The sequence below is a fragment of the Streptomyces sp. L500 genome, assembly GCF_054551825.1.
On record NZ_JBTOLC010000016.1, the window covers coordinates 57,672 to 113,200 of the forward strand.

Annotated in this window: 55 protein-coding genes and 1 pseudogene (2 of these 56 cut by a window edge); 20 read left to right on the top strand and 36 right to left on the bottom strand. The window is 71.2% G+C overall.

Annotated elements, in window-relative coordinates:
- The 3 genes from ACX9I7_RS17125 to ACX9I7_RS17135 form a co-directional block, all read left to right on the top strand.
- A protein-coding gene (locus ACX9I7_RS17125; RefSeq protein ID WP_459387813.1) for a fumarylacetoacetate hydrolase family protein crosses the window boundary here: on the top strand, positions 1–392 show its final stretch. The gene continues 796 nt to the left of window position 1, outside the view; the window shows 392 of its 1,188 coding nt (coding positions 797–1,188); its start codon lies beyond the left edge, outside the window; its stop codon occupies positions 390–392.
- A complete protein-coding gene (locus tag ACX9I7_RS17130) occupies positions 389–1,153 on the top strand; it encodes a GOLPH3/VPS74 family protein (RefSeq protein ID WP_459387814.1) in 765 nt (254 codons plus the stop codon). Before ACX9I7_RS17125 ends, ACX9I7_RS17130 begins: the two co-directional genes overlap by 4 nt.
- Before the next feature lie 73 nt (positions 1,154–1,226).
- Positions 1,227–1,757 carry a hypothetical protein gene (locus ACX9I7_RS17135; RefSeq protein WP_459387815.1) on the top strand — a complete coding sequence of 177 codons (531 nt, stop codon included), beginning with the start codon at positions 1,227–1,229 and terminating at the stop codon, positions 1,755–1,757.
- A gap of 75 nt (positions 1,758–1,832) precedes the next feature.
- Here ACX9I7_RS17135 and nuoN read toward each other — a convergent pair whose 3' ends face one another.
- From nuoN to ACX9I7_RS17205, 14 genes are read right to left on the bottom strand one after another with little or no spacing between them, the layout of a single operon-like run.
- Complete coding sequence (gene nuoN / locus ACX9I7_RS17140) at positions 1,833–3,488, bottom strand: NADH-quinone oxidoreductase subunit NuoN (protein WP_358631096.1); 1,656 nt, start codon at positions 3,486–3,488, stop codon at positions 1,833–1,835.
- A complete protein-coding gene (locus ACX9I7_RS17145; RefSeq protein WP_459387816.1) occupies positions 3,485–5,107 on the bottom strand; it encodes an NADH-quinone oxidoreductase subunit M in 1,623 nt (540 codons plus the stop codon). The genes nuoN and ACX9I7_RS17145 overlap by 4 nt, the downstream gene beginning before the upstream one ends.
- A gap of 2 nt (positions 5,108–5,109) precedes the next feature.
- Positions 5,110–7,029, bottom strand: a complete 1,920-nt coding sequence (gene nuoL, locus ACX9I7_RS17150; RefSeq protein ID WP_387569199.1) for an NADH-quinone oxidoreductase subunit L — start codon at positions 7,027–7,029, stop codon at positions 5,110–5,112.
- Positions 7,030–7,042: 13 nt separating this feature from the next.
- Complete coding sequence (nuoK, locus tag ACX9I7_RS17155) at positions 7,043–7,342, bottom strand: NADH-quinone oxidoreductase subunit NuoK (protein ID WP_126914763.1); 300 nt, start codon at positions 7,340–7,342, stop codon at positions 7,043–7,045.
- Positions 7,339–8,178 (bottom strand): NADH-quinone oxidoreductase subunit J, encoded by an 840-nt coding sequence (locus tag ACX9I7_RS17160; RefSeq protein ID WP_387569202.1) that lies wholly within the window; start codon positions 8,176–8,178, stop codon positions 7,339–7,341. The genes nuoK and ACX9I7_RS17160 overlap by 4 nt, the downstream gene beginning before the upstream one ends.
- The gene (gene nuoI / locus ACX9I7_RS17165) at positions 8,175–8,756 is read right to left on the bottom strand and encodes an NADH-quinone oxidoreductase subunit NuoI (RefSeq protein WP_387569205.1); all 582 of its coding nucleotides are present in this window, start codon (positions 8,754–8,756) and stop codon (positions 8,175–8,177) included. The genes ACX9I7_RS17160 and nuoI overlap by 4 nt, the downstream gene beginning before the upstream one ends.
- 1 nt (position 8,757) lies before the next feature.
- Complete coding sequence (nuoH, locus tag ACX9I7_RS17170) at positions 8,758–10,086, bottom strand: NADH-quinone oxidoreductase subunit NuoH (RefSeq protein ID WP_387569392.1); 1,329 nt, start codon at positions 10,084–10,086, stop codon at positions 8,758–8,760.
- A gap of 38 nt (positions 10,087–10,124) precedes the next feature.
- Entirely contained in the window at positions 10,125–12,635 is a 2,511-nt protein-coding gene (locus ACX9I7_RS17175; protein WP_387569207.1) for an NADH-quinone oxidoreductase subunit G, read from the bottom strand.
- Complete coding sequence (gene nuoF, locus ACX9I7_RS17180; protein ID WP_459387817.1) at positions 12,632–14,002, bottom strand: NADH-quinone oxidoreductase subunit NuoF; 1,371 nt, start codon at positions 14,000–14,002, stop codon at positions 12,632–12,634. The genes ACX9I7_RS17175 and nuoF overlap by 4 nt, the downstream gene beginning before the upstream one ends.
- Positions 13,999–14,811: an NADH-quinone oxidoreductase subunit NuoE gene (nuoE, locus tag ACX9I7_RS17185; protein WP_459387839.1), complete on the bottom strand. Its 813-nt coding sequence runs from the start codon at positions 14,809–14,811 to the stop codon at positions 13,999–14,001. Before nuoE ends, nuoF begins: the two co-directional genes overlap by 4 nt.
- A 17-nt stretch (positions 14,812–14,828) precedes the next feature.
- Positions 14,829–16,205: an NADH-quinone oxidoreductase subunit D gene (locus ACX9I7_RS17190; RefSeq protein WP_387569213.1), complete on the bottom strand. Its 1,377-nt coding sequence runs from the start codon at positions 16,203–16,205 to the stop codon at positions 14,829–14,831.
- Entirely contained in the window at positions 16,205–17,002 is a 798-nt protein-coding gene (locus ACX9I7_RS17195; protein WP_459387818.1) for an NADH-quinone oxidoreductase subunit C, read from the bottom strand. Before ACX9I7_RS17195 ends, ACX9I7_RS17190 begins: the two co-directional genes overlap by 1 nt.
- Positions 16,999–17,553, bottom strand: a complete 555-nt coding sequence (locus tag ACX9I7_RS17200) for a NuoB/complex I 20 kDa subunit family protein (RefSeq protein ID WP_386727092.1) — start codon at positions 17,551–17,553, stop codon at positions 16,999–17,001. Before ACX9I7_RS17200 ends, ACX9I7_RS17195 begins: the two co-directional genes overlap by 4 nt.
- 12 nt (positions 17,554–17,565) lie before the next feature.
- Entirely contained in the window at positions 17,566–17,925 is a 360-nt protein-coding gene (locus tag ACX9I7_RS17205) for an NADH-quinone oxidoreductase subunit A (RefSeq protein WP_126914770.1), read from the bottom strand.
- Between the two features lie 781 nt (positions 17,926–18,706).
- On the opposite strand from ACX9I7_RS17205, the gene ACX9I7_RS17210 reads away from it, so the two are divergent.
- Entirely contained in the window at positions 18,707–19,522 is an 816-nt protein-coding gene (locus ACX9I7_RS17210) for a C40 family peptidase (RefSeq protein WP_387569220.1), read from the top strand.
- 243 nt (positions 19,523–19,765) lie between these two features.
- Here the strand turns inward: ACX9I7_RS17210 and ACX9I7_RS17215 are convergent, their stop codons facing one another.
- Entirely contained in the window at positions 19,766–21,040 is a 1,275-nt protein-coding gene (locus ACX9I7_RS17215) for a hypothetical protein (RefSeq protein WP_459387819.1), read from the bottom strand.
- An 82-nt stretch (positions 21,041–21,122) separates the two neighbouring features.
- Between ACX9I7_RS17215 and ACX9I7_RS17220 the strand changes: the two genes are divergently transcribed.
- Positions 21,123–21,311 (top strand): hypothetical protein, encoded by a 189-nt coding sequence (locus ACX9I7_RS17220; protein WP_459387820.1) that lies wholly within the window; start codon positions 21,123–21,125, stop codon positions 21,309–21,311.
- Here ACX9I7_RS17220 and ACX9I7_RS17225 read toward each other — a convergent pair whose 3' ends face one another.
- A complete protein-coding gene (locus tag ACX9I7_RS17225) occupies positions 21,312–21,758 on the bottom strand; it encodes an ATP-binding protein (protein ID WP_358631129.1) in 447 nt (148 codons plus the stop codon).
- Between the two features lie 264 nt (positions 21,759–22,022).
- Here ACX9I7_RS17225 and ACX9I7_RS17230 point away from each other — a divergent pair, with 264 nt between their 5' ends.
- The 7 genes and pseudogenes from ACX9I7_RS17230 to ACX9I7_RS17260 all read left to right on the top strand — a co-directional run bounded on the left by ACX9I7_RS17230 (position 22,023) and on the right by ACX9I7_RS17260 (position 24,806).
- Complete coding sequence (locus tag ACX9I7_RS17230) at positions 22,023–22,874, top strand: helix-turn-helix domain-containing protein (RefSeq protein ID WP_459387821.1); 852 nt, start codon at positions 22,023–22,025, stop codon at positions 22,872–22,874.
- Positions 22,875–22,884: 10 nt separating this feature from the next.
- On the top strand, positions 22,885–23,076 hold the full coding sequence (locus ACX9I7_RS17235) for a DUF397 domain-containing protein (RefSeq protein ID WP_387569231.1): 192 nt from the start codon (positions 22,885–22,887) through the stop codon (positions 23,074–23,076).
- Entirely contained in the window at positions 23,073–23,264 is a 192-nt protein-coding gene (locus ACX9I7_RS17240; protein ID WP_387569234.1) for a DUF397 domain-containing protein, read from the top strand. Before ACX9I7_RS17235 ends, ACX9I7_RS17240 begins: the two co-directional genes overlap by 4 nt.
- Positions 23,261–23,449 (top strand): DUF397 domain-containing protein, encoded by a 189-nt coding sequence (locus tag ACX9I7_RS17245; RefSeq protein ID WP_459387822.1) that lies wholly within the window; start codon positions 23,261–23,263, stop codon positions 23,447–23,449. The genes ACX9I7_RS17240 and ACX9I7_RS17245 overlap by 4 nt, the downstream gene beginning before the upstream one ends.
- Before the next feature lie 88 nt (positions 23,450–23,537).
- Positions 23,538–23,885 carry a DoxX family protein gene (locus tag ACX9I7_RS17250; RefSeq protein WP_387569239.1) on the top strand — a complete coding sequence of 116 codons (348 nt, stop codon included), beginning with the start codon at positions 23,538–23,540 and terminating at the stop codon, positions 23,883–23,885.
- A 43-nt stretch (positions 23,886–23,928) separates the two neighbouring features.
- Complete coding sequence (locus ACX9I7_RS17255; RefSeq protein WP_459387823.1) at positions 23,929–24,378, top strand: hypothetical protein; 450 nt, start codon at positions 23,929–23,931, stop codon at positions 24,376–24,378.
- Between the two features lie 42 nt (positions 24,379–24,420).
- Positions 24,421–24,806, top strand: a pseudogene (locus tag ACX9I7_RS17260) (DUF4291 family protein).
- Here the strand turns inward: ACX9I7_RS17260 and ACX9I7_RS17265 are convergent.
- Positions 24,767–25,459, bottom strand: coding sequence for a DUF4232 domain-containing protein (locus ACX9I7_RS17265; RefSeq protein ID WP_459387824.1), 693 nt, complete (start codon positions 25,457–25,459; stop codon positions 24,767–24,769). The pseudogene ACX9I7_RS17260 and the gene ACX9I7_RS17265 overlap by 40 nt on opposite strands.
- Before the next feature lie 229 nt (positions 25,460–25,688).
- Between ACX9I7_RS17265 and ACX9I7_RS17270 the strand changes: the two genes are divergently transcribed.
- A complete protein-coding gene (locus ACX9I7_RS17270) occupies positions 25,689–27,053 on the top strand; it encodes a helix-turn-helix domain-containing protein (RefSeq protein WP_459387825.1) in 1,365 nt (454 codons plus the stop codon).
- Between the two features lie 4 nt (positions 27,054–27,057).
- On the opposite strand, the gene ACX9I7_RS17275 is transcribed toward ACX9I7_RS17270, so the two are convergent.
- The 7 genes from ACX9I7_RS17275 to ACX9I7_RS17305 form a co-directional block, all read right to left on the bottom strand.
- Positions 27,058–27,759, bottom strand: a complete 702-nt coding sequence (locus tag ACX9I7_RS17275; RefSeq protein WP_459387826.1) for a hypothetical protein — start codon at positions 27,757–27,759, stop codon at positions 27,058–27,060.
- Between the two features lie 117 nt (positions 27,760–27,876).
- On the bottom strand, positions 27,877–29,163 hold the full coding sequence (locus ACX9I7_RS17280; protein ID WP_189456616.1) for a geranylgeranyl reductase family protein: 1,287 nt from the start codon (positions 29,161–29,163) through the stop codon (positions 27,877–27,879).
- Positions 29,164–29,238: 75 nt separating this feature from the next.
- Entirely contained in the window at positions 29,239–31,446 is a 2,208-nt protein-coding gene (locus ACX9I7_RS17285) for a hypothetical protein (RefSeq protein WP_459387827.1), read from the bottom strand.
- Between the two features lie 208 nt (positions 31,447–31,654).
- On the bottom strand, positions 31,655–32,353 hold the full coding sequence (locus ACX9I7_RS17290; protein ID WP_189456619.1) for a demethylmenaquinone methyltransferase: 699 nt from the start codon (positions 32,351–32,353) through the stop codon (positions 31,655–31,657).
- 376 nt (positions 32,354–32,729) lie between these two features.
- The gene (locus ACX9I7_RS17295; RefSeq protein ID WP_459387828.1) at positions 32,730–33,395 is read right to left on the bottom strand and encodes an amidohydrolase family protein; all 666 of its coding nucleotides are present in this window, start codon (positions 33,393–33,395) and stop codon (positions 32,730–32,732) included.
- A 12-nt stretch (positions 33,396–33,407) separates the two neighbouring features.
- The gene (mqnC, locus tag ACX9I7_RS17300) at positions 33,408–34,619 is read right to left on the bottom strand and encodes a cyclic dehypoxanthinyl futalosine synthase (protein ID WP_358631165.1); all 1,212 of its coding nucleotides are present in this window, start codon (positions 34,617–34,619) and stop codon (positions 33,408–33,410) included.
- Positions 34,620–34,710: 91 nt separating this feature from the next.
- A complete protein-coding gene (locus tag ACX9I7_RS17305) occupies positions 34,711–36,282 on the bottom strand; it encodes a serine/threonine-protein kinase (RefSeq protein ID WP_459387829.1) in 1,572 nt (523 codons plus the stop codon).
- A gap of 164 nt (positions 36,283–36,446) precedes the next feature.
- On the opposite strand from ACX9I7_RS17305, the gene ACX9I7_RS17310 reads away from it, so the two are divergent.
- The gene (locus ACX9I7_RS17310; RefSeq protein ID WP_387569263.1) at positions 36,447–37,844 is read left to right on the top strand and encodes an alpha/beta hydrolase; all 1,398 of its coding nucleotides are present in this window, start codon (positions 36,447–36,449) and stop codon (positions 37,842–37,844) included.
- A gap of 94 nt (positions 37,845–37,938) precedes the next feature.
- Here ACX9I7_RS17310 and ACX9I7_RS17315 read toward each other — a convergent pair whose 3' ends face one another.
- On the bottom strand, positions 37,939–38,829 hold the full coding sequence (locus tag ACX9I7_RS17315; RefSeq protein WP_126914790.1) for a menaquinone biosynthetic enzyme MqnA/MqnD family protein: 891 nt from the start codon (positions 38,827–38,829) through the stop codon (positions 37,939–37,941).
- 282 nt (positions 38,830–39,111) lie between these two features.
- On the opposite strand from ACX9I7_RS17315, the gene ACX9I7_RS17320 reads away from it, so the two are divergent.
- On the top strand, positions 39,112–39,315 hold the full coding sequence (locus ACX9I7_RS17320) for a cold-shock protein (protein WP_126914791.1): 204 nt from the start codon (positions 39,112–39,114) through the stop codon (positions 39,313–39,315).
- A gap of 163 nt (positions 39,316–39,478) precedes the next feature.
- Here the strand turns inward: ACX9I7_RS17320 and ACX9I7_RS17325 are convergent, their stop codons facing one another.
- Positions 39,479–41,308, bottom strand: a complete 1,830-nt coding sequence (locus tag ACX9I7_RS17325) for an AMP-dependent synthetase/ligase (protein ID WP_459387830.1) — start codon at positions 41,306–41,308, stop codon at positions 39,479–39,481.
- A gap of 159 nt (positions 41,309–41,467) precedes the next feature.
- Here ACX9I7_RS17325 and ACX9I7_RS17330 point away from each other — a divergent pair, with 159 nt between their 5' ends.
- Positions 41,468–42,496, top strand: coding sequence for an AraC family transcriptional regulator (locus tag ACX9I7_RS17330; protein WP_459387831.1), 1,029 nt, complete (start codon positions 41,468–41,470; stop codon positions 42,494–42,496).
- 103 nt (positions 42,497–42,599) lie between these two features.
- Positions 42,600–43,754 (top strand): lipase family protein, encoded by a 1,155-nt coding sequence (locus ACX9I7_RS17335; RefSeq protein ID WP_387569272.1) that lies wholly within the window; start codon positions 42,600–42,602, stop codon positions 43,752–43,754.
- A gap of 97 nt (positions 43,755–43,851) precedes the next feature.
- On the opposite strand, the gene ACX9I7_RS17340 is transcribed toward ACX9I7_RS17335, so the two are convergent.
- The 6 genes from ACX9I7_RS17340 to ACX9I7_RS17365 form a co-directional block, all read right to left on the bottom strand.
- Positions 43,852–45,768, bottom strand: a complete 1,917-nt coding sequence (locus ACX9I7_RS17340) for an AMP-dependent synthetase/ligase (protein WP_387569275.1) — start codon at positions 45,766–45,768, stop codon at positions 43,852–43,854.
- A 156-nt stretch (positions 45,769–45,924) separates the two neighbouring features.
- A complete protein-coding gene (locus tag ACX9I7_RS17345; RefSeq protein ID WP_459387832.1) occupies positions 45,925–46,566 on the bottom strand; it encodes a TetR/AcrR family transcriptional regulator in 642 nt (213 codons plus the stop codon).
- A gap of 266 nt (positions 46,567–46,832) precedes the next feature.
- Positions 46,833–48,170, bottom strand: a complete 1,338-nt coding sequence (locus ACX9I7_RS17350; protein WP_387569281.1) for a dicarboxylate/amino acid:cation symporter — start codon at positions 48,168–48,170, stop codon at positions 46,833–46,835.
- Between the two features lie 174 nt (positions 48,171–48,344).
- Positions 48,345–48,635 (bottom strand): DUF4229 domain-containing protein, encoded by a 291-nt coding sequence (locus ACX9I7_RS17355; RefSeq protein WP_189456641.1) that lies wholly within the window; start codon positions 48,633–48,635, stop codon positions 48,345–48,347.
- Positions 48,636–48,706: 71 nt separating this feature from the next.
- Complete coding sequence (gene mqnE / locus ACX9I7_RS17360; RefSeq protein ID WP_189456643.1) at positions 48,707–49,870, bottom strand: aminofutalosine synthase MqnE; 1,164 nt, start codon at positions 49,868–49,870, stop codon at positions 48,707–48,709.
- A gap of 59 nt (positions 49,871–49,929) precedes the next feature.
- Positions 49,930–50,385: an Lrp/AsnC family transcriptional regulator gene (locus ACX9I7_RS17365; protein WP_126914801.1), complete on the bottom strand. Its 456-nt coding sequence runs from the start codon at positions 50,383–50,385 to the stop codon at positions 49,930–49,932.
- Between the two features lie 138 nt (positions 50,386–50,523).
- Between ACX9I7_RS17365 and ACX9I7_RS17370 the strand changes: the two genes are divergently transcribed.
- Positions 50,524–50,658, top strand: coding sequence for a hypothetical protein (locus ACX9I7_RS17370; protein WP_268248362.1), 135 nt, complete (start codon positions 50,524–50,526; stop codon positions 50,656–50,658).
- Here ACX9I7_RS17370 and ACX9I7_RS17375 read toward each other — a convergent pair.
- On the bottom strand, positions 50,655–51,347 hold the full coding sequence (locus ACX9I7_RS17375; protein WP_387569288.1) for a UbiX family flavin prenyltransferase: 693 nt from the start codon (positions 51,345–51,347) through the stop codon (positions 50,655–50,657). The genes ACX9I7_RS17370 and ACX9I7_RS17375 overlap by 4 nt on opposite strands.
- Positions 51,348–51,521: 174 nt before the next feature.
- Here ACX9I7_RS17375 and ACX9I7_RS17380 point away from each other — a divergent pair, with 174 nt between their 5' ends.
- Positions 51,522–52,706, top strand: a complete 1,185-nt coding sequence (locus tag ACX9I7_RS17380; RefSeq protein ID WP_459387833.1) for a hypothetical protein — start codon at positions 51,522–51,524, stop codon at positions 52,704–52,706.
- Between the two features lie 61 nt (positions 52,707–52,767).
- Here the strand turns inward: ACX9I7_RS17380 and mqnP are convergent, their stop codons facing one another.
- Both mqnP and ACX9I7_RS17390 read right to left on the bottom strand, forming a co-directional pair.
- The gene (gene mqnP, locus ACX9I7_RS17385; protein ID WP_358631230.1) at positions 52,768–53,664 is read right to left on the bottom strand and encodes a menaquinone biosynthesis prenyltransferase MqnP; all 897 of its coding nucleotides are present in this window, start codon (positions 53,662–53,664) and stop codon (positions 52,768–52,770) included.
- A complete protein-coding gene (locus ACX9I7_RS17390) occupies positions 53,661–55,112 on the bottom strand; it encodes a menaquinone biosynthesis decarboxylase (protein ID WP_387569294.1) in 1,452 nt (483 codons plus the stop codon). Before ACX9I7_RS17390 ends, mqnP begins: the two co-directional genes overlap by 4 nt.
- Before the next feature lie 87 nt (positions 55,113–55,199).
- Here ACX9I7_RS17390 and ACX9I7_RS17395 point away from each other — a divergent pair, with 87 nt between their 5' ends.
- Positions 55,200–55,481 carry a PLD nuclease N-terminal domain-containing protein gene (locus ACX9I7_RS17395; RefSeq protein WP_126914806.1) on the top strand — a complete coding sequence of 94 codons (282 nt, stop codon included), beginning with the start codon at positions 55,200–55,202 and terminating at the stop codon, positions 55,479–55,481.
- Here ACX9I7_RS17395 and ACX9I7_RS17400 read toward each other — a convergent pair.
- Positions 55,478–55,529, bottom strand: partial view of an SRPBCC domain-containing protein gene (locus ACX9I7_RS17400; protein ID WP_189456652.1) — the final stretch only. 467 nt of this gene lie beyond the right edge of the window; 52 of the gene's 519 nt are visible here — the last part of the coding sequence; its start codon lies beyond the right edge, outside the window; it ends in the stop codon at positions 55,478–55,480. The two genes, ACX9I7_RS17395 and ACX9I7_RS17400, sit on opposite strands and share 4 nt — an antisense overlap.

Sequence of the window (55,529 nt, forward strand, 5' to 3'; positions counted from 1 at the left end):
GCACCCACCCGCTGCTCCCCTACCTGGACGACGCGACGGCCGAGCCCGGCGGCATCGACCTGCGCATCGAGGTGCGGATCAACGACGAGCTCGTCTCCCGGCCGCCGTTCTCCGCCATGTACTGGACGGCCGCCCAGCAACTGGCCCATATGACGGTCAACGGCGCCTCGCTGCGCACCGGCGACTTCTACGCCTCCGGCACGGTCTCCGGACCCGAGCCGGACCAGCTGGGCTGCCTGCTCGAACTCACCAAGGGCAAGGGCCCCTGGCTGGCGGACGGCGACGTGGTGACCATCACCGCGTGGGCGCCCGGCGCGAACGGCGCGCGCGTCGGCCTGGGCGAGGTCACGGGGCGGATCGCCCCGGCGCGCGAGGCGGCGCCCGGCGCATGAGCACCACCCCCTCCTCCGGCCTCACCCTGCCGGAGGAGCTGATACTCCTCTCCCACGCCCCGTCCGACGGCAAGCGGCTGTGCGCCACACGGAACCTGGCGTACGGCCTGGCCGGGGCGGTCCTGGCCGAGCTGGAGCTGCGCGGGCTCGCGGCGGAGGACCGCGGCGGCCCTGTCAGGGTCCCCGGCATCCCGCCGGCGGACCAGCGGCTCGCCCTGCCGCTGGCGAGCCTGCCCGAGCTCGGCAAGCCCGGGTCGAAGGGCCGCTCGCGCCTCTTCCGGCTGGGCACCTCGACGCACCGGTGGGTCCGGACGGCCGCCCGGCACGTGGAGGAGCCCTGGATCGTCGGCCTGGTGGAGCGCGGGATCCTCACCCCGAAGGCTCCGGACCGGTTCGCCCTCGTCCGGCAACTGCGCTACGCCGTGGGGCCGAACGACCTGACCACCGCGGCCCGGCAGCGCTTCGCGGAAGCCCGGGAGGCCGGTTTCCCCGTCCGGCGGGACCGGATGCTCGCCGGGCTGATGTCCGCGACCGGTGTCGGCGCGGTCCTCTACCCGGGCTGGGGCTGCCGGGCCGACCGCAAGGAGCTGCGGCGCCACATGCGCGACGAGTGGACCGCCTACGCCGTGTACCGCAACGTCTCGGCGGACTCCTCCTCCAGCGGCAGCGGCGGTGACGGTGGCGACGGCGGTGGTCACTCCGGCGGTCACGGCTGCGGAGGCGGGGGCGGCTGCGGTGGGGGCGGCTGCGGAAGCGGTTGACCCACGGGCGTACTGCTAGCTTGTCGTGCCCGGCCCCACCGGGCCGGGACATGACAATAGAAAGGGCGCACACGTGCGCAAGGCAGTACAGATCACGGGGGCGGCCGCGGTGGCCGCTGTGCTGATGACCGGCTGTGGCAGCAGCAGCGACAAGGGCGGGGACAAGAGCAAGGAGACCGGGGCCTCCGCCCCGGCGACCGCCGACAGCGGCAAGCCCACCCCGGGCGGCGCCGCGACGAGCGCCCCCGCGCAGCGCGTCTCGGCCGCCGACCTCAAGGGCGGCTGGTCGAAGGGCAAGCTGTCCGACCAGAGCCTGCTGATCCTGTCGTTCGCCGGCAACAAGGTGGGGCTCAGCGGGAAGACGGCGTGCTCCGGCACCGTCGTCGACAACGCGCAGCCCGTCACGCTGGAGATCACCCACTGCCAGGACGGCAGCACCGACTACAGCAAGGGCACCGTCAAGAGCTTCGACGGCAAGTCGCTGACGATCGCCTGGGCCTCCGGCAAGGAGGACACCCTCACCAAGGCCGTGGGCGCCGACGGCAAGCCCGCGGGTCTGCCCGCCGGCCTGCCGGCCGGCATCCCGGCCAAGCCCGCCGGCTGACGCCGCCCCTGACGGACGGACGTACGACGGCGCCCGGCCCCCTCGCGGGGTGCCGGGCGCCGTCACGTCGTACGACTACCGTACGAAGACGCCCGCCTGCCCTGCCAGTTCCAGGAAGTACTGGGGGGCCAGACCGAGGACGAGGGTGACCGCGACGCCGATGGCGATGGCCGAGGACGTCAGCGGGCTGGGCACCGCGACGGTGGGCCCGTCGGCCTTGGGCTCGCTGAAGAACATCAGCACGATCACCCGGATGTAGAAGAACGCCGCGATCGCCGAGGACAGCACGCCGACGATGACCAGCGGCGCCGCGCCGCCCTGCGCGGCCGCCTTGAACACCGCGAACTTCCCCGCGAAACCGCTGGTCAGCGGGATGCCCGCGAAGGCCAGCAGGAAGACCGCGAAGACCGCCGCGACCAGCGGCGAACGCCGCCCGAGCCCCGCCCACTTCGACAGGTGGGTGGCCTCGCCGCCCGCGTCCCGCACCAGCGTCACCACCGCGAACGCGCCCAGCGTGACGAAGGAATAGGCGGCCAGATAGAAGAGGACCGACGAGACGCCGTCGGGAGTGGCCGCGATGACACCGGCGAGGATGAAGCCCGCGTGGGCGATGGAGGAGTAGGCCAGCAGCCGCTTCACATCGGTCTGGGTGACGGCCACGATCGCGCCGACGAGCATCGTGACGATCGCGACGCCCCACATCACGGGCCGCCAGTCCCAGCGCATCCCCGGCAGGACCACGTAGAGCAGCCGCAGCAGCGCACCGAAGGCCGCGACCTTGGTGGCCGCCGCCATGAAGCCGGTGACCGGCGTGGGGGCGCCCTGGTAGACGTCCGGCGTCCACATGTGGAACGGCACCGCGCCGACCTTGAACAGCAGCCCCATCAGCACCATCGCCACGCCGACCAGCAGCAGCGCGTCATTGGCCGTGCTGCCCGCCAGCGCCGGGTCCATGACCCGCGTGGTGCCGCTGACGACGTCGGCGATGCCCGCGTAGGTGACGGTGCCCGCGTAGCCGTAGAGCAGCGCGATCCCGAAGAGGAGGAACGCGGAGGAGAAGGCGCCCAGCAGGAAGTACTTGACGGCCGACTCCTGCGACAGCAGCCGCTGGCGGCGGGCCAGGCCGCACAGGATGTACAGCGGGAGCGAGAACACCTCCAGGGCGACGAACAGCGTCAGCAGGTCGTCGGCGGCGGGGAAGACGAGCATGCCGCCGACGGCGAAGAGCACCAGCGGGAAGACCTCGGTGGTGACCATGCCCGCCGCCACCGCCTCCCGCTCGGCGTCCCCGCCCGGCACGGCGGCGGCCTGCGCGGCGAAGGAGTCGACGGGCCGGCCGTCGGCCGCCGGGTCGAGCCGGCGCTCGGCGAAGGTGAACACGGCCACCAGGGCGACGAGGAGAATGGTGCCCTGCAGGAACAGCGCGGGCCCGTCGACGGCGACGGCGCCCATGGCCGCCACGTGGGACTTGTCCGACGCGTAGCCGCCCGCCGCCAGGGCGACGACGGCCGCGAAGGCCGCCGCCAGGCCGAGGGCGGCCAGCCCGAGCTGGGCGCGGTGCCGGACGCCGCGCGGCAGGAACGCCTCGGCGAGGACGCCGAGGAGCGCGGCGCCGAGCACGATCAGCGTGGGGGACAGCTGGACGTACTCGATGTGCGGGCCGGGGATCTTCTTCGGCGCCTCGGCCGCCGCCAGTGTCCACAGGCTGTGGACAGTTTCCGCGTGGCTCACTTGGCGGCCTCCACATCGTTCACGTGGGCGTCGTTGACATGCACAGAGGGCTGGGGATCGCTCTCGTGGACCTGCGACATGGTGTGCGCGACCGCCGGGTCCAACAGCTGCGTCACGGGCTTGGGGTAGACGCCCAGGAAGAGCAGCAGCGCGATCAGCGGCGCCACGACGGCCAGTTCCCGCGCCCGCAGGTCGGGCATCTCCCGCACGGGCTCGGCCACCGGGCCCGTCATCGTCCGCTGGTAGAGCACGAGGACGTAGAGCGCGGCGAGCACGATGCCGACGGTGGCGACGGCACCGGCGACCGGATAGCGGCTGAACGTCCCCACCAGGACCAGGAATTCGGAGACGAAGGGCGCGAGCCCCGGCAGCGACAGGGTGGCCAGGCCGCCGATCAGGAAGGTGCCGGCGAGCACGGGGGCCACCTTCTGCACCCCGCCGTAGTCGGCGATGAGCCGGGAGCCGCGCCGGGAGATCAGGAAGCCCGCGACCAGCATCAGCGCGGCCGTGGAGATCCCGTGGTTGACCATGTAGAGCGTCGCGCCGCTCTGGCCCTGGGTGGTCATCGCGAAGACGCCCAGGACGATGAAGCCGAAGTGGGAGATCGAGGCGTAGGCGATCAGGCGCTTGATGTCCCGCTGCCCGACGGCCAGCAGCGCCCCGTAGAGGATGCTGATCAGCGCCAGCACGAGGATCACCGGCGTCGCCCACTTCGACGCCTCCGGGAAGAGCTGGAGGCAGAAGCGGAGCATCGCGAACGTGCCGACCTTGTCGACCACCGCGGTGATCAGCACGGCCACGGGCGCGGTGGCCTCGCCCATGGCGTTGGGCAGCCAGGTGTGCAGCGGCCACAGCGGCGCCTTGACGGCGAAGGCGAAGAAGAAGCCGAGGAACAGCGCCCGTTCGGTGGTGGTCGCGAAGTCCAGCTTTCCGGCCGCCCGCGCCTGGACGATCTCCGTGAGGGAGAAGGTGCCGCTGCCCAGCTGGTCGGCGGTGACCGCGTACAGCCCGATGACGGCGGCCAGCATGATCAGCCCGCCGACGAGGTTGTAGAGCAGGAACTTCACCGCCGCGTACGAGCGCTGGGTGGCGCTCTCGGCCTCGCCGCGCTCCCCCGCCCGGTCGCCGAAGCCGCCGATGAGGAAGTACATCGGGATGAGCATGGCTTCGAAGAAGATGTAGAAGAGGAAGACGTCGGTGGCCTCGAAGGCGATCACCACCATCGCCTCGACCATCAGGATCAGCGCGAAGAAGCCCTGGGTGGGCCGCCACCGCGAGGAGTGGGTCTCCAGGGGGTCGGCGTCGTGCCAGCCGGCGAGGACGATGAAGGGGATCAGCAGCGCGGTCAGCCCGATCAGGACGACCGAGATGCCGTCCACGCCCAGGTCGTAGCGGACGCCGAACGCGGCGATCCAGGCGTGCGACTCGGTGAGCTGGAACGGGCCCTTCGCGTCCGGATCGAAGCGCACGAGCTGCGTCGCCGCCAGCACCAGCGTGACCAGCGAGACGGCCAGCGCGAGCCACTTGGCGGCCGCGCGCCGCTCGGCCGGGACGGCGGCCGTGGCGACCGCGCCCAGCGCGGGCACCGCCGCCGTGGCCGTCAGCAGGGGAAATGACATGACTAGACCGCCCTCATCAGCAGGGTCGCGGCGATGAGCACCGCCGCACCGCCGAACATCGAGACCGCGTACGACCGCGCGAAGCCGTTCTGGAGCCTGCGCATCCGGCCCGACAGCCCGCCGACGGCGGCGGCCGTGCCGTTGACGACGCCGTCCACCAGCGTGTGGTCGACGTAGACCAGGCTCCGCGTCAGGTGCTCGCCGCCGCGGACCAGCACGATGTGGTTGATGTCGTCCTGGAGCAGATCGCGGCGGGCGATCCGCACCGGCAGGCTCCCGGGCGGCGCGGTGACGGGCACCGGCCGGCGCCCGTACTGCGCCCAGGCGAGCGCCACACCGACGAAGAGGACCACCAGGGTGGCCGTGGTGACCTGCACGGCGGTGACGGGCGAATGGCCCTCCTCATGGCCGGTGACGGGCTCCAGCCACTTGAGGAAGGCGTCGTTGAGGCTGAACAGGCCGCCCGCGAGGACCGAGCCGGCGGCGAGCACGATCATCGGGATCGTCATCACCTTGGGCGACTCGTGCGGGTGAGGCGCGTTGCCGGCCCCCGCGGCGGAGCCGCTGTCGGACGCTGTCGGCTGCCAGCGCTTCTCGCCGAAGAAGGTCAGCAGCATCACGCGCGTCATGTAGTACGCCGTGATGGCCGCGCCCAGCAGGGCCGCGCCGCCCAGGATCCAGCCCTCGGTGCCGCCCTTGGCGAAGGCCGCCTCGATGATCTTGTCCTTGGAGAAGAAGCCGGACAGGCCGGGGAAGCCGATGATGGCGAGATAGCCGAGGCCGAAGGTGGCGAAGGTGATGGGCATGTAGCGGCGCAGCCCGCCGTAACGCCGCATGTCGACCTCGTCGTTCATGGCGTGCATCACCGAGCCGGCCCCGAGGAAGAGGCCGGCCTTGAAGAAGCCATGGGTGACCAGGTGCATGATCGCGAAGGGGTAGCCGATCGGGCCCAGCCCGGCGGCCAGGACCATGTAGCCGATCTGCGACATCGTCGAGCCGGCGAGGGCCTTCTTGATGTCGTCCTTGGCGCAACCGACGATCGCACCGAAGAGGAGCGTCACCGCGCCGACCGTGACGACGGCCGTCTGGGCGTCCGGCGCCCCGTCGAAGATCGCCCCGGAGCGGGTGATCAGGTACACCCCGGCGGTGACCATCGTCGCCGCGTGGATGAGCGCGGAGACCGGCGTGGGGCCCTCCATCGCGTCCCCGAGCCAGGACTGCAGCGGCACCTGGGCCGACTTGCCGCAGGCGGCCAGCAGCAGCAACAGCCCGATGGCCGTCAGCCTGCCCTCGCCCGCCTTGTCCGCGTTCTCCAGCACCGGCCCGAAGGCGAAGGTCCCGAAGGTGGTGAACATCAGCATGATGGCGATGGACAGGCCCATGTCGCCGACGCGGTTGACGAGGAACGCCTTCTTGGCCGCCGTGGCCGCGCTGGGCTTGTGCTGCCAGAAGCCGATCAGCAGGTACGACGCGAGGCCGACGCCCTCCCACCCGACGTACAGCAGCAGGTAGTTGTCGGCGAGGACGAGCAGCAGCATCGCGGCGAGGAAGAGGTTGAGATAGCCGAAGAAGCGCCGCCGCCGCTCGTCGTGGGCCATGTAGCCCACGGAGTAGAGGTGGATCAGCGAGCCGACGCCCGTGATCAGCAGGACGAAGGTCATCGACAGCTGATCGAGCTGGAAGCCCACGTCGGCGCGGAAGCCGCCGACGGGCACCCAGCTGAACACGGTCGCGGCCAGCTCGCGGTCCTCGCCGCTCCGGCCCAGCATGTCGGCGAAGAGCACCACGCCGATGACGAACGACAGGGCGGCCGCGAGCGTGCCGATCCAGTGGCCCGCGCGGTCGAGCCGCCGCCCGCCGCACAGCAGCACGCCCGCGCCCAGCAGGGGCACCAGGACGAGCGTTCCGATGAGGTTCTCCACCGTCAGTGTCCCCTTACAGCTTCAGCAGGCCGGCGTCGTCGACCGAGGCGGAGTGGCGGGACCGGAAGATCGTCACGATGATCGCGAGGCCCACCACGACTTCGGCGGCGGCCACGACCATCGTGAAGAACGCGATGATCTGGCCGTCGAGATTGCCGTGCATCCGGGAGAAGGTGACGAACGCCAGATTGCAGGCGTTCAGCATCAGCTCGACGCACATGAAGATGACGATCGCGTTCCGCCGGATGAGCACACCGGTGGCACCGATGGTGAACAACAGCGCCGCCAGATACAGGTAGTTGACGGGGTTCACTTGGCTCCCTCCTCGGTGCGCTCCCCGGCGCGGCGCTTGTCCCGCTCCAGCCACTCCTCGGAGCGCTGCTCCAGCGCGGCCAGCTCCGCGAGCGCCTCGCCCGACACGTCGCGGATCTGGCCCCGCGCGCGCAGCGTGGGGTTGACGGTGAGCTCGGAGGGCGTGCCGTCGGGCAGCAGGCCGGGGATGTCGACGGCGTTGTGGCGGGCGTAGACGCCGGGGGCGGGCAGGGGCGGCAGCTGCCTGCCGCCGCGCACGCGCCGCTCGGCCAGCTCGCGCTGGGTGGCGGCGGGCCGGGTGCGCTCGCGGTGGGTCAGCACCATCGCCCCTACGGCGGCCGTGATGAGCAGGGCGCCGGTGATCTCGAAGGCGAAGACGTACTTGGTGAACAGGAGCGCGGCGAGCCCCTGGACGTTGCCTCCGGCGTTGGCCTGGCCCAGCCCGTCGAAGTCGCGCAGCGCGGCGTTGGCGATGCCCGCGGCCAGCAGGACGCCGAAGCCCAGGGCGCACAGCCCGGCGAGGAGCCGCTGGCCCTTGATGGTCTCCTTCAGCGAGTCCGCGGCGGTGACGCCGACGAGCATCACGACGAACAGGAAGAGCATCATGATCGCGCCGGTGTAGACGACGATCTGCACGACGCCCAGGAAGTAGGCGCCGTTGGCGAGGTAGAACACCGCCAGGACGATCATCGTCCCGGCGAGGCAGAGCGCGCTGTGCACGGCCTTCTTCATCAGCACCGCGCCGAGCGCGCCGGCCACGGCGACGACGGCCAGGATCCAGAACTGGACGGCCTCGCCCGTCGACGTCAGGTACGGGGCGGCGGCGAGACCGCTCATGCCTCCACCCCCTCGTCCTCTTGCTTCTCTCCCTTGGAGACGGCGACCTGCCGGGTCGTGCCCGGGGCGGCGCCCGTCACCAGGCCCCGGTAGTAGTCCTGTTCGGTCATCCCGGGGAAGATCGCGTGCGGGGTGTCGACCATGCGGTCCTCAAGGCCCGCGAGGAGCTGCTCCTTGGTGTAGATCAGCGACTCGCGGCTGGCGTCGGCCAGTTCGTACTCGTTGGTCATCGTCAGGGCGCGGGTCGGGCACGCCTCGACGCACAGGCCGCACAGGATGCAGCGGAGGTAGTTGATCTGGTAGACGCGGCCGTAGCGCTCGCCGGGCGAGTACCGCTCCTCGTCGGTGTTGTCCGCGCCCTCGACGTAGATCGCGTCGGCCGGGCAGGCCCAGGCGCACAGCTCGCAGCCGATGCACTTCTCCAGGCCGTCGGGGTGGCGGTTGAGCTGGTGGCGGCCGTGGAAGCGCGGCGCGGTGTGCTTCTTCTCCTCCGGGTACTGCTCGGTCAGCCGCTTCTTGAACATGGCCTTGAAGGTCACGCCGAAGCCGGCCACGGGATTCTGGAAGTCGGAAGACACCTCACCCCTCCTTTCGGTCACTCTGAGTATCCACCCCGCCACTGACAATGAGCTCCCCGCTCCGGCGGGGCCTCCGCCGCGGCACGGGCGGCAGGCTCTGGCCGGGCAGCGGCGGCACGGGGAATCCCCCCGCCATGGGGTCGAAGACGGGTGCCGGCCCCTCGGCCCCCTCCCCCGCCTCCTCGCCGTCCTTCTCGCCCCTGCCCCCGTGGAACAGGTCGAAGAGCAGCGACAGCAGGAGCAGCCCGAGGACCCCGCCGCCGACGTACAGCACGATGTCCTGGAAGGCGTAGTTCTCGTTCCGCAGCGCCCGCACGGTCGCGACGAGCATCAGCCAGACCACCGAGACCGGGATGAGCACCTTCCAGCCCAGCTTCATCAGCTGGTCGTAGCGCACCCGGGGCAGCGTGCCGCGCAGCCAGATGAAGAAGAACAGCAGCAGCTGCACCTTGATGACGAACCACAGCATCGGCCACCAGCCGTGGTTCGCGCCCTCCCAGAACGCGGAGAGCGGGTACGGGGCCCGCCAGCCGCCCAGGAAGAGGGTGGTCGCGACCGCCGAGACCGTCACCATGTTCACGTACTCGGCGAGCATGAACATCGCGAACTTGATGGACGAGTACTCGGTGTTGAAGCCGCCGACGAGGTCGCCCTCGGACTCCGGCATGTCGAAGGGGGCCCGGTTGGTCTCGCCGACCATCGTGGCGATGTAGATGACGAAGGAGACCGGCAGCAGCAGGATGTACCAGCGGTCGTGCTGCGACTCGACGATCGCCGAGGTCGACATCGAGCCGGAGTAGAGGAAGACCGACGCGAAGGCCGCGCCCATCGCGATCTCGTACGAGATCATCTGCGCGCAGGAGCGGAGCCCGCCGAGCAGCGGGTACGTCGAGCCGGACGACCAGCCGGCCAGCACGATGCCGTAGATGCCGACCGAGGCGACCGCGAGGATGTACAGGATCGCGATCGGCAGGTCGGTGAGCTGCATCGTCGTGCGGTGGCCGAGGATCGAGACCTCGTTGCCGGACGGGCCGAAGGGGATCACCGCGATGGCCATGAACGCGGGGATGGCGGCGACGACCGGCGCGAGGACGTACACGATCTTGTCCGCGCGGCGGACGATCACGTCCTCCTTGAGCATCAGCTTGACGCCGTCCGCCAGCGACTGCAGCAGCCCCCACGGGCCGTGCCGGTTGGGGCCGATGCGCAGCTGCATCCAGGCGACGACCTTGCGCTCCCACACGATCGAGAAGAGCACCGTCACCATCAGGAACGCGAAGCAGAAGACCGCCTTGATCACCACCAGCCACCAGGGGTCCCTGCCGAACATCGACAGGTCCTCCGTGGCCAGTTGAGTCAGCGCAGGACTCACGACCGCACCTCCGGCCTCATCGCTCCACCCTCGTCACCGGCGTCGGCGCCGATGCGCACCACCTCGCCCGGCCGCGCCCCGACGTCGGAGGCGACGCCCCCGCCGACGGAGTTCAGCGGGAGCCAGACCACCCGGTCGGGCATGGCCGTGATCCGCAGCGGCAGCCGCACCGAGCCGTACGGGCCCGTCACGGCGAGGAGTTCGCCGTCGCGCACCCCCGCCTCGGCCGCCGTCGCCGCCGACACCCGGGCGAGCGCCGGATGGCGGGTGCCGGCCAGCGCCTCGTCCCCGTCCTGGAGCCGCCCCCGGTCCAGCAGCATCCGGTGCCCCGCGAGGACCGCCTCGCCGCGCTCGGGCCGCGCCGGAGCCCGGCCGGGCTCCGCGGGGCCGGCCGGCCGCTCGCCGTCCCACGCCCCCAGCCGCGTCAGCTCGGCCCGCACGGCCGGGAGGGCGTCCAGGGCGAGGGGCACGTCCATGGCGTCGGCCAGCATGTGCAGCACCCGGAAGTCCGGCTGGGTGTGCCGCACGGCGAGCTGGTCCGGCTTGAGCGCCGCCTCGAACGGCCGTGCCCGGCCCTCCCAGTCGAGGAACGTCCCGGACTTCTCGGCGACGGCCGCGACCGGCAGCACCACGTCCGCCCGGTCCGACACCTCGCTCGGCCGCTGCTCCAGGCTGACGAGGAAGCCCACCGCGTCCAGCGCCTCGCGGGCCCGCGCCGGATCGGGCAGGTCCGCGACCTCCACGCCGCCCACGAGCAGCGCGGCCAGCTCTCCCGTGGCCGCCGCCTCCACGATCTGCCCGGTGTCCCGGCCCGCGCCGCGCGGCAGCCCGGCCACGCGCCACACCGCCGCCGTCTCCTCCCGCGCCCTCGGGTCGGTGACGGGCCGGCCGCCCGGCAGCAGCCCCGGCAGGGCCCCCGCCTCCAGCGCGCCCCGCTCGCCCGCCCGGCGCGGCAGCCACACCAGCCGCGCGCCCGTCGCCCCGGCCGCCGCCACGGCGGCCGACAGCCCGCCGGGCACCCCGGCCAGCCGCTCGCCGACGAGGATCAGCGCACCCGGCGCGCGCAGCGCCTCCGACGCCGCCCGCCCGGCCGCGTCCAGGCCCGACGAGTCCGCCAGAGCCCGCAGCCACTCCGGCTCCGTGCCCGGCGCGGCCGGCAGCAGCGTGCCGCCTGCCTTCGTCAGGCCCGGGGTCGCGTAGGGGGCCAGCGCGAACAGGCGCTGCCGGCGCTTGCGCCACGCCTTGCGCAGCCGCAGGAAGACCCCCGGCGCCTCCTCCTCGGCCTCCAGGCCCACGAGCAGCACGCCGGGCGCCTGCTCCAGGGCCGTGTACGTCACCCCCGTGCCGTCGAGGTCCCGGCCCCGCCCGGCAACGTGGGCGGCGAGGAAGTCGGCCTCCTCAGCGCTGTGCGTCCGCGCCCGGAAGTCCACGTCGTGGGTGTCGAGGGCGACGCGGGCGAACTTGGCGTAGGCGTACGCGTCCTCCACCGTCAGCCGGCCGCCGGTCAGCACCCCGGCCCGGCCGCGCGCCGCCGAAAGACCACGGGCCGCGATCTCCAGGGCCTCCGGCCAGCTCGCCGGCGTGAGGACGCCGCCCGCGTCCCGGACCAGCGGGGTGTCGAAGCGCTCGGGCCGCTGCGCGTAGCGGAAGGCGAAGCGGCCCTTGTCGCACACCCACTCCTCGTTGACCTCGGGGTCCTCCGCGGCCAGCCGGCGCATCACCTTGCCGCGCCGGTGGTCGGTGCGCAGCGCGCAGCCGCCCGCGCAGTGCTCGCACACCGACGGCGAGGAGACCAGGTCGAAGGGGCGGGCGCGGAATCGGTACGCCGCCGAGGTGAGGGCGCCCACCGGGCAGATCTGGATGGTGTTGCCGGAGAAGTACGACCGGAAGGGGTCGCCCTCGCCCGTACCGACCTGTTCCAGCGCGCCGCGCTCCAGCAGCTCGATCATCGGGTCGCCCGCGATCTCGTTGGAGAAGCGGGTGCAGCGCGCGCACAGCACACAGCGCTCGCGGTCCAGCAGGATCTGCGTGGAGATGGGGATCGGCTTCTCGTAGGTGCGCTTGCGGCCCTCGAAGCGGCTGTCCGCCTGGCCCGCCGACATGGCCTGGTTCTGCAGGGGGCACTCGCCGCCCTTGTCGCAGACGGGGCAGTCCAGCGGGTGGTTGATGAGCAGCAGCTCCATCACGCCGCGCTGCGCCTTCTCGGCGACGGGCGAGGTGAGCTGGGTCTTCACCACCATGCCGTCCGTGCAGGTGATGGTGCAGGAGGCCATGGGCTTGCGCTGGCCCTCGACCTCGACGATGCACTGTCTGCACGCGCCCGCCGGATCCAGCAGCGGATGGTCGCAGAAGCGCGGGATCTCGATGCCCAGCAGCTCGGCCGCCCGGATGACGAGCGTGCCCTTCGGCACGGAGAGCTGGATGCCGTCGATGGTGACGGACACCAGGTCCTCCGGCGGGACGGCCGCGTTCCCTCCTCCGGAAGGGGCGGACGTGGTCACTGTCATGCGTTCACCCCCAGGTGAGCGTGCTGGTTGGTGGCGGGGCCGTCGGCCCACACCGTCGACTTCGCCGGGTCGAAGGGGCAGCCCTTGCCCTTGATGTGCTGCTCGTACTCCTCGCGGAAGTACTTCAGCGAGGAGAAGATCGGGCTGGCGGCGCCGTCTCCCAGCGCGCAGAACGACTTGCCGTTGATGTTGTCGGCGATGTCGGCGAGCTTGTCGAGGTCGGTCATCCGCCCCTTGCCCGCCTCGATGTCACGGAGCAACTGGACGAGCCAGTACGTGCCTTCGCGGCAGGGCGTGCACTTGCCGCAGGACTCGTGGGCGTAGAACTCGGTCCAGCGGGTCACGGCGCGCACGACGCACGTCGTCTCGTCGAAGCACTGGAGGGCCTTGGTGCCGAGCATCGAGCCGGCGGCGCCCACCGCCTCGTAGTCCAGGGGGACGTCAAGGTGCTCGTCGGTCAGCAGCGGGGTCGAGGAGCCGCCGGGCGTCCAGAACTTGAGCCGGTGACCGGGGCGCATCCCGCCGCTCATGCCCAGCAGTTGCCCGAGGGTGATCCCCAACGGGGCTTCGTACTGGCCGGGGTTGGCGACGTGGCCGCTGAGGGAGTACAGCGTGAAGCCGGGCGACTTCTCGCTTCCCATCGAACGGAACCATTCCTTGCCCCGGTTGAGGATCGCGGGAACCGAGGCGATGGATTCGACGTTGTTCACCACTGTGGGGCAGGCGTAGAGACCTTCGACCGCGGGGAAGGGGGGCCGGAGCCGGGGCTGGCCGCGGCGGCCCTCCAGCGAGTCGAGCAGCGCGGTCTCCTCGCCGCAGATGTAGGCGCCCGCCCCCGCGTGCACGGTGACGTCGAGGTCGAGTCCGCTGCCCAGGACGTTCCGGCCGAGGAAGCCCGCCGCGTACGCCTCGCGCACGGCCTCGTGCAGCCGGCGGAGCACGGGGACGGTCTCGCCGCGCAGATAGATGAAGGCGCGGTCGGAGCGGATCGCCCAGCAGGCGATCACCATGCCCTCGATGAGGGAGTGGGGGTTGGCGAAGAGGAGGGGGATGTCCTTGCAGGTGCCGGGCTCGGACTCGTCGGCGTTGACGACGAGGTAGTGGGGCTTGCCGTCGCCCTGCGGGATGAACTGCCACTTCATCCCGGTGGGGAAGCCGGCGCCGCCGCGGCCGCGCAGCCCGGAGTCCTTCACATACGCGATGACGTCGTCGGGGGTCATCGCGAGGGCCTTGCGCGCGCCCTCGTAGCCCTCGTGCCGCAGATAGGTCTCCAGCGTCCAGGAGCGCGGCTCGTCCCAGAAGGCGCTGAGGACGGGTGAGAGCAGCTTCTCGGGGCTGGTCTCGAAGATCTCGGGCGCCATGGTCATTCCTCCCCCTCCTCGGTGACCGGTCCGCTGGGGTGCGCGGGGTCCGAGGCGGACGTCTCCTGCGGCGCGTCGTGGGAGCTGAGGTGCTCCGCCGGGCGCTCGCCCTGCGGCGGCTCGCCGCGCGGCGGCACCACCCGGTGCCCGCCCTCGCCCCTGGCCAGCCGCAGCCCGGCCAGCGAGGCGGAGCCGGCCCCGCCGCCCGCCTCGACGGCACCCGGCCGCCGGTCGGGGAAGCCCGCCAGGATGCGGGCCGTCTCCTTGTACGTGCACAGCGGCGCCCCGCGCGTGGGCTCGACGGTGCGGCCGGCGCGCAGGTCGTCGACGAGCCGTTTGGCGCTCTCGGGCGTCTGGTTGTCGAAGAACTCCCAGTTGACCATCACCACGGGCGCGTAGTCGCAGGCCGCGTTGCACTCGATGTGCTCCAGCGTGACCTTGCCGTCCTCGGTGGTCTCACCGTTGCCGACGCCCAGGTGGTGCTTGAGCTCGTCGAAGATGGCGTCGCCGCCCAGCACCGCGCACAGGGTGTTGGTGCACACCCCCACCTGGTAGTCGCCCCCGGGCGCGCGCCGGTACATGGTGTAGAAGGTCGAGACCGCCGTGACCTCCGCCGTGGTGAGCCCGAGCCGCTCGGCGCAGAAGCGGATGCCGGTGCGGGTGACGTGCCCGTCCTCGGCCTGCACCAGGTGCAGCAGCGGCAGCAGCGCGCTGCGGCTGTCGGGGTAGCGGGCGATCACCTCGTCGGCGTCCGCGTCCAGCCGGGCGCGGACGTCGGCGGGATAGTCGGGGGCGGGGAGCGCGGGCATCCCCATCTGCACGGGTGCGTCACTCACCGGTCGACGCCTCCCATCACGGGATCGATGGACGCCACCGCCACGATGACGTCGGCGACCATGCCGCCCTCGCACATCGCCGCCATGGCCTGGAGGTTGGTGAAGGACGGGTCCCGGAAGTGGACCCGGTAGGGGCGGGTGCCGCCGTCGCTGACGACGTGGACGCCCAGCTCCCCCTTGGGGGACTCCACGGCGACATACGCCTGCCCCGGCGGCACCCGGAAGCCCTCCGTCACCAGCTTGAAGTGGTGGATCAGGGCCTCCATCGAGGTGCCCATGATCTTCTTGATGTGGTCGAGGGAGTTGCCGAGCCCGTCCGGCCCGAGGGCCAGCTGCGCGGGCCAGGCGATCTTCTTGTCGGCGACCATGACCGGGCCGGGCTGGAGCCGGTCCAGGCACTGCTCGACGATCCGCAGCGACTGCCGCATCTCGTCCAGCCGGATCAGGAAGCGGCCGTAGGCGTCGCAGGTGTCGGCGGTCGGCACGTCGAAGTCGTAGTTCTCGTAGCCGCAGTAGGGCTGGGCCTTGCGCAGGTCGTGCGGGAGCCCGGCGGAGCGCAGGATCGGCCCGGTGGCGCCCAGCGCCATGCAGCCGGTGAGGTCGAGGTGGCCGATGCCCTCCATCCGGCCCTTGAAGATGGGGTTGCCGGTGGCGAGCTTGTCGTACTCCGGCAGGTTCCGGCGCATCTTCTTGACGAACTCGCGGACCTGGTCGACCGCGCCGGGCGGCAGGTCCTGGGCGAGGCCGCCGGGGCGGACGTACGCGTGGTTCATCCGCAGGCCGGTGATGAGCTCGAAGATGTCGAGGACCATCTCGCGGTCGCGGAAGCCGTAGATCATGATCGTGGTGGCGCCGAGCTCCATGCCGCCGGTGGCGATGGCCACCAGGTGGGAGGAGATTCGGTTCAGCTCCATGAGCATCACCCGGATGACGGAGGCCCGGTCGGGCACCTGCTCCTCGATGCCGAGCAGCCGCTCCACGCCCAGGCAGTACGCCGTCTCGTTGAAGAACGGCGTGAGGTAGTCCATGCGCGTCACGAAGGTGGTGCCCTGGGTCCAGTTGCGGAACTCCAGGTTCTTCTCGATGCCGGTGTGGAGGTAGCCGATGCCGCAGCGGGCCTCGGTGACCGTCTCGCCGTCGATCTCCAGGATGAGGCGGAGCACTCCGTGGGTGGAGGGGTGCTGGGGACCCATGTTGACGACGATCCGCTCGTCGTCGGCCCGCTTGGCGGCGTCGGCGATCTCGGCCCAGTCGCCGCCGGTGACGGTGTAGACGGTGCCCTCGGTGGTCTCGCGCGCGCCGGCGGGGGCGCCGCTCTCGTGCGGGGTCTCGTTGGCGGTGCCGTTGGGGGTGGTCCCGTTGGGGGTGGACATCACGAGTACGACCTCCGCTGGTCGGGGGCCGGGATCCGGGCGCCCTTGTACTCGACGGGAATGCCGCCGAGGGGGTAGTCCTTGCGCTGCGGAAAGCCCTGCCAGTCGTCCGGCATCATGATCCGCGTGAGCGCCGGATGGCCGTCGAAGACCAGGCCGAAGAAGTCGTACGTCTCGCGCTCGTGCCAGTCGTTCGTCGGATAGACGTCGACGATCGACGGGACGTGCGGATCGGCGTCGGGAGCGCTCACCTCCAGCCGGATCAGCCGGTTGTGGGTGATCGAGCGCAGGTGGTAGACGGCGTGGAGCTCACGCCCCTTGTCCCCGGGGAGGTGCACCCCGCTGACCCCGGTGCACAGCTCGAAGCGGAGCGCCGGGTCGTCGCGCAGCGTCCGGGCGACGCGCGGCAGGTGCTCGCGGGCGATGTGGAAGGTGAGCTCGCCCCGGTCGACCACGGTCTTCTCGATCGCGTTCTCCGGGAGAAGCCCCTGCTCCTCCAGGGCCCCTTCCAGCTCGTCCGCCACCTCGTCGAACCATCCGCCGTAGGGACGGGCGGCCTCGCCCGGCAGCCGTACGGTGCGGACGAGCCGGCCGTAGCCGGTGGTGTCGCCGCCGTTGTTCGGGCCGAACATGCCGCGCCGGACGCCGATGACCTCGCCGTGGTCGAGGCGCTGGCCGGGCAGGTTCTGGGTGCCGAGGTCCTTGTCGGGGTTGACGCCATTGGGAGGCTTGGGTCCCTCGGTGGGCTTCGGGCCTTCGGCGGGCTTGGGCCCCTCGGCCGGCTTCGGGTCGCTCATCGCAGCAGCCCCTTCATGTCGATGAGGGGCAGGGCCTTGAGGGCCGCCTTCTCCGCCTCGGCCTCCGCCTCCGCGCGCTGCGGGCCGAGCTTCTCGTGCTGGATCTTCTTGTGCAGCTTGAGGATCGAGTCCATGAGCATCTCGGGCCGGGGCGGGCAGCCGGGCAGATAGATGTCGACGGGCACGATGTGGTCGACGCCCTGCACGATCGCGTAGTTGTTGAACATGCCGCCGCTGGACGCGCAGACCCCCATGGAGATCACCCACTTGGGGCTGGGCATCTGGTCGTAGACCTGACGCAGCACGGGCGCCATCTTCTGGCTCACCCGCCCCGCCACGATCATCAGATCGGCCTGGCGGGGGGAGCCCCGGAAGACCTCCATGCCGAAGCGAGCGAGGTCGTAGCGCCCCGCTCCCGTCGTCATCATCTCGATGGCGCAGCAGGCCAGGCCGAAGGTGGCCGGGAAGACGGACGCCTTGCGCACCCATCCCGCGGCCTGTTCGACGGATGTCAGCAGAAAGCCGCTCGGCAGCTTCTCCTCAAGTCCCATGCGACGAGCCCCCTAGTCCCATTCCAGGCCGCCGCGCCGCCATACATAGGCGTAGGCGACGAAGACGGTGAGCACGAAGAGGAGCATCTCCACGAGCCCGAACAGCCCCAGGGAGTCGAAGGTGACCGCCCAGGGGTAGAGGAAGACGACCTCGATGTCGAAGACGATGAAGAGCATCGCCGTCAGGTAGTACTTGATCGGGAACCGGCCACCACCGGCCGGGTGCGGGGTCGGCTCGATGCCGCATTCGTACGCCTCGAGCTTGGCGCGGTTGTAGCGCTTGGGCCCCACGAGCGAGCCCACGACCACGGAGAAGATCGCGAAGCCCGCACCTAGGGCTCCCAGTACGAGGATGGGCGCATAGGCGTTCACCGCTCCTCGCTCCTTCCAGTCTGTCGACGCTGACTGCTGGCTGACCGGACCCGGTGGATGGAGGCCCTCCGAAGATCACCGCCATGTGAGGCAGTTCACAAGCCCGGGTCGCCTGCATCCTATGCCCGCTGGTCTGTGATCTGCGACACGGCGTACACGACCGCGTTTGTGATCTCCACCACCTGACGAACGATCATTAAGTCGGATGAGCGGTGATCTACATACGCGAAGCGGTTGAGTGATCACCAGAGGTGACATTCAGGGGCTGCGGTGCTGGTCGGGACGGGTGAGCCATTATCAAGCCATGGCGCGATCGGGCAAATTGGCAAGAGCTCCGATGAACTGATATAGGGCCGTGACGAGCCGAGGGGCCGACGGACGGCGCCACCCCCTCCCCCGTCACCCCACCGGGCACCCGACGGACCGTCACCGAAACGCGCCCGGGGCGGACGACCGGCGCCCGGTACGCGCGTCGCTTCACAAGCCGCGCCCGGGAGACCGGACGGACGCGCGATACGTGAGTTGCGCCACGCGCCCGGGGGTTCGGCGACCGGATTTCGTGGGTAGCCTCGACGCGCGGGCTGTAAAGGTGATAGGACGCCCGCCGCACGTCACCGATGGCCAAATGCCATGCTGAGGCGCTTGATCGCCCGTCCGGACTCCCCTCGCGCCGTGACCTCTCTGTGATCAAAAGGCCCGTTTTCCAAGCGCGTACACGTCAATTGTGGCGCAGGTCACTTATCTTGAACTCAACCAGCGCGGACTGATAGTCCGTTGTCCCATGTCCCCGAACGCGCATATAACCAGCCACCGAAAGCACCGTCGCCCGGCGACCCAGTCCTGGGTCGTCCGCACGGGTGTGGCCGGTGGCGTCCTCAGCACCCTGGCCGTGGCCGGCACCGCGTCCGCCGCCACCGCCACCGCCGAGAAGCCGGCCGAGGCGACCCAGGAGATCCCCGCGTTCAACGCGGCCCTCTCCACCTCCATCGCGCAGAGCGCGGTCGCCACGCAGCAGGCGGCCACGGACACCCAGATCCGCGCGCAGGTGGACGAGGCCGTCGACGTCGCCAAGGCGCAGGCCAAGAAGGTCAAGGACGAGGCGGAGCGCAAGGCCGAGGCCGAGCGCAAGGCCGCCGAGGCCGAGGCCAAGCGTGCCGAGCAGGACCGCGCCTCCCGCGACAGCGACCGCTCGGACCTGGGCACGAAGTCCACCTCCGGCTCCAGCACCGGCTCCCACGCCAGCGGCAACGCCGCCACCCTGGTCTCCTTCCTGGAGGCCCAGGTCGGCAAGGCGTACATCATGGGCGCCACCGGCTCCTCCGCGTACGACTGCTCCGGCCTGGTCATGTCCGCGTACAACCAGATCGGCATCGACCTGCCGCGCGTCTCCCAGGACCAGTCGACGGCCGGCACCCAGGTCGGTCTCGACAACCTCCAGGTCGGCGACATCCTCTACTGGGGCCCCGCCGGCAGCGCGTACCACGTCGCCGTTTACATCGGCGGTGGCAAGTTCATCGGCGCGCAGAACCCGAGCACGGGTGTCGTCGAGCGCAGCCTGAGCTACTCCCCGCCGACGGGCGCCGTCCGCGTCATGTAGTCACGCGGATTCGCAGACTCCAGAAGGGCCGCCGCTCCCCCCGCTCGGGACGGCGGCCCTTCGGCGCATCCGGGACCCGGGTGCCCACCCCCGTTACCCTCGGGCACCCGGCCCCCGCGCCGATGGTTGGAGTCTGGGACGGCCACGCCGTGCGCGGCAAACCCCTTCGGGTGGGGTCGAAACCGGGCCGCCTCGCGGCGGGGTTTGGGGGTGGGGGTTCGCAGGTGGGGGCGCCTGCGGCGGTCAGGAGAGGGATTTGAGATCGAGGAGCGCTCCGGCGGGGACGAGGTGGGCTCTGCTCCCCCCATCGGTGAGCCGTTTGGCAATCAGGCCGATCAGCTCACCGGTGCCGACGTGGAACGCCGGTGCCCCCGTGAGGCCGATGGGCAACTCCCCCTCGACGCGGACCCAAGGACCGGAGCGGCCCTTGACGTCGAGCAGGCCGGAGTGCCGATACCCCTCGCCGGTGTCATCCCTTGCATGCGCATTGACCAGCAACTGGCTCCCCGGCATCGGCGACTGCCCCAGAGCGATGGACGGCACCGCGTTCGTCAGCGGCTCGGCCAACCGCATCACCGTCAGCATGAACGGCTCGGGCCCGCGCTCGATGATCTCGGCTGCGGTCCCCTTCCCATCGGAGGACGCGATCTCCCAGCCCACCTCGACCGTTCGAGCCCGCAGCCGGGGCGCGACCACCGTCGTCGGGTCGACGAGGAGGCCATTGACCCTCGTCCGTCGATCGCCGTACTGATACGCGACCTGGACCGTGACCGAGCCGACCGTCTCCTCGTCGATCTTCCAGGACGACGACGTGTTGACGAATACGTCGCCGTGGATGACGGTTCCGGCCGTCATAGGACCGGGCATGTCGGCTGGTCCGGGGCCGACGGCGACGGGCTCGTCCGACTCGGCGGCACGCTGCCGTGTCTCCGCCTCCGCCAACTGCCGTTCGAGCCGCTCGCACCGCTCCTCCGCCTGGCGATGCGCTTCGCGCGTCTCCTCCAGCTCATCCTTCAACTGCTGGATCTCGGCGATCAGTCGTGATCGATCGGCGTCGGTGTCGGGGCCGACCCGAAACTGTCCGATCTGCAACTGGAGCTCCCGGACGCGGTGTTCGCGATCGCGGAGGGTGTCCTCCAACCACCGTTCGCGCTGGGCGGCCCGGCGGGCGTCCTCGTCCGCCACGGCGAGCTGCTGCTGCAACAACTGCACCTTGTGCGTAGGGCTCTTGCCCGCCTTGAGCGCGGCGTGGTGCAGGGCGCGCAGCATCTCCGTCGTCTCCGGCGTCGGCAATGTGCCACGCGTTTCCGCGACGTCATTCAGCAGGTTGAGTGCGAATTCCCATGGCGGAAGGCGCTGTCCGCTCAGGTAGCGGGAGACGGTGGACGAGTCGTAGCTGCGGCGCGCCGCGTAGCGCCGCTCGGAGATCTCCAGCCCCGCGAAGAGATCGCGCAGCGCCTGCGCCAGCGCGCGCATCTCCGGCGAGAGCCCCTCCCCGAACGCCTGCAGTTCACTCACGCTGCCACCTGCCTGTCAGCACCGCTGCGGCTGCCGCAGCGTATCCGTTCCCATCGACCCTGAGTCGTACCATCACCGACTCATGAGAGGGGCCTCAATGGCCAACGACGGCAAGCGCGTTCATGATCTGATCGTTTTCCTCGCCGTGCTGGCAGCGGGGATCCTGCTCGTGCTGCTGGGCGTATCGCCCAGCGCGCTGGCGACCGTCACCGCGTCCCTGTCCGGGCTCTACGCGACCTGGCGCGGCGGTGGCGGTCGCCCCACGCCGTGATCACCGTTCCCGCAGCTCGAACCACACGCGCTTGCCGATGACGTGCAGCCCGTCCCAGACGAGGTTCACGCCGAAGGCGTGCGACAGCTTGTTCATGAGGACGAGCCCCCGGCCCCGCTCGTCGCCCGGTTTCGCGGCGAGCCGGCCGTACGGGCGCCTGACCGGGTCGTCGTCCCGCACGGCGACGACCACCCGGTAGGGCCTGACGGTGACTTCCACTGACAGCGCGGACACGCGCGCGTGCTGCACGACGTTCGCGACGGCGTCCGACACGCAGACGCACGCGTCATCGATGAGAGCGGGGTGGTTGGTCGCCTGCAACGTTCCGCGTACGAACTGGCGGGCGAGCCGAGCGGTTGTCGCCGTCGCCGGTGCGGCGAGCTCGTAGAACGTGTGGGGGTTGTAGTAGGGCGCGGTACGTGGGTCGTTGAGCACGGTTGCGCTCATGGGGCGCCTCCCTATTCGGGTTACCGATGTCCTGTGCGGTTTCGCTTCCGCGCGCCGCCGTCGTCCGTGGCCCGGCCACCAGCTTTGGCCTCAAGTTGCCTGCGCGTGGCCGCACTTCGGGTCTTCCCGGCCGCATTGCGCGGTGCGGACGAACGTAGGGCACAAAGCTGTACCGGTGCAACGCTGAGACACGAATAGGTGACAGACGGTGGACCTGTGGGATGGTGGCGCGCGAGACTCGAAGCACCGAACGGAGGGCGATCCATGCCGCCGAGAAGCAATCCGACAGTCCGCCAGGCACGGCTGGGCGCCGAGCTACGGAAGCTCCGGGAAGCGGCAGGCTTGACCGCGCGAGAGGCCGGAGCCCTGCTCGGCGGCGGGGCAGCGCAGATCAGCCATATCGAGGCCGGGCGATGGGGGGTTAGCGCTGACAGAATCCGCCAGCTCGCCTCCTACTACAAGGCGAGCAACGTCAGGCTCATCAACGAGCTGTGCGCCATGACCGACGAGCGCGTGCGCGGATGGTGGGAGCAGTACCGGGGACTCCTCACGCCAGGATTCCTCGATGTATCGGAGCTGGAACACCACGCGCGAGCGCTCCACTTGCTGCAGATCACCTACGTCCCGGGGATCTTCCAGACCGAGGATTACGCGCGTGCGCTGTTCGGCAGCGCGATCCCCGCGCTGCCGGAAGCCCAACTCAACGCGCGCGTCGAGCATCGCACCCGCCGACGGCAAATCTACGACCGGAAGACGCCTCCGGACACTGTGGCGATCGTGCACGAAGCCGCGCTACGCATGCGGTACGGAGGCCGAGCCGTGCAGCGAGCGCAACTGGAGTTCCTGGAGGAGGTGGCGGAGTGGCCAAGTGTGAAGCTGCTGGTGATCCCCTTCGAGACCGACGGCCTGACCGGGACAGCCCAGTCGATGTTCTACGCTCTCGGCCCTATCCCTGAGCTCGACACCGTGCAGATCGACGCTGCCTTCGGCGGTAGCTTCATCAGCGCCAACGCACTGCTGTCCGTGTTCCGCAACATGTTCGCCACCCTGACGCAGACAGCACTAAGCGCCGACGGTTCACGGCAGTTCATCCACAAACTGATCCAGGAAACGTGAGATCAAGGCCATGAATACATCCCGCGCATGGCAGAAGTCCTCGTATTCGGGCGGGGGCCCGGACAACAGCTGCGTGGAGCTGAGACCCCTCGACGGCTCGGTGGCCATACGTGAGAGCGACGCCCCCACGGCCGTCATCGCAGCAGCCCGCGCCGAGGTGCGTGCGCTGATCGCAAGCGTCAAGGCCGGTCGATTGAGGTGAACGCTAGGGCGCGGTGGCAGAAATCCACCTTCTCAGGCGCTGACGACAACCAGGACTGCTTGGAGCTGGCAGCGGCCCCAGGAGCGACGCTGCTGCGCGAGAGCGACGCGCCCAAGACCGTCATCGCAGCAGCGCACGTCGAGGTGCGGGCGCTGATCACGCGCATCAAGGAAGGGGCGTTGCAGTGAGCCCAGAGCCCGCGTGGCAGCACTCGTCCGCCTGCGGCGGAGGTGGCAACAACTGCCTGGAGGTACGCGCGATGACCGCGCTGGTACTGCTGCGCGAGAGCGACGCGCCCGGCATCGTGATCGCCACGCCCCGCGCGCGGATGGCAGCGCTCATCACGCGTATCAAGGCCGACGGGCGAAGGTAACCGCTCCCCAACAACCGGCGGTTTGAACGGACCCGGGGCGGAAAGTCAGGACATCGGACGAACTCGCCCGGGACGAGGAGCCGCCGCCATGTCCACCGCCTACGTCGTCGTGACCGTCCTCGCCGCCGTCATGGCGGCCGCCTCCGCCGGGACGTTCATATTCCGCGCCCCGGCGATCGTGCGGTCGATCACCGCGTACGGCGTGCCCGAAGCGTGGCTGCCCTGGCTGGGGGCGGCCAAGGCCGCGGGGGCCGTGGGCCTGCTGGTCGGGCTGGCCGTACCGGCCATCGGCGTGGCGGCCGGCGTCGGACTGGTGCTGTACTTCGCCGGGGCCGTCGCCACCGTCGTCCGCGCACGCGCGTACGCGCACGTGCTCATGCCCCTGCTGTACGCGGCGCCGGTGGTCGCGTCTCTCGTGCTGAGGGCGAAGTCCTGATCACCCGCGCGGGATTGTCAGTGGTGTCACTTACCGTAAGGGCATGGGAACGCGTCTGAGAGAGACCGCCAGTGAAGTGGCCGCCCTGCTGTGGCGTGAGCACGTCGTGTACCGCGAGCGGGGCGGGGGCGTGGTCATCCGGGGCGAGCACGTGCAGCGGTGGATCAGCATGGCTCCGAGCGGTGGCCGGGACGAGATTCTGCTGCGCGCGGGGCGGATACTCGACGGCGGTACGACCGCGCCCGCGCGTACGGAGGCCCTCGCGAGCCTCAACGCCGGAACGAGCGAGCTCGCCGCGACATGCCGGCGTCTCCTCGCCGAGGTCACCACCGACACCGCGCGGCCCGTGCCGCCGCCCCGGCGGGGCCGGAAGCGGGAACGGCGAATACGTAAGGGCCGGCACACGAGCTTCACCTCGTGGGTGGTCATCGTGGGCGTGATCGCCCTCGTCGGCCTCTACGCGTACAACGCGGTGCTCGCGCGCCTGCCGTAATTCGTCGGCGCACAAGAAACCGCGGCGCCCACCCTGTTCACCGTGGCAGACCCCGAACACCGGATCCGAGCCCTGCACACGGACTCTACCGTCACCGTCCACCAGACCTACGCGCCGCGCATCGGCCTCCCCGCCGCCCGGGAGGGCCGGTTTCCGGTCGCGTGGAAGCGGGACCGGATGACGTGGATCAAGCCGAGCGCGGGCTCCACGCCGACCAGGCCACCTGGAAGCGCCGGCTGAAGCGTTCCCCGGCCCGGGTCCAGTGGGACCCGGAACGCGACCTGCGCCTGCGGCCCCTCGCCCACGCGGTCCACGCGCGCGTACGGGACGGGGACCTGGACGCCGCGCGGCAGCTCCTGCCCCGCGAGCGCCCGTACCCCGTCGAGGCTCACCACTTGATGGCGTCCTCGAAGTCCGACTGCCAGTAGGTGACGGCGGCCGAGTCGTCGATGTGCGTGTCCTTGGGGAGGGTGAGGTGGGCCGGGGTGCCCGTGGAGTCGTTGCCCGAGCGGCCGGAGAAGTAGACCGTCAGGTTGTGGGCGGTGCGGCCGTGGGCGCCGCTGCCGTCGGCGGACGAGAGACGGATGCCCGCGTAGGCGGACTGCCCCGGCTCCAGCATGACGACGGACTGCGGCACGCTCTCCCGCACGGCCTGGATGGAGGCCTGGGCCTCGTCGAAGACGAGGGCGGGGAAGCTGTACGCGGCGCAGGGCTTGGCGCTGGTGTTGGTGACGGTGAGGGCCAGGTGGTTGATGGGGCGGCTGATGGAGTTGACCGTCACCTTGGAGTTGGCGGCCGAGCAGGCGGCGAGGCGGTCGGCGGCCTTGCCCTTGGCGGCGGCCGGAGTGGCAGCCGGAGTGGTGGCGTCGGGCTTGCCGGCCGGGGTGCCCGGGGTGCCCGGACGGGCCGCGCTGCCGGAACCGGGGGTCGCGGTCGAGGACGCGAGCTCATTGGCGGCGGCGGAGGTGGCGGGCGCGGGGCTGACCTGGTTCGAGGCGACGCTCTGGCCCTGGCAGGCGGTGATGGTGACGGCGGCGGCGGCCACGAGGGCGGCGGCGGTGATACGGCCGGCGGTGGGCATGAGTGTCTCCTGTGCGGATGGACGCGGGTGCGGTGTGGTGAGTCGAGGGCGAGATCCGGCGGCCGGCCGAAGGGCGGTCCGCTCGTCGCCCCCACAGCCTGCGGCGCCCGGCGAGTCGACCGCAATGGCGTTCGAACCATCCGGGAAAATGGAATGGTCGAACGCGTTCTGACCTGGGGAAATGTCATTCCCCTGGAACGCGGTCCTGGGATGGGGAGGGGCACGGCCGATGGCCGAGGAGACCGAGGAATTCGCCGAACTGCTCCGTGAGCTGAAGGCTCGCTCCGGGCAGAGCTACGCGGGGCTGGCCAAGCGGCTGCACATGAGCACGTCGACGGTTCACCGCTACTGCAACGGGGACGCCGTGCCGGCGGAGTACGCCCCCGTGGAACGTTTCGCCAGGGTGTGCGGGGCGAAGCCCGAGGAACTCGTCGAGCTCCACCGCCATTGGATTCTCGCGGACGCGGCCCGCCGCCGGAAGGCGGCGACGAGCCGGGCGGTGGCGGCCCCGGCCGCCACCGAAGGAGCGGCCGAGGCGGCCGCTACCGCCGGTGCCACGTCCGTTTCGTCGGTGGCTGCCGGCCCGCCGTCGGGTGGTGCCCACCCGTCCCGCCCTGCGGGACGATTGCCCACCACCGGGAAAACAACCCGGCTCGCCCTGCTCGGGGCCGCCGTCGTGGCCATCGCCGCGACGTCGGCCGTCATGGTGGGCTACGCGGCCTCCCCGGACCGTGGCAGCGCTGCCCCCGACGAGGCCCGCCGCCCCCAGCAGGCACAGCCCTACGCCGCGCCCGGCCGGACGAGCACCCCGAAGCCGCTCCTCTCCTCCCCCTCCGCATCCCCCTCCGCATCCCCCTCCGGCGTCACCGCCGCCCCCGCGCCGCCGGACATACCGAGCGAGGCCCCCAGCACCGGCCCCAAAAAGCCGAACGGAGGCAGCGGCGGCGACTCCGCCGCCGGCATCCCCCTCACCGTCGCCACCCGCCCGTACGTCTGGCAGGACCACTGCGGCCAGTACTACCTGACGGACCGGCAGCCGTCGTTCATGCCCCCGCCCCCGGAGGAGCAGGACGCGCCCGGCTGGACGGCCAACCTGCGGGCCGTGGCGGGTGGCCAAACGGACGTCGAGCTGTCCGTACAAGGCAAGGGCCGCGAGGCCGTCGTGCTGCACGCCCTGCGGGTCCGGGTCGTCGAGCGGTCCGCGCCGCTCTCCTGGACCGCGTACGCGATGGGCAGCGGCTGCGGCGGCGGTCTCACACCCTCCTTCCACGACGTCGACCTCGACGCCGGGCAGCCGCAGGCCCGGGCGAAGGGCGGCGTGCAGGGCGACATCGCGATCCCGGCCACGGACTTCCCTTACAAGGTCAGCTCGACCGACCCCCAGGTGCTCAAGGTGACCGCGCACACCAAGGGCCATGACGTCAGCTGGTACCTGGAGCTGGAGTGGAGCAGCGGGGACCGGCACGGCACCGTCCGCGTCGACGACCACGGGCGCCCGTTCCGGACCAGTGCCATCAAGGACCGTCCGCAGTACTTCTACTGGCTGGGGAAGAACGTCTGGTCGCCGGTGGAGGGCGAGAACCGGTCCGACTGAGAGCTCACGGGCAGTTCAGGGGCTGATTCCCGCTGTCGACCGTACACACGTCCGTGCCGTCGCCCCCGTCCACCTCGCCCTGGTTGACGTGGACGTGCAGGACGTCGTCCCCGTCGTCGCCGTGCACCCGGCCCGTGGGGGCGACGGTGCCGTTGATGTCGATGAAGTCGTTCTCGCCGACGCCTTCGACGAGGCCGCGGATGGTGACGGCGCCGTCGACGAGGATGACGTCCGCGCCCCGGGCGCCGCGGATGACGCCGGCCTCGCCGGTCGTGGCGGTCTTGAAGAGGAGGATGAGGTCGTCGTCCTGGCCGCCGCGGACCGTGCCGAGGACCGCGCCCCTGAGATCGATCTCGTCCCGCCCGGCCTGGCCGTCGATGACGCCCTTCTCGGTGAGCCGGGCGCCCTCCGCGAGGACGATGTGGTCCGCGCCGTCGCCGCCGAGGACGGTGCCGGACACGTCCCCGGTGAGGGTGATCGTGTCGGCGCCGCCCCGGGCGTCGACGGTGGCACCCGCGTCCAGGCCGCCGCAGACGATGACGTCGTCGCCGTCGATGCCCGTGATGTCCGGACCGGGCACCGGGGCGCCGTTGACCGTGCAGGAGGTCGCCGCATGGGCGGCGGGCCCCGCCAGGAAGGCGACGAGGAAGGCGACAGGGAGGAGGAAGGCCGCCAGTGTGAGGCGTGCGAAACGCTTGCGGTTCATGGCGAGCACATCCCCTTCACAACGGGACTCCGGCTCTCCCCATTACCTTCCGTGGAACCGACGCGCCGAAACGACGCGAAAGCCCCACGAAAGGATGAACCTCCAAGCAAGGACCGCCTACGAGCGCGGCGCCACCTTGCTCAGGCCGTTGATGATGCGGTCCATCGCGTCGCCGCCCGTCGGGTCGGTCAGGTTGGCCAGCATCTTCAGCGTGAACTTCATCAGCAGCGGATGCGTCAGGCCGCGCTCCGTCGCCAGCTTCATGATCTTCGGGTTGCCGATGAGCTTCACGAAGGCCCGGCCGAGCGTGTAGTAGCCGCCGTAGGTGTCCTTGAGGACCTTCGGGTAGCGCTGCAGGGCGAGTTCCCGCTGCGCGTACGAGGCACGGGCGTGCGCCTGGACGATGACGTCGGCGACGATCTGGCCCGACTCCATGGCGTAGGCGATGCCCTCGCCGTTGAAGGGGTTGACGAGCCCGCCCGCGTCGCCGACGAGCAGCAGGCCGCGGGTGTAGTGCGGCTGACGGTTGAACGCCATGGGGAGGGCGGCGCCGCGGATGGGGCCGGTCATGTTCTCCGGGGTGTAGCCCCAGTCCTCGGGCATCGAGGCGCACCACGCCTTGAGCACCTCGCGCCAGTCCAGCTCCTTGAAGGAGTCGGAGGTGTTGAGGACGCCGAGGCCGACGTTGCTCGTGCCGTCGCCCATGCCGAAGATCCAGCCGTAGCCGGGCAGCAGCCGGTCCGGGCCGGGGCCGCGGCGGTCCCAGAGCTCCAGCCAGGACTCCAGGTAGTCGTCGTCGTGACGCGGGGAGGTGAAGTACGTGCGGACGGCGACGCCCATCGGGCGGTCCTCGCGGCGGTGGAGGCCCATGGCCAGCGAGAGGCGCGAGGAGTTGCCGTCGGCGGCGACGACCAGCGGGGCGTGGAAGGTGACGGGCCGCTTCTCCTCGCCCAGCTTCGCCTCGACGCCGGTGATGTGGCCCGTGCGGTCGTCGATGACGGGCGCGCCGACGTTGCAGCGCTCGTACAGCCGGGCACCGGCCTTGACGGCCTGCCGGGCGAGCTGCTCGTCGAAGTCGTCGCGCTTGCGGACCAGTCCGTAGTCCGGGAAGGACGCCAGCTCCGGCCAGTCGAGCTCCAGGCGGACGCCGCCGCCGATGATGCGGAGGCCCTTGTTGCGCAGCCAGCCCGCTTCCTCGGAGATGTCGATGCCCATCGCCACGAGCTGCTTGGTGGCGCGCGGGGTGAGGCCGTCGCCGCACACCTTCTCGCGCGGGAAGGCCGTCTTCTCCAGAAGGAGGACGTCGAGGCCCGCCTTGGCCAGGTGGTACGCGGTCGTGGAGCCGGCCGGGCCCGCCCCGACGACGATCACATCAGCGCTGTGTTCGGAGGGGGACTCGGTCACGGCGGGGACTCCCGAAGACTCGTCGATTGGGGACGAGTGCAGTCTATGGGGGCGCCCCCGCCGGGCCCGTGGGGGTCAGTCGAAGTCGACGGGGATGACCGACCAAGTGGCCAGGGCCGTGTCGAACACCTTGCGCGAACCCGCCCAGTACTCGTCGCGCGCCTGGAAGTAGACGGCGTACTCCGTGGCGGCCTCGTTCACGTACGCCTGGTCGACGGCGTGCATCGTCCTGCCCGTGTCCCGCTGGACCCAGGTGAACTCCCAGCGCGCGCCGGGACGTCCCTGGAAGGTGTTGGCGTCGAGCGCGACCCGCTGGTACGTGTCGTTCTTCTCCTTGAGCGTCTTCTCCAGCTCCAGGAAGTGGTCGTACGCGGTCTGCGGGCTCTTGGGGAGGAGCCCGACGCGGAGGTACGAGCCTCCGGTGCCCGGCTCGTAGTCGATCTGGTGGTTGCCCTTGTCGCCGCGCTTCCAGCCGTCGGGGACGGCGAGCCGGAAGCCGAGTGAGTCGTCCCGCATGGCGTAGCCGGGCGGGACGGAGGGCGTCGCGCCCGGGTTCGAGGCCGGGTCGGGGGCCGGGGCGGTCGGGGAGCCGGTGGGACCGGAAGGGCCGGAGGAAGCGGACGGCTCGGCGGGTCCTGCCGAGGGGGTCACGACGACGCGCCCGCCCCGGTCGTCGCCGTCGTGGCGCGCGCTGTCCTGCCGCCCGCCGTCGGTCCGGCCCACCAGCATCACCCCGGCCGTCGCGGCACCGCCGACCAGGAACGCCGCCAGGCCGATGGCCGCCCACACGATCGGCCCGCGAACGGACCCGGCGCGCGGGGGGAGGGGGGCGGGGACGGGGACAGGGGCGGGGGCGGGGGTGACAGCAGGTGCGAACGCGGTGTGCGGCGGGGGCACGACGGCCGTCGGCGCCTCGGACGGCACCGGGGGCACGACGGGCGGTGCGACGGGCGCCACGGCCGGAACAGGCGGAACGACCGGAACGGCCGGAACCGGCGGAGCCGTGGGCGGCTGCGCGGGTACGGGCGGCTGAGCCGCCACCGGCGGCCGGCCCGGCACCGGCGGCACCACACCCGCACCCGTTCCGTTCGTCCCGCTCGCCCCTTCCGTCCCGCTCGTCCCCTGACGGCCCAGCACCCCCGCCAGCAGCACCGCGCCCGCCGTCCACAGCAGCCCGAACAGCAGCAGTTCCCCGGCGTTCGTGCCGACCGACGCCTCCATGCCGCGCAGGCGGCCCGAGAAGGAGGACGGACCGGAGGTCATCCGCATGTCGCCGCCGGAGACGAACGACAGCAGCCACACCGCCGCCAGGAAGAACACCCCGGAGAGCACCTGCTCCACCCGGTCCGCCGAGCGCCGCGCCGCCAGGACGGCGAGGATCACCGCGCACACCACGCCCAGCGCCACGGCGCCGGCCTGGGCCCAGCCGCCCGCCAGTTCACCGATCTCGGAGAGGCCGAGGGTGCCGCCCACATGACGGCTGTGCTCGGTGGACGAGGCCTCGACGCCCGCGCCCCAGGAGACGCCGAGCGCCATCAGGCCGAGGTTGACCAGCACCGGGAGCGAGCCGACGACGGTCCAGCCGCCGACCTCGTCCTGGTTCGCGGCGAGGACGACGAACGCGACCAGCGCGCAGAGCGCCACCGACAGGGCGAGGGCGCGCAGGGCGGTGCCCCACGCCCGTACGACCACCTGGGCGCCGGCGCCCAGGCGCGCGACGAGCCGGTCGCGGCACAGCATCGCGCCGCTGACCGCGCCCGCCAGCGCGCAGGAGAACAGCGCGGCGAGGCCGGGCGAGGTGGAGACCGACAGGTTCTCGACGTCCGGCTGCCCGCACAGGGCGAGCACCAGCACCGCCGCCCCGCACAGCAGCGCGACGCGCACGGCGGCCTCGGGCGCACCGTCCGTCGCTCCCGCCGCGCGCCGCAGCCGGGCCGTGCCCAGAGCCACCGCTCCGGCCCACAGAATCGTGACCGTCAGCGGCCATACGGAGAGATAACCGCTGCCGCGCAGGAACATCGACAGCAGCGAGTCCCCGCCGCGCAGCTCCACGTCCAGCGTGCCGCCGAGGCCCTGGACGAGCAGGGCGAGGACGACCTGGAAGCGGTCGGACCAGTCGCCGAGGCGGGCGCGGTCGAACTCGTCCGAGGACGGCAGCGAGATCGCGACCGCGAGGACGAGGAGCAGGGCGGACGGCCACAGCGCCGCCTTCGCCGCCCCCACCCAGTCCCCCGCGACCGTACGGCGCAGGAACAGCGCCCCGCGCGAGGGCGGGGCGTGCATGGGGGGCGGGGGGTACGACGGCGGGGGTGGCGCGGTCGGCACGGTGCCTCCGGGGCTCGGCGACGATCAAGCGATCAGACGATCATGGGCAGGGCGGTCAAGATCGTATCGATCTTGACCGCCCTGCCCATGACAAACGCTCCCCGGAGCGACCCTGCCGGGCGACCGACCGAACGCCAGGCCGAACGACCGGCCGGACGACCGGGCGTCAGTCCTGCGGCTTGAATCCGCGGTGCAGCGCGACGACGCCGCCCGTCAGATCGCGCCACGCCACCTTCGACCAGCCGGCCTTCTGGAGCCGCGCGGCGAGCGCGGGCTGGTCGGGCCACTCGCGGATCGACTCGGCGAGGTAGACGTACGCGTCGGGGTTGCTGCACACCGTCCGGGCGATCGGCGGCAGGGCGCGCATCAGGTACTCGCTGTAGACCGTGCGGAACGGCCCCCAGGTGGGCTGGCTGAACTCGCAGATCACCACGCGCCCGCCCGGCTTGGTCACGCGCAGGAGCTCACGCAGCGCGGTGTCCGTCTCCTGGACGTTGCGCAGCCCGAAGGAGATGGTCACGGCGTCGAAGACGCCGTCCGCGAAGGGCAGCTTCGTGGCGTCGCCGGCGGTCAGCGGCAGCCAGGGGTTGCGCTTCTTGCCCTCGCGCAGCATGCCCAGCGAGAAGTCGCACGGGACGACGTAGGCGCCGTCCATGGCGAACGGGAGCGAGGACGTGCCCGTACCGGCGGCGAGGTCGAGGACCTTCTGCCCCGGGCGGGCGTCGACGGCGCGGGCCACGGCCTTGCGCCAGAGCCGGGCCTGACCGAGCGAGATGACGTCGTTGGTCAGGTCGTACTTCGCCGCCACGTCGTCGAACATCGCGGCGACTTCGTGCGGCTGCTTGTCCAGGGTTGCTCGGGTCACGGACCCATTCTTCACCACGGCCCAAAAGACCTTGGACGGGGACGGCCGCCCCGGGAAGGACCGGCCGTCTCGCGGTGCCGATTGCGCTCGCTCCTGTGGGCCCGCCCCGAGAACCACCGGTCCCCCCACCCATGGCCCCCTCGGCAACAGGTTTCCGACCGGTCGTGCGCGTCCTCGCGGCCTGTCCGACGACTGGGCCCGCCACACCTTCGCACCGCGGGACGACCGAAGCGGCCGTCCCCGCGATCACCATCCTGCCGGGTGAAGCGGTACGAACGGCTCCTCTTGACGGCGCCCTGACGTGCGGGGACGCGCTCCTGACGGATCACTGACGGGCCGTCGCGGCACGCCCTCACAGCGGCCTCCCAGCGCCCGCTCAGCGGCGCCGGTGCACCAGCCGGCCCGCCAGCACCGTGGCGACGCACGTGCCCGCGCCCGCCTCCAGCAGCGCCGCCTCGTCGAGCGCGTCCGGCACGTCCGGCACGTCGAAGACGGCGAAGTCGGCGCGGCCGCCGACGGTCAGGGGGGAGGCGACGGCGTCCGCGAGGCCGTACGCGTTGCGGAAGGGGTCGAGGTTCGGCTCCTCGAAGAGGATGCCCGGGGCGCCGAGGGCCGGGACGACCGTCAGGCCGGACCGCGCGACCGCCGTCGCCACCGCCGGGTTCGAGCCGATCGCCACCGCTGTCGTGCCGTGCCGCAGCATCTGCTGCACCCCGCGCCGGACACTGCCCGCCCAGCGCGTGTCGGTCATGTCGAGCGCTTCGAGCCGCTCCCCCGTCAGCGGCCGGTCGCCCAGCTCCTCGTGCTCGCGGGGATCCGGGTGGTAGGCGCGCTCCAGCAGCCACGTGCCGTGCCACTGCCGCAGCCCGGGCGTGAGCACCCCCGGCCACCGCCGCACCCGTGCCCGGGGATACGCCGCCGCGAGCTCCTCGTACGGGCCGAGCGCCGCGACCGTGGCACCGTCGACGACCACCGCGCCGTCCGGCACGGGAGCCGTGCCGGGGACGGCGATCAGCAGGTCGGCGGCGTGGAGCGTCAGCAAGGGACCGGGCCGTCAGCTCGCCTGGACGATCTTCAGCTCGGGGTGGGCCGTGCCGCCCTCGATGGCCGTGGACGACAGGTGGGAGACGACGCGGTCGTCGACCGGGTCGTTCGCCGGGTCGTCGTGGACGACCAGGTGCTCGTACGTCGTGGCGCGCTGCGCCGGGACACGGCCCGCCTTGCGGATGAGATCGATGATCTCCATCCGGTTGGAGCGGTGCTTGGCGCCGGCCGAGGAGACCACGTTCTCCTCCAGCATGATCGAGCCGAGGTCGTCCGCGCCGTAGTGCAGCGACAGCTGGCCGACCTCCTTGCCCGTGGTCAGCCAGGAGCCCTGGATGTGGGCGACGTTGTCGAGGAAGAGCCGCGCGATGGCGATCATGCGCAGGTACTCGAAGAGGGTCGCCTGCGTCCGGCCCTTCAGGTGGTTGTTCTCGGGCTGGTACGTGTACGGGATGAACGCGCGGAAGCCGCCCGTGCGGTCCTGGACGTCACGGATCATGCGGAGGTGCTCGATCCGCTCGGCGTTGGTCTCGCCCGTGCCCATCAGCATCGTGGAGGTCGACTCGACGCCCATGGTGTGGGCGATCTCCATGATCTCCAGCCAGCGCTCGCCGGACTCCTTCAGCGGCGCGATGGCCTTGCGCGGCCGCTCCGGCAGCAGCTCGGCGCCGGCGCCCGCGAAGGAGTCCAGACCGGCGGCGTGGATGCGGCGGATGGCCTCCTCGACGCTCACACCGGAGATCCGCGCCATGTGATCGACCTCGGACGCGCCGAGGGAGTGGATCACGAGCTGCGGGAACTCCTTCTTGATCGCCGCGAAGTGCTCCTCGTAGTACTCCACGCCGTAGTCGGGGTGGTGGCCGCCCTGGAACATGATCTGGGTGCCGCCCAGCTCGACCGTCTCCGCGCAGCGGCGCAGGATGTCGTCCATCGGGCGCGTCCAGACCTTCTCGCTCTTGGGCGGGGCGTAGAAGGCGCAGAACTTGCACGCGGTGACGCAGGCGTTGGTGTAGTTGATGTTGCGCTCGATGATGTACGTCGCGATGTGCTCGGTGCCCGCGTAGCGCTTGCGGCGCACGGCGTCGGCGGCCGCGCCCAGGGCGTGCAGCGGCGCGGAGCGGTAGAGCTCGAGCGCCTCCTCCGGGGTGATCCGGCCGCCGGCCGCGGCGCGGTCGAGGACGGCTGTGACATCAAAGGACTTGAGGTCGGCGTTCTCGGTCACCGGGCGTCCCTTCGGAGGGGGTATGCGAATACCGGGTCAGCCTACGCGAGGCGGCCGTACGGGCCGGATACCGGGCCGGATACCGGGCCGGTCAGCGGCCGCTCCGGGTCAGCTTCGCCCTGACCTTGCCGCCCTTCTCGTCGTCCGAGGCGAAGGCGACGGTGCCGTCCGGGGCGAGGGTGTACGTCACGGCCGAGGTCTGGCCGGTGCAGCCGGGCCCGGCGGTGCCGTCGGTGCTCTCCTCCAGGGTGATCCTCCCGGTGGTGGCCGAGGTCAGTTTGGCCTTGCTGTGGCACTGGATGACGCCGAGCACGTCGTAGGTCGTACGGACCGCGTAGGGGGCCTGGGGATCGTCGGTGATGACGCTGGTCATGGTGCCGTTGGGAGTGCCGTCGGACTGGACGACCTGGCCGGTCCAGGTGCCCGCGAAGTCCCCGAGGACGGTGGCCGGCCGGGAGGGGGCCGCGCTGGCGGCCGGGCGCCCGGCCGCCCCGTCGCGGCCGCTCCCGCCCGTGCCGGGCAGCAGGCCGAGGAAGAACGCCGCGGTGGTGACGGCGGCCAGGGCGCCGGCGACGGTCAGGACGAGCGTGCAGCCTCTTCCCTTGCGGGTGGCGAGGGATACGGCGGCGGACTTGGCCGCCTTGGCGGCTTCGGCGGTCGCGGTCGGCGCGTGGGCGAGGTTTTGCCCCTGTCCCGCCCTTTCACCGTTTCTTTCGGGGGCTCCGCCCCCGGGCCCCCGCTCCTCGAACGCCGGAGAGGCTGGGTGATCCAGGTCCAGCAGTTCCACCGCCTGCCTGCTCACCCTCTCCACCAGCGGGCCCGGCAGCCAGCCCGGGCGGATGAGGGCGGACGCGTCCGTCGGGCCGCTCAGACCGCGGGCGAGCTCGGCCGGGGTCGGGCGGGCCGTCGGGTCCTTGGCCAGGCAGGCCGTCACCAGCTGCCGCAGCCCGCCCGTCAGGGCCGGGCCCAGGACGGGCTCCTCGTGGACGACCTTGTAGAGGAGGGCGGCCGAGCTGTCGCCCGTGAAGGGCGGCTCGCCCGTGGCCGCGTACGTGAGGACCGCGCCCAGCGAGAAGACGTCGGCGGCGCCCGTGACGTCCTTGCCCACGATCTGTTCGGGGGCCATGTAGCCGGGCGAGCCGATGGAGACGCCGGTCGCGGTCAGGGACGCGGTGCCTTCCGTGGCGCGGGCGATGCCGAAGTCGATCAGACGGGGGCCGTCCAGGGCGAGCAGCACGTTGGAGGGCTTGACGTCGCGGTGGACCAGCCCCAGCCCGTGCACCGCCGTCAGCGCCTCCGCCAGGCCCGCCCCGATCGCCCGTACCGCCGCTTCCGGCAGCGGGCCCACCTCGGCGACGGCCTCGGTCAGCGAGGGCCCGGCGACATAGCCCGTCGCCACCCACGGAACGGCGGCGTCCGGATCGGCGTCGAGGACGGGCGCCGTCCACGCGCCACCGACTTTCCGGGCGGATTCCACTTCTCGCCGGAAACGCGCCCGGAATTGCGTGTCCAGGGCGAAATGCGGGTGCACGACCTTGACGGCGACGGTGCGGCCACCGGCGCTACGGCCCAGGTACACCCGGCCCATGCCGCCCGCCCCGATCCGCCCCAGCAGCCGGTACGCGCCTATGACCTGCGGGTCTTCCTCGGACAGCCGTTGCATCGGGACCTTCGCCTCCCCCTTGAGCGGGCCCTGCGGCCCCGATTTTCAGCCTATGACTCAATTCACGGGCCGTCCGAGGAACCCCGGACCCTGGTTTGCCCATCAACTAGGAAGGAACAAACCGTCATGTCCTTCGGGGCAGCAGCATCATCCGGAGCGACGCGATGGCGCACTCACCCAACGGGGGCTACCGGCCCAACGGGGGATATCAGCAACAGGGCGGCGGCCACCCGCAGGGTGGTGGCTTCGGCCCCCGGCCGGGCGGCTACCCGCAGCAGGGCGGCGGCTACGGCGGCCAGGACCGCGGCTACCAGCAGCAGGGCGGTGGCTACCGTCAGCAGGGCGGCCCGGGCACCTACCCGCCGGCTGACGGCTACGGTCCGTACAACGGCCAGGACGGCCGTGACGGTCGCGACCCTCGGGACGACCAGTACGGGGACCAGTACGGCGGTCAGTACGACGACCAGTACGACGGTCAGTACCAGTCGCAGGGGCGCCAGCGGGCTTCCCGCGCCAAGTTCTGGACGATCGTCGTGGCGTCCATAGCCATAGTCGGCCTGATCACGGGTGGTGTGCTGAAGTACCTGGAGGTCGGCCCGTTCTCCAAGAAGGGCGACCCGGTCAGCTTCGGTCAGGGCGCCGACAAGAACGGCGGCCAGGCCGGCGGCACCACCGGCGGCGACTCCGGTGACTCCAAGACGCTGATGCCGACGGGCCCGGCGGCGCAGTTCAAGAACGCCAACACGCTCGGCGACGGCACCGAGATCGGCGTCGTGACCATCACGGGCAAGAAGTCCGGTTTCACGGGCAAGGTCTGGGTCTGGGCGCCCAAGCAGTACAAGGACCCCAAGTACGCCAAGAGCGGCTTCCCGGTCCTGATCGCGCTGCCCGGTGGCCCCGGCTACCCGAACAACTACTGGATGGGCACCGACCTCGGCCTGGAGTCCTCCATCGCCAAGTGGGCGGACGAGGGCAAGAGCAAGCCGTTCCTGCTGGCCATGCCCATCCTCAACCCGAACGACAAGAACTACTACGACGGCAGCGACATCCCCGGCCAGGCCAAGATGGGCACCTGGCTCACCGAGGACGTCCCGGACCTCATGAAGCAGAACTTCCGCACGCTGAAGTCGCGTGACGGCTGGGCGTTCATGGGCTCCTCCTCCGGTGGCTTCGCCGGCTTCAAGGCCGTCATGAAGCACCCGGACAAGTTCAAGGCCGTCATCGCCTCCGGCCCGGACATCGTCCCGGACTCCCCGCTGTGGAAGGGCTACGACGCCGAGAAGCGCGAGAACAACCCCGAGGTGCTCTCGCAGCGGCTGATCGACACCAAGTCGAAGAACGACGTCTACATCGCGTTCCAGTACGGAACGCTGGAAGCCGCCATCACACGGCAGGGCGTCGACAAGTACATCGCCACCTACGGCAACAAGGGCCCCATCCACACCCATCTCGAGGTCATCCAGGGCGGCAAGCACGACGCCAAGACCTACGTGAAGGGCATGGGCAACAGCAGCATCCAGTGGATCAGCGAGCAGATGGAGGGGCCGACGCCCTCCTCCTGACCGTCCACGCGGAGACGGCCGGGCCCCGGTGGTTCCACGGGGCCCGGCCGTCGGCGTATGGAGCCCTGATTCCTCCCCGGACTCCCCGGAGGGGTCAGGGCTTCAGCAGCTCCACCCGGACGTCGGCGGGGAAGCCGGTCGTCGGGCCGGTGCGGCGGGCGAACTCCGACACGCCCGCCAGCTGGTCCGGGCCGAAGCGGAAGTCCAGCGTCGTGAAGTAGCGCTCCAGCAGCTCGGCGTCGAAGGACTCCCAGCGGGCGGCCTGGTCGGCGACCTTGCCGACCTCCTCCAGGGAGAGGTCCCGGGAGGCCAGGAACGCCTGGTGGACCTGGGCGACGAGCTCCGGCTCCCGGGCCAGGTAGTCCTTGCGGGCGGCCCAGACGGCGAAGACGAACGGCAGGCCCGTCCACTCCTTCCACATCGTCCCCAGGTCGTGGACGGTCAGCCCCAGCCTCGGCGCGTCGTGCAGCGAGGCCCGCAGGGCGGCGTCACCGATCAGGACGGCCGCGTCGGCCTCCTGCATCATCGCGGCGAGGTCCGGCGGGCAGGTGTAGTAGTCCGGGGACACGCCGTAGCGCTCGGCGAGCAGCAGCTGGGCGAGCCGGACGGAGGTGCGCGAGGTGGAGCCGAGGGCCACCCGGGCCCCGTCCAGCCGGTCCAGCGGCAGCTGGGAGACGATGACGCAGGACATGACGGGGCCGTCGCAGCCCACCGCGATGTCGGACAGCGCGACGAGGTCGTCCGCGTTTCTCAGGAACTCGACGAGCGTGACCGGCCCCATGTCCAGCTCCCCGGCGATCAGCTGCTCGCTGAGCTTGTCGGGGGTGTCCTTGGTCAGGTCCAGGTCCAGCAGCGTGCCCGTGCGGGCGAGCCCCCAGTAGAGGGGCAGGCAGTTGAGGAACTGGATGTGGCCGACACGCGGACGGCTGCGCGGCCGCTCCGGAGCGTCGACGGCGATCGCTACATCTGAGGCTGAATTGTCCACATCCGGAGGCTAGCCCCGACTCCTCGCGGCCGCCGGGCCGGGGTGCCGCTACAAGTGCCCGACCGGCAATCTTTTCCGCCCGCAAGGGCCGGAAAACCCGCCGTGGGCGTGATCTTCAACTCCTTCCCCGGAACAACGTCGCGTGCTAGGCTCGCCGCAAGTTGCAGTTTGGTTTCCCTTGCAGTACAGAGCCTGCGGAGCATGTGACCCCGCAGGCTTTTGTAGTTTTCAGACTTCTCGCAGGTTCTGGAGCAGGGCAACCCTTTGGCCCAAGGAGGGCTTATGGCTACCGGAACCGTGAAGTGGTTCAACGCTGAAAAGGGCTTTGGCTTCATCGCCCAGGACGGCGGGGGCCCCGACGTCTTTGTCCACTACTCCGCGATCAACGCCGCTGGCTTCCGCTCCCTCGAGGAGAACCAGGCGGTCACCTTCGACGTCACGCAGGGCCCCAAGGGCCCGCAGGCGGAGAACGTCACCCCGGCGTGATTTGCCGATCCCCGGTTCTCCGGGGATCACCCAAGGAGCCCTGCCTTCCGCTTCGGCGGAGGGCGGGGCTCCTGCCTTTTGGGCGGGTCCGGCCGGTCCATGGCCTGTTCACAAAGTTTTTATCCGGTCATCTTCGACCGGTCATCTGCGACCGGCAAAGTGATCACCCACTGGCGCCACTTATTTCACTCTCGCACTCGTTTTCGTACCGACCTTCGTACAACGCCTCGATTTCCCCGGCATAGCGCTCCGCGACCGCCGTCCGGCGGAGTTTCAAGGTTGGCGTCAGGGTGCCGTTCTCCACGCCGAAGTCCCCGGTCAGGATCGTGAACGCCCGGACCCGGGCGGGCCGCGCCACCCGCTCGTTGGCCGCCGCCACCGCCTCCTCGCACAGCCGCCGCACCGCCGGGTGCCGGGCGGGCCCTCCGGCATCGAAAACCACCCCCTCGGAGGCGGCCCACGCCGTGATCTCCGCTGTGTCGAGGGTGAGCAGCGCCACCGGGTGGGGCCGGCGGTCGCCGATCATGACCGCGCGGGAGATCCAGCGGGACTGCTGGACGGCGAACTCCCACAGCGAGGGGGTCAGGTTCTTGCCGCTGGACGTGATGATCAGGTCCTTCTTGCGGCCGGTGATGCTGAGGTAGCCGTCCGCGTCGAGGGTGCCGATGTCGCCGGTGCGCAGCCAGCCGTCCGCGTCGACCGCGTCGGCGGTGGCGGCCGGGTTGCCGTGGTACCCGGCGAAGACGCCGGGGCCCCGGGCCAGCACCTCGCCGTCCTCCGCGATCCGCAGCTCGCAGCCGGGGATCGCCCGCCCGACCGTGCCGGGGCGCACGGCGCCCGGATGGTTGACGGTGATCACGCCGGACGCCTCGGTCATGCCGTAGCCCTCGTAGAGGGCGATGCCGCAGGCGCGCAGGAAGTCCAGCGTCTGCGGCGCGATGGGCGCGGCCCCCGTGAGGGCCCAGCGCAGCCTGCCGCCGAAGGCCGCCCGCGCGGGGGCGAAGACGCGCTCCTCGGCCGCCTCCCAGGCGCCGCGCAGCGCCTCGTCCGGCTCCTCGCCCCGCTCGCGCAGCGCGGCCACCTCCAGGCCGACGCGGACGGCCGCCTCCAGGCGGGCCAGGCCCTCGGGGCCGTGCGCCTCGGCGAGGGCGACGGCACCGGCGTGGACCTTCTCGAAGAGCCGGGGCACGGAGGGCAGGTGGTGGGGCCGGACCTCGGCGAGTTCGGCGACGACGTTCTCGACCCGGCCGCCGAAGTAGCAGAGCGCGCCGCCCCGGCGGAACGTGGTCAGCTGGATGAGCTGCCCGAGGATGTGGGCGAGCGGCAGGTAGAGGTACGTGGTCTCGCCGGGGCCGCCGCCGGTGAGGTCGGCGGTGGCGTCCTGGTTGGAGACGAGATTGGCGTGGGTGAGGCGGCAGCCCTTGGGGAGGCCGGTGGTGCCGGAGGTGTAGACGATGGTGCACAGGTCGTCGCCCTTGCGCCCGGCGGCGCGCGCGAGGAGCTCGTCCAGGGGCGCGGCTGCGGGCAGCGCGCCGAGGAGGTGGGTGCCGACGGGTGAGCCGCTGGGGTCGCCGTCCATCAGCACCAGGTGGCGCAGCTCGGGCAGTCCGTCGCGGACGGCCGTCACACGGGCGGCCTGGGCGGCGTTCTCGCAGATGACGACGGAGGCGCCGGAGTCGCCCAGCACCCAGGCCAGCTCCTCCTGCCCGGCGGTGGGGTAGACGGGCACGACGACCGCGCCGGCGGCCAGCGCGGCGAACTGGGCGTGGGTCCACTCCGGGCGGGTCTCCGCCAGGATCGCCACCCGGTCGTCCGGGCGCACGCCGAGCCCGATCAGGCCCCGGCCGAGGGTGCGCACGGTCTCGCGCAGCCGGTCGTAATCCGTCTCCGCCCAGCCGTCGCCGTGGCGGAAGCGCAGCGCGGGCAGGCCCCCGTACCGCTCCGCCGCCCATTCGGTGAACTCGGCGAAAGTGTCGGGGCGTTGCTGCGGCATGGGACCTCCCGTACAGACATGCGGGCGAGGAACGCACGAACAGGAATGCTGCGTAACGATGTACCCATCCGGCACGGTCCACCTCACCCGCCCCCGCGGGGATGACCGGAATCGTCGGCCCCGCTGACCCGGGCGTTCAACGGGGTTACCGTGCGGTGCATGAGCAGCCGGACGATCACCGTGCACCAGGTGCGGGCCGCGCTCGGCGGGGCGCGGCGGCAGGGGCTCGACAGCGTGTCGCTGCTCCAACGGGCCGGGATTCCGCCGCTGTCGCTGGGCGACGAGCGGGCGCGGGTGACCGCCGAGCAGTTCGCGCTGCTGGTCCGCGCGGTGCAGCGGGCCACGGAGGACGAGTTCATGGGGCTGGGCTCGGTGCCCAGCAGACCGGGGACGTTCGCCATGATGTGCTACGCCAGCATCGGCTGCCGGGACCTGGGCACGGCGCTGGAGCGGGCCGTGCGGTTCTACGGGCTCTTCCCTGGCGGCCCGGACCTCGCGCTCGAACGCAGCGGCGAGGAGGCGGAGTTCGCCGTCCGCAACGATCTGCGCGACCACGCCGAGGGGCGGTTCCTGGCCGAATGCGTGCTGGTGATCTGGCACCGGCTGGCGAGCTGGCTGATCGGCCGGCGGATCCCGCTGCGCCGGGTCCGCTTCGACTGCCCGCCGCCGCCCCACGCGGGCGAGTACGGGCCGCTGTTCGACTGCCCGGTGGGCTTCGGGCCGGGGCGGACGTTCCGGGCGGGCGCCCTGTTCGACGCCCGGTGGCTGGCGGCGCCGCCGGTGCGGGACGAGGCGGCGCTGGAGGAGCTGCTGCGGCGGGCGCCCGCCGTGCTCATCGGCCGCCACGAGTACGGCACGACGCTGACGGAGCAGGTGCGGCGGGCGTTCGCGCGCGCCCTGCGCGAGGGCCGCCCGGCCCGGCTGCCGGAGCTCGACCGGCTGGCGGCCCGGCTGGCGCTGAGCCCTGCGACGCTGCGGCGCCGGCTGCGGGAGGAGGGCACCTCGTACCGGCGGCTGAAGGACCAGGTGCGGCGGGAGGCGGCGCTGGCCGGGCTGGCGGGCGGCCGGGAGCCGATCGTGGAGCTGGCGGCGCGGCTGGGCTTCTCGGAGGACGCCGCCTTCCACCGGGCGTTCCGCCGCTGGACGGGGACGACACCGGGGGCGTACCGGCGCGGCCAGGAAAGCTGAGCGTTCCGGTCAGCGCCGCCCTACCGGCGGGTCACTACGGTCACCAACCAGCCGTTTGCACACGGCAGTCGCTCCAACAGTCTCCAACAGTGGGGAGAGCCGCATGCACCTGCGCAGAACGGCCCTCGCGGCGGTGGCCGCGCTGGTCGTCACGTTCGGCCTGCCGGGCGCCGCCTCGGCGGCCGACGGTACGGACACGGGATCGCCGGGCGACATCGTCAGCGCCGCCCCGACCTCCTTCCACCCGCTCCCGGGCCAGCCCACGAACACCCGTGCCTGGCACGTCACCTACCGCTCCACCACGGCCAAGGGCGCCCCGAACGTCGTCTCCGGCACCGTGATCGTCCCCCGGGACGGGCGCACCGGCCCCCGCCCGCTGATCACCTACGCCGTGGGCACGGTGGGCATCGCCGACCAGTGCGCGCCCTCGGCGGGCTTCCCGCGCGGCACCACGCTGGAGGCCAACCTCATCCAGTTGCTGACCGCGCGCGGCTGGGCCGTCGCCGTCACCGACTACGAGGGCCTGGGCACCCCCGGCGACCACACCTACACCGTCGGGCGCGCCGAGGGCCACGCCGTCCTCGACGCCGCGCGCGCCGCGCTGCGGCTGCCGGAGGCGGGGCTGGGCCCGGACACGCCCGTCGGCATCATGGGCTACTCCCAGGGGGGTCAGGCCAGTAGCTGGGCGGCGGAGCTCCACGACTCGTACGCGCCCGAACTCGACGTCCGCGGCACGGCGACGGGCGGCGTACCCGCCGATCTGCTGAAGACCGCCGATTTCAACAACGGCAACGTCGGGGCCGGGCTGATCCTGATGTCCGCCGTCGGCCAGAACGCCGCCTTCCCCGAGCTGGAGCTCGACAAGTACCTTAACGACAGGGGGCGTTCGTACATCGACTTCCTGAAGAAGCACTGCGTGGTCATCGACGTCGCGGCGGGGCTCTTCAAGCGGATCGGGGACGTGACGGTCAGGAACCCGCTGTACGAGGCGGACTGGCAGCGGGTGCTGCGGGCGTCGAGGCTGGGCACCCACGCGCCGGACCACCCCGTGTACCTCTACCACGGGGTGATCGACGAGCTGATCCCGTACGAGGTGGGACGCGGCTTGCGGGCGGACTGGTGCGCCCGAGGCGCGGACGTGCGGTGGAAATCGCTGCCGCTGGCCGAGCACGTCGCCGGTGTCATCGCGGAATCGATCCCTGCCGCCAACTGGCTGGCCGACCGTTTCGCGGGACGGCCGACGCGGGGTAACTGCTGACTCCACCGAGCGGGGGTCCTAGGGGGCGGCAGCCCCCTGGGAAACTGGGGGCACCTCCCAGCGGTAGCTGGGGGAGAAAGGGCGGGGTCGGGGCCTCTCACCGCTCGTACAGCGCACCGATCTCCTCCGCGAAATCGCGCGCGATGACCTCCCGCCTGAGCTTGAGCGAAGGCGTCAGGTGCCCCGAGCCCACGGAAAATTCCACCGGCAGCACCGCGAACCGCCGGATCGACTCCGCCCGCGACACGTACCCGTTCGCCTCCTCCACCGCCGTCCCCAGCTCCCTCCGCAGCGCCTCGTCGTGCACGAGCTCGTGCGCCGGTACGTCGTCCAGGCCCCGCATGCGGGCCCAGTGGTCGAGCCCGTCCGCGTCGAGGGTGAGCAACGCCGTGACGTACGGCCGGTCGTCGCCGATGACGACGCACTGGTCGACGAGGGGGTGGGCCCGGACGCGGTCCTCCATGGGGGCCGGGGCGACGTTCTTGCCGCCGGACGTGACGATGAGTTCCTTCTTCCGGCCGGTGATCGTGAGGTAGCCCTCGGCGTCCAGCGCGCCCAGGTCGCCGGTGGCGAACCACTCGTCCGCCCCGGACACCGGGACCGCCTCCGCCTTCTCCGCGTCCCAGTAGCCGGCGAAGACGTGGGGCCCGCGCAGCAGGATCTCGCCGTCGGCGGCTATGCGGACGCCGCCGCCGGGCAGCGGCCAGCCGACGGTGCCGGGGCGGGGGAGCAGGGGCGGGGTGAGGGTGGCGGCGGCGGTGGTCTCGGTGAGGCCGTAGCCCTCGAAGACCCCGATGCCGGCGCCGGCGTAGAAGGCGGTGAGCCGGGTGCCCAGCGGGGAGCCGCCGCTGATGACGTAGCGGACGCGGCCGCCGAGCGCGGCCCGGATCCGGCGGTAGACGAGCGGGTTGTAGAAGGCGTGGGCGGCGCGCAGCCGGGGCCCGGGGCCGGGTCCGGTGCCGGCCAGGCCGGCGGCCGTGGCCTCGGCGTGTTCCCGGGCCACGGCGGCCGCGCGGTCGAAGGTCTCGGCGCGGCCGAGCCGCTCCGCCGTCGCCCGGCCGGTGTTGTAGATCTTCTCCAGGACGTAGGGGATGGCGAGGAGGAACGTCGGCCGGAACCCGGCGAGCTCGGCGCGGAGTTCGTCGCCGCGGAGGGAGTCGGTGTGGCCCAGGCGCACCCGGGCGCGGACGCAGCCGACGGCGACCATGCGGCCGAGGACGTGCGCGAGCGGCAGGAAGAGCAGGGTGGAGGCGGGGTGCCTGCTGACGGCGGTGAAGACGGGGTGCAGCAGCGCGATCGCGTTGTCGACCTCGGCGAAGAAGTTGGCGTGGGTGAGGACGCAGCCCTTGGGGCGGCCGGTGGTGCCGGAGGTGTAGACGAGGGTGGCGATGTCCTCGGGGGTGCGGGTGGCCCGGCGTTCGGTGATCAGCCGGTCGGGCAGCCGCCGTCCGGCGGCGACGAAGCGTGCCACGGCCCCGGTGTCGAGCTGCCAGACGTGGGCGAGGGCGGGTAAGTCGGGGCGGGCGGCGGCGACGAGCTTCAGCTGCTCGGGCGTCTCGACGACGCACGCGGCGGCGCCGGAGTCCTGAAGGATCCAGCGGACCTGGTGGCCGGAGGAGGTGGGGTAGACGGGCACGGTGACCAGGCCGGCGGCCCAGGCGGCGAAGTCGAGCAGCGTCCACTCGTAGCGGGTGCGGGCCATGATGGCGAGCCGGTCGCCGGGCCGCAGGCCGTGGGCGACGAGGCCCTTGGCGACGCCGTGCACCTCGGCGGCGAAGCGGGCGGCGGTGATGTCGCGCCAGACGGGCCGGCCGGCGCTCCCGGGTTCCTTGCGGCTGAAAGCGACGGCGTGGGGGTCCTCGGCCGCGTTGTCGAAGGGCAGGTCGCCGAGCGTGCCGTGGTGGACGCGCGGGGCGAGCGCGGGGACGCCCGCCTCGCGGACGGTCCCGGCGACGGTGGTCGTACGGGGCGGGACGAGCGGCGGGGGCGCGGCGGCGCCGGGCGTTGCGGACACGTGCGGCTCCTGTTCGGGACGGCAGGCGAACGACAGGCGAAACCGGCAGGCGACATTACTCGGCAGTAGATGCCTGGCCGTAAAGGTACGCCTGCGCGCCCGCGCCGACCACCCCCTCTCCCCGAGCCTTCCGGGTCCGGGGAGGAGGGGGACGGCTCAGGGCCGGGCGGCGTGTGTCGTCCAGCGCCGGCCGGCCCTGAGGTTCTCCAGCCCCACCCAGGCGACGTTCATCAGCGTCGCGGCGGTCTCCTTCGCCGAGGGGACGGCGCCCGTGCGGGTGTTGGCCCACCCGGCGAGCGACTCGGCGGCGCCCACCAGCGCGTGCGCCAGTCCGGAGGCCTCGTGTCCCGCCAGGGCGGCGCTCCCGTCCCCGTCCGCGCCCTCGGCGGCGGTGGCGGCGATGAGCCGGGTGACGAGGCCGACCATCTCCTGCCGCAGTTCGTCCGCGACGGGCGCGGCCGGCTCCCCGTTCGTCCGGGCCTGGCAGCTGAGCACCGCCCAGCCGTCGGGGTGTTCGGCGGTGTGGGTGAAGAAGGCGCGCAGTCCGTGCCACAGCCGGTCGTCGGCGGAGGCGTCGGGCTCGATCGCGGCCCGTACCGAGGCCTTCAGGGCCTCGGCCTCGCGGCGGACGCAGGCGCCGAAGAGGTCTTCCTTCGAGTTCAGATAGAGGTAGACCAGCGGCTTGGAGGCCCCGGCCAGTTCGGCGATCTCGTCCATGGACGCGGCGCGGTAGCCGCGCCGGGCGAAGACCTCCACCGCGGCGTCGAGCATCTGCCGCTCGCGCACCTCCCGTGGCATCCGCCGGATCTTTCCGGTGCCGCGCTTGCGCTTCGGGGCCGGATCCTGCGATGGCGGCGCCCCGCCCCCGGACCCGGTGGCGCCCTCCCGGGTGGTGTTCTCCGTGGCCCGTGGGGCCCTTGCGACCTGTGCGTTACTCACGACCGTCACGACAAAAAATCCCTCCCCCCCGTCACACTACCGGCAGGTAATATCACGGGGAGGAGGGACGTCAAGGGCCGGGAACGAGCCTCCGGAGGGCCGTCCGGCCCTTTCTTACCAGTCCGTCAGGCGGCGACGGGCGCGGTGCGCACCTCGGCGACGGGCTCGTCCTCCAGGTGGGAGCCGTCGGCCGTGTCGTAGGCGGCACGGTCCAGGATCTTCTCCCGGGAGGCGACGATGATCGGGATCACCGACTGCCCGGCGACATTTGTGGCGGTCCTCATCATGTCCACGATCGGGTCGATCGCCAGGAGCAGGCCCACGCCCGCCATCGGCAGGCCCAGCGTCGAGAGCGTCAGCGTGAGCATCACGGTGGCGCCGGTGAGGCCGGCGGTGGCGGCCGAGCCGATGACGGAGACGAAGGCGATCAGGATGTAGTCCTTGACCTCCAGCGGCACGTCGAAGACCTGGGCGACGAAGATCGCGGCGATGGCCGGGTAGATCGAGGCGCAGCCGTCCATCTTGGTCGTCGAGCCGAAGGGCACCGCGAAGGACGCGTACTCCTTGGGGACGCCGAGCCGCTCGGTGACCTTCTGGGTCAGCGGCATGGTGCCGACGGAGGAGCGGGAGACGAAGGCCAGCTGGATCGCGGGCCAGGCGCCCTTGAAGAAGCGCAGCGGGTTGACCTTGGCGACGGTCGCGAGCAGCAACGGGTAGACGCCGAACAGCACGATGGCGCAGCCGACGTAGATGTCGGCGGTGAACGTCGCGTACTTGCTGAGCAGGCCCCAGCCGTAGGTGGAGATGGCAGTGCCGACCAGGCCGACCGTGCCCAGCGGGGCGAGCTTGATGACCCACCACAGGGCCTTCTGCAACAGCTCCAGCACGGAGTGGCTGAAGGTGAGGACGGGCTGGGCCTTCTCGCCGGTCTTCAGGATCGCGATGCCGACGACCACGGCCATGAAGACGATCTGGAGGACCTTCAGCTGGGTGAAGGGCGTGACGATGTCGGTGGGGATGATGCCGGTGAGGAAGTCGAGCCAGGAGCCGTGCTTCTTGGGCTCGGCGCCGTCGGCGGCGGTGAGGCCGGTGCCCGCGCCCGGGTCGGTGAGGAGGCCGATCCCCAGACCGATGACGACCGCGATCAGCGACGTGATCATGAACCACATCAGGGTGCGGGTGGCCAGCCGGGCGGCGTTGGAGACGTTCCGCAGATTGGTGATCGAGACCAGGATCGCGAAGAACACCAGCGGCGCGATGACCAGCATCAGCAGCTGGACGAAGATGTCACCGATCCTGCCCAGCGTGCTGCCGAGCCAGCCGATGTCACCGCTCTTGGCGGCCCAGCCGAGCAGGGCGCCCAGGGTGAGGCCGAGCAGGATCTGGGCCCAGAAGGGCACGCTGAGTATGCGGGATATGCGCCCGCGCGAGGCGGCCGCCGTGGGGGACGGTGACGTCGACATGCGGATTACCCTAACACTCATGCTTTGAGCAACCCAAAGAACTTCTTTGGGGCGTACGCACATCAGAACGCGCCGGAACGCTCCGAAACACGCTGGAATACGCCTGCGCCCCGCGCCGGAACGGGAGTTCCGGCGCGGGGCGCAGGTAGAGGTATGTCGTATATGTGAGGAGTGTTACTGAACCGCGTCCTCCTGGCCCGCGTTCGCGGCCATCTTGGCCTTCGCGCGGTCCACCCGCTCCACGATCTGCTCGGACATGGCGTCCCGCTGCTTGCGCAGCAGGACCCAGCTCAGCGGCGCGGAGAGGATCAGCGCCAGCAGGATCATCCAGACGAGGTTGGAGTTGCCGACCCCGAGCGGGATGACGTGGACGTAGCACAGCACCCAGACCACGGCGAAGCAGCCGACCAGCAGGCCGAGCCGCAGGGCGGTGTAGCGGAGCGACGCGAACTTCTGGCTACTCACGGACGGGACCTTCTTCTCGACGACAACCGAAACGTGCAATTCCAGTAGTACAGCACGCCCAGAAGTGGATCTCAGACCCGCATCGGCTGCGGCGACTCCCGCAGCGAGGCGTCCGGACCCGGGTACTCACGGATGATCTCGTAGCGGGTGTTGCGCTCCACCGGACGGAAGCCGGCGTCGCGGATCAGCTCCAGCAGATCGTCGCGGGTGAGCTTGTTCGGCGTGCCGTAGTTGTCGGCGTCGTGAGTGATCTTGTACTCGACGACCGAGCCGTCCATGTCGTCCGCGCCGTGCTGGAGGGCGAGCTGGGCGGTCTGCACGCCGTGCATCACCCAGAAGACCTTGACGTGCGGGACGTTGTCGAACAGCAGCCGGGAGACGGCGAAGGTCTTCAGCGCCTCGGCGCCCGTCGCCATCGTGGTCCGCGCCTGGAGCCGGTTGCGGATCTTGCCGTCCTTCATGTCCACGAAGTCGTGCTGGTAGCGCAGCGGGATGAAGACGTGGAAGCCACCGGTCTCGTCCTGCAGCTCACGCAGGCGCAGCACGTGGTCCACGCGGTGGCGCGGCTCCTCGATGTGCCCGTAGAGCATGGTGCAGGGGCCCTTGAGGCCCTTGGAGTGGGCGAGGCGGTGGATGCGCGACCAGTCCTCCCAGTGGGTGTCGTGGTCGACGATGTGCTGCCGCACCTCCCAGTCGAAGATCTCCGCGCCGCCGCCGGTCAGCGACTCCAGACCGGCGTCGATCAGCTCGTCGAGGATCTCCTCGGCGGGCATCCCGGAGATCTTCTCGAAGTGCTGGATCTCGGTGGCGGTGAACGCCTTCAGGGAGACGTTCGGCAGCGCCTCCTTGAGCGCGCGCAGGGAGCGCGGGTAGTAGCGCCACGGCAGCGTGGGGTGGAGGCCGTTGACGATGTGCAGCTCGGTGAGGTTCTCGCTCTCCATGGCCTTGGCCAGGCGGACGGCTTCCTCGATGCGCATCGTGTACGCGTCCTTCTCGCCCGGCTTGCGCTGGAACGAGCAGTACGCGCACGACGCCGTGCACACATTGGTCATGTTGAGGTGGCGGTTGACGTTGAAGTGGACGACGTCGCCGTTCTTCTTCGTCCGGACGTGGTGGGCGAGCCCGCCCAGCCAGGCCAGGTCGTCGGACTCGTAGAGGGCGATGCCGTCCTCGCGGGTGAGCCGCTCGCCCGCGTAGACCTTCTCCTCGAGCTCACGCTTGAGTCCAGCGTCCATGCGTCCGCCCTCTCCGATACATCCGATTTCGAGACCCCGTCGAGCCTACTCCCCCGACCTCAGACGTCCTCGGGCAGCTCGCCCACGCGGTTCTCCCACTTGGTGGAGAGCACGATCGTGGTGCGGGTGCGGCTGACGCCCTTGGTGCCGGAGAGCCGGCGGATGGTGCGCTCCAGCCCGTCCACGTCGCCGACCCGGACCTTGAGCATGTACGAGTCGTCGCCGGCGATGAACCAGCAGTCCTCGATCTCCTCCAGGTCGCGCAGCCGGCGCGCCACGTCCTCGTGGTCGGCGGCGTCCGAGAGCTGGATGCCGATCAGGGCGGTGACGCCCAGGCCCAGCGAGGCCGCGTTCACGGTCGCGCGGTAGCCCGTGATGACGCCCGCCGCCTCCAGCCGGTTGATCCGGTCCGTGACGCTCGGCCCCGACAGGCCGACCAGCCTGCCGAGCTCCGCGTACGACGCCCGGCCGTTCTCCCGCAGCGCCTGGATGAGCTGCCTGTCCACCGCGTCCATAGCCTGGCACCTTTCAATAATCAGCGAACTCGCCGGTTTCAGTGTAGAATCTAAGGCGTACGGGGTTCCAGACCCCGAAAATCTTTCACCAGATCAGCGAATCATCGACGATCCTTCGATCTCAGGAGTGAAGACCTCGTGTACTCGATCGAGATGGCCTACGCCCGCATGCGCGAGCTCCAGGACCTGGCCAACCGCTCGCGTGCCCACCAGTCCACCCCGGCTCCGCGCCTCGCGGCGAAGATCCGCCTGCCGCGCGCCAAGAAGCGCTAGCCCTCCCCACGAGCGCTCGCCCCACCGAGCTCTCCTTCCCAGCGGCGGTACAGCCGGTGCGGCACTTCCGCCGCGTCCAGCGCCCGCCCGGCGACGAAGTCCACCAGATCCTGGATGTGCGTCGCCCCCGCGTAGAACGCCGGCGAGGCGGGCAGCACCACGGCTCCCGCGTCGTCGAGCGCCACGAGCTGCCGGAGCGTCTGTCCGCTGAGCGGGGTCTCGCGCACCGCGACGATCAACGGCCGACGCTCCTTCAGCGTCACGCTCGCCACGCGCTGGAGCAGATCCTTCGACAGTCCCAGCGCCACTCCGGCCACGCAGGCGGTGCTCGCCGGGACGATCAGCATCCCCTTGGCGGGGTACGAACCGGAGGACGGACCGGCGGCGAGATCCCCGGCCGCCCAGTGGCGGACATCGGCCAGGGCCGCCTCGTCGACGGCGAAGTGCTCCTTGCCGTCCGCGCCCAGCGCGAGCCAGCTCGCCAGGTCCCGCCGCCAGTGCCCGTCCCGGAAGCGGATCCCGGTCTCGTCCAGCAGCGTCAGCCGGGCGGCCCGGCTGACCACCAGGTCCACGGCCTCACCGGCGGCCAGCAGGCCGCGCACCACGGCGGCGGCGTAAGGCGTCCCGGACGCGCCGGAGACCCCGACCACCCAGGGCCGGCGTCGCGTCGTGTGTTCGTACGGCTCCACGGGATCGAGCCTATCCGGACACCGCGGGCGGTCCGCCCGCCGTCCCGGACGGGGCCCGCCCGCCGCGCGTCTTGACGGCGTCTTGGCGGAATAGTCCTTTGACATGCCTATTCGTCCTCGACTTAAGTGACCTTCATATAAACGGAACGGTCCAGGGGGAACGTCATTCACACCATGCGCAAGGGTCTGGCCGCCGCCGGCTGCGTCGCTCTCGTCGCCGCCGCGTCCGTCGCCTGCGACCCCACCGAGAAGCTGAGCCCCGAGGCGAAGGTCGAGCGGGCCTTCGACAAGCTGAGCGGCCAGAAGGCCGTCTCCGCCGACTTCGGCTTCGACGCCGGCGCCGACAAGCTCTACGAGGCGCTGAAGGGCGAGGACGACTTCCAGCGCTCCGACGCCGACACGCTGGCGAGCCTGCGGCTCTCCTTCGCGATCAGCAACGACAAGCCGCTCAAGGACGTCAAGGACGGCGACAAGAACGGCGCCGTGACGTTCAAGCTGGCCAAGAAGGACGCCGACAAGCCGCTCGTCGAGCTCCGCGGCGTGGCGCAGAAGATGTATGTGCGTGGCGACCTCAAGGCCATCGCCGAGCTCGGCGGGAAGAGCGAGAAGAGCAAGAGCGCCAAGGGTGCCAAGGGCAAGCAGGCCCTCGACGAGCTGCTGAAGAAGGCCGACCAGCTCCCGCCGTCCCTGGACGCCGTCAAGGGCGCCATCAAGGGCGACTGGGTCTCCCTGGACACCAAGTCCTTCGAGGAGTTCGGCAAGTCCTTCGGCAAGGACAAGGGCAGCTCGGGCAAGACGAACGGCTCGCTGAGCGACTCGCTCGACCCGAAGACCCAGAAGCAGGCCCTGGAGGCCATGCGCAAGGCCCTCATGGACAACGCCAAGTTCGCCGACGCGGGCTCCAAGGACGGCGCCGACCACGTCAAGGTCACCGCCAACGCGAAGACGGTCGGCAAGCAGGTCGTCGAGGGCCTCAAGCCGCTCAAGGACAAGCTCGGCGACAAGCGCTTCGACAAGTTCTCCAAGTGGGAGGACGCCCCGGACAAGGACGTCACCGTCGACGTGGCCGTCAAGGACGGCATGCTCTCCGCCCTCTCCTTCGACGCCGCCAAGCTCGACAAGGACGCCAAGGGCGAGCTGCCGGTGACCATCGGCTTCAAGGGCGGCTCCGAGAAGATCGAGGCCCCCGCCGGCGCCAAGGAGCTCAAGCCGCAGGACCTGATGGGCGCGGCCATGTTCGCCTTCATGGGCGGCGGCGGTCAGGGCGGCGCGAAGAGCCCGTTCGGCAGCGACGCGAACAGCCCCTTCGGCGGCCCCCTCGGGGGCGGCGCGCAGGACCCGTTCAGCAAGTCCGTCTGACGGCCCGTACCCACGCGAAAGGGCGGCCCACCGAACACGGTGGGCCGCCCTTCCGCTGTGTTCAGACCGTCAGGCCGCGCACCAGCAGGTCCAGCAGGGCGCACAGGAAGAGCGCGATGCCGATGAAGCCGTTCACGGTGAAGAACGCCCGGTTCAGCCGGGACAGATCGTGCGGCTTGACGATCGTGTGCTCGTAGAGGAACGCCACGGCGACGACGACCAGGCCCGTCCAGAAGAAGACGCCCGCGTGCGTCGCCAGCGCGTACCAGACCAGCAGCGCCGTGGTGACGGCATGACAGACCCGTGCGCCGTACAGGGCGGCCGGGATGCCGAAGCGGGCCGGGGTGGACTTCACCCCGTGGGCGCGGTCGGCGGCCACGTCCTGGCAGGCGAAGATCAGGTCGAAGCCGCCGATCCACACGCCGACCGCCAGCCCCAGGATCACCGCGTCCCAGGACCACTCCCCCGTCACCGCCAGCCACGCGCCCACCGGGCCCATGGCCTGGGCGAGCCCCAGGATCGCGTGCGGGAAGTTGGTGAAGCGCTTGCCGTACGGGTAGACGACCATCGGGATCACGGCGATCGGCGCGAGCGCCAGGCACAGCGGGTTGAGCAGCGCGGCGGCGCCGAGGAAGACGACCACGGCCACCCCCGCCCCGGTCCACGCCGAGCGCACCGACACCGCGCCCGTGACCAGCTCCCGGTTCGCCGTGCGCGGGTTACGGGCGTCGATCTCGCGGTCGATGATGCGGTTGCAGGCCATCGCGAAGGTGCGCAGTCCCACCATGGCGATGGTGACGAGCAGCAGCCGCGCCCAGTGGATGTTCCGGTCGAGCTGGAACATCGCGGTCAGGGCGGCGATGTAGGCGAAGGGCAGCGCGAAGACCGAGTGCTCGATCATGACGAGGCGCAGGAACGCCTTCGTCCGGCCCGGCTGCGCGACGGCGGCCGTGGTCACAGCCCGTACTCCTTCCACCGGCGGTCGACCTTCGTCGCCGTCTCCGGGTCCGACTCGACCATGTTCGGCCAGCCACCGTCGCGGGTGTAGCCCTCCTCGGGCCACTTCGCGGTCGCGTCGATGCCCGCCTTGCCGCCCCAGAACTGCTGGTAGGAGGCGTGGTCCAGATGGTCCACGGGGCCTTCGACGACGGTCAGGTCGCGGGCGTAGTCCGTGTTGCCCAGTGCGCGCCAGGCCACCTCGTGGAGGTCGTGGACGTCGCAGTCGGAGTCCACCACGATGATCAGCTTGGTCAGCGACATCATGTGCGCGCCCCAGACGGCGTGCATGACCTTCTGGGCGTGCTTGGGGTACTTCTTGTCGATCGAGACGATCGCGCAGTTGTGGAAGCCGCCGGCCTCCGGCAGGTGGTAGTCCACGATGTCCGGGACGATCACCTTCAGCAGCGGCAGGAAGAACCGCTCCGTGGCGCGGCCCAGCGGGCCGTCCTCGGTCGGCGGGCGGCCGACGACGATCGACTGCAGCAGCGGGCGCCGCCGCATCGTGACGCAGTCGATGGTGAGCGCCGGGAAGTCCTCCTGCGGCGTGTAGAAGCCCGTGTGGTCGCCGAACGGGCCTTCCGGCAGCATCTTCCCCGGTTCCAGCCAGCCCTCGATGACGACTTCCGCGTTCGCGGGGACCTGGAGCGGGACGGTCTTGCAGTCGACCATCTCGATCCGCTTGCCCTGGATGAAGCCCGCGAAGAGGTACTCGTCGATGTCGCCGGGCAGCGGCGCGGTGGACGCGTACGTCACGGCCGGCGGGCAGCCGAAGGCGATGGCGACCGGCAGCCGCTCGCCGCGCTTGGCAGCCACCTGGTAGTGGTTGCGGCTGTCCTTGTGGATCTGCCAGTGCATGCCGATGGTGCGCTTGTCGTGGCGCTGGAGGCGGTAGAGGCCGAGGTTGCGGACGCCGGTCTCGGGGTGCTTGGTGTGGGTGAGACCGAGGTTGAAGAAGGAGCCGCCGTCCTCGGGCCAGGTGAAGAGCGCCGGGAGCTGGTCGAGGTCCACGTCGTCGCCGGTGAGGACGACCTCCTGGACCGGCGCGTCCTTGACCTTCCTCGGCGGCACGTGCGCCATCGCGCCGAGCTTGCCGAAGGCCTCGCGCATGCCGACGAACCCCTGCGGAAGCTCCGGCCTGAGCAGCCCGCCGATCTTCTCGCTGATCTCGTCGTAGGAGGTCAGGCCGAGCGCCTTGAGCATCCGGCGGTCGGTGCCGAAGACGTTCATGGCGAGCGGCATGGCCGCGCCCTTGACGTTCTCGAAGAGCAGCGCGGGACCGCCCGCTTTGTTCACTCTGTCGACGATCTCCCCGATCTCCAGGTACGGGTCGACTTCGGCCTTGATGCGCTTGAGATCGCCATCGCGCTCCAGTGCCCGGAGGAACGAGCGAAGATCGTCGTAAGCCATACGTTCCAGTATCGAGCACGCACTACCCTGGAGCGGTCACGGGGGCCGCGAAGCGGCTCCGAGCACCGCACTCCGGGGGCCGCCACCATGCTCAGGTATCTGCCGTTCCTGCTGGTCCTGGCGCTGTGGATCTACGCCTTCATCGACTGCCTCAACACCCCCGAGAACGAGGTGCGGGGTCTGCCGAAGCTGGCGTGGGTGTTCGTCATCCTGCTCTTCGGCGAGGTCCTGGTGGGCCCGGTGGCTTGGCTGGTCGCGGGGCGCCCCCGCGCCCGTACCCGCCCGGCGCCGCGGCGGTGGGTGGCCCCGGACGACAACCCGGAGTTCCTGCGCTCGCTCCGGCCCGACGAGGACGGCCCGAAGGGCTAGCGCCCCTTCCCGTACTCCTCGCGCAGTTCCCGCCAGCGCTCCAGGGTC

Coding starts and splice junctions, on each gene's coding strand:
- ACX9I7_RS17130 (WP_459387814.1), top strand. CDS start 389: ATGAGCACCACCCCCTCCTCCGGCCTCACCCTGCCGGAGGAGCTGATA.
- ACX9I7_RS17345 (WP_459387832.1), bottom strand. CDS start 46,566: ATGCCACGGGAGGTGCGCGAGCGGCAGATGCTCGACGCCGCGGTGGAG.
- ACX9I7_RS17220 (WP_459387820.1), top strand. CDS start 21,123: ATGAGAGGGGCCTCAATGGCCAACGACGGCAAGCGCGTTCATGATCTG.
- ACX9I7_RS17145 (WP_459387816.1), bottom strand. CDS start 5,107: ATGTCATTTCCCCTGCTGACGGCCACGGCGGCGGTGCCCGCGCTGGGC.
- ACX9I7_RS17335 (WP_387569272.1), top strand. CDS start 42,600: ATGCACCTGCGCAGAACGGCCCTCGCGGCGGTGGCCGCGCTGGTCGTC.
- ACX9I7_RS17275 (WP_459387826.1), bottom strand. CDS start 27,759: ATGAACCGCAAGCGTTTCGCACGCCTCACACTGGCGGCCTTCCTCCTC.
- ACX9I7_RS17255 (WP_459387823.1), top strand. CDS start 23,929: ATGGGAACGCGTCTGAGAGAGACCGCCAGTGAAGTGGCCGCCCTGCTG.
- ACX9I7_RS17210 (WP_387569220.1), top strand. CDS start 18,707: ATGTCCCCGAACGCGCATATAACCAGCCACCGAAAGCACCGTCGCCCG.
- ACX9I7_RS17330 (WP_459387831.1), top strand. CDS start 41,468: ATGAGCAGCCGGACGATCACCGTGCACCAGGTGCGGGCCGCGCTCGGC.
- ACX9I7_RS17285 (WP_459387827.1), bottom strand. CDS start 31,446: ATGCACGCCCCGCCCTCGCGCGGGGCGCTGTTCCTGCGCCGTACGGTC.
- ACX9I7_RS17230 (WP_459387821.1), top strand. CDS start 22,023: ATGCCGCCGAGAAGCAATCCGACAGTCCGCCAGGCACGGCTGGGCGCC.
- ACX9I7_RS17350 (WP_387569281.1), bottom strand. CDS start 48,170: ATGTCGACGTCACCGTCCCCCACGGCGGCCGCCTCGCGCGGGCGCATA.
- ACX9I7_RS17200 (WP_386727092.1), bottom strand. CDS start 17,553: ATGGGACTTGAGGAGAAGCTGCCGAGCGGCTTTCTGCTGACATCCGTC.
- mqnE (WP_189456643.1), bottom strand. CDS start 49,870: ATGGACGCTGGACTCAAGCGTGAGCTCGAGGAGAAGGTCTACGCGGGC.
- ACX9I7_RS17365 (WP_126914801.1), bottom strand. CDS start 50,385: ATGGACGCGGTGGACAGGCAGCTCATCCAGGCGCTGCGGGAGAACGGC.
- ACX9I7_RS17175 (WP_387569207.1), bottom strand. CDS start 12,635: ATGACAGTGACCACGTCCGCCCCTTCCGGAGGAGGGAACGCGGCCGTC.
- ACX9I7_RS17395 (WP_126914806.1), top strand. CDS start 55,200: ATGCTCAGGTATCTGCCGTTCCTGCTGGTCCTGGCGCTGTGGATCTAC.
- ACX9I7_RS17305 (WP_459387829.1), bottom strand. CDS start 36,282: ATGCAACGGCTGTCCGAGGAAGACCCGCAGGTCATAGGCGCGTACCGG.
- ACX9I7_RS17270 (WP_459387825.1), top strand. CDS start 25,689: ATGGCCGAGGAGACCGAGGAATTCGCCGAACTGCTCCGTGAGCTGAAG.
- ACX9I7_RS17320 (WP_126914791.1), top strand. CDS start 39,112: ATGGCTACCGGAACCGTGAAGTGGTTCAACGCTGAAAAGGGCTTTGGC.
- ACX9I7_RS17195 (WP_459387818.1), bottom strand. CDS start 17,002: ATGAGCGACCCGAAGCCGGCCGAGGGGCCCAAGCCCGCCGAAGGCCCG.
- ACX9I7_RS17225 (WP_358631129.1), bottom strand. CDS start 21,758: ATGAGCGCAACCGTGCTCAACGACCCACGTACCGCGCCCTACTACAAC.
- ACX9I7_RS17325 (WP_459387830.1), bottom strand. CDS start 41,308: ATGCCGCAGCAACGCCCCGACACTTTCGCCGAGTTCACCGAATGGGCG.
- ACX9I7_RS17190 (WP_387569213.1), bottom strand. CDS start 16,205: ATGTCCACCCCCAACGGGACCACCCCCAACGGCACCGCCAACGAGACC.
- ACX9I7_RS17310 (WP_387569263.1), top strand. CDS start 36,447: ATGGCGCACTCACCCAACGGGGGCTACCGGCCCAACGGGGGATATCAG.
- nuoH (WP_387569392.1), bottom strand. CDS start 10,086: ATGTTCGGCAGGGACCCCTGGTGGCTGGTGGTGATCAAGGCGGTCTTC.
- ACX9I7_RS17160 (WP_387569202.1), bottom strand. CDS start 8,178: ATGAGCGGTCTCGCCGCCGCCCCGTACCTGACGTCGACGGGCGAGGCC.
- nuoF (WP_459387817.1), bottom strand. CDS start 14,002: ATGACCATGGCGCCCGAGATCTTCGAGACCAGCCCCGAGAAGCTGCTC.
- nuoE (WP_459387839.1), bottom strand. CDS start 14,811: ATGGGGATGCCCGCGCTCCCCGCCCCCGACTATCCCGCCGACGTCCGC.
- ACX9I7_RS17235 (WP_387569231.1), top strand. CDS start 22,885: ATGAATACATCCCGCGCATGGCAGAAGTCCTCGTATTCGGGCGGGGGC.
- ACX9I7_RS17265 (WP_459387824.1), bottom strand. CDS start 25,459: ATGCCCACCGCCGGCCGTATCACCGCCGCCGCCCTCGTGGCCGCCGCC.
- ACX9I7_RS17390 (WP_387569294.1), bottom strand. CDS start 55,112: ATGGCTTACGACGATCTTCGCTCGTTCCTCCGGGCACTGGAGCGCGAT.
- ACX9I7_RS17380 (WP_459387833.1), top strand. CDS start 51,522: ATGCGCAAGGGTCTGGCCGCCGCCGGCTGCGTCGCTCTCGTCGCCGCC.
- ACX9I7_RS17250 (WP_387569239.1), top strand. CDS start 23,538: ATGTCCACCGCCTACGTCGTCGTGACCGTCCTCGCCGCCGTCATGGCG.